Below are 57,671 nucleotides of genomic sequence, written 5' to 3' on the forward strand. Positions count from 1 at the left end.
GCTTGCTGGAAGAGACTGTCCCATTGAGAAGATTGGTAGGCACCTGTAGGCAACTCCATACTTCCAGGGTCCACAGCTTGAGATTTTAATGTCCCTTGAAAGGGAAACAGGACAAACCCTGCCAATATTAAATATACTCTCATTCTACGTAAAAAAGATACGGTTAGCTGTGACATAAACACTACCCTAAGATGACTCAAATCACAAAAAAATGGCTTTTTTTCACTATTCAAGATAAATTTACAAATCTGAAAAAACTTTCTTACTTCACCAAAATTGTTTGCTTTAATTCGAGTTCAACTTGCCTTAATGAACCCTCTGCGGGAAGTAGCCTATCCAAAATGAGATAGAAGACTGATCCAAATGTGCAGAAACCCTAATTCATCTGTACGCGAGGAAAGGATTCCATTTTTACGAAGAAATTATGATATTGAAAGATTCCGAAATGCGGATCCGAGTTCATTCAAATTTCGTTAAATAGTATCGGAAGATTTTTTCTCAATATTCCTGGTTCAATTCAGAAACATCCTGCGTAGGATAATCCAGAAGCCTAATCTCAGGATTTTTCTTTTGGAAATAACCTTTCTCCCATTCCGAATCGAACAGAAGTGCGGCCCTTCCTAGACTATCAGTCACAAGATTCGAACCTTGCGGGACTTTCGGAATATCTTCTTCAGGCAACCAGCAAGAAACTTGGTAAGGAAGAATATTGATATTCGTAGGAGCAGAATACTCGTCTTGTAACCTTCTTCTAAACACCTCAAACTGCAACTGGCCCATTGCACCGATCACAGGCAATCCACCGCCCACAGTTTGTGAAGTGAATAAGTGAAGAATTCCCTCTTCTGCGAGTTGTTCTATTCCCTTTCTGAAACTTTTAAGAGCTCCAGTTTCCACACAGGAAAGAGTGGCAAAAATTTCGGGAGCGAATACAGGAAGAGGTTTAAGATCGGGGACTTTACCGATCGCTAATATATCTCCGATAGAGTATGTGCCCGGATTTACTAGGCCAATAATATCTCCCGGATAAGCTTCATCTACAGTATTCCTATCTTGTCCGAAAAAGGCAAAGGAAGAAGAAAGTTTAACAGCTTTTCCTAATCTTCCGTGGTTTACGTTAAGCCCTCTTTCAAACTTACCTGAACATACACGTAAAAATGCGATCCTATCTCTGTGGGCCTTGTTCATGTTTGCTTGCACCTTGAAGACGAATCCGCTAAAAGGAGTGGTGACCGGATCTAAACGATCTCCATTCTTCAAAGGGAAATATAGCGGAGGAGGTGCTATTTCTAAAAAATGGTCTAGGAATAATTGTATTCCGAAGTTATTCACTGCGGATCCGAAAAATACGGGAGTGATCTTAGAATCTAAAAATTCATCTAAGGAGAATGCGGCGATGCCTTCTTCGACTAGTTCTACTTCTTCCCTAAATTGTTTTAAGACCCAATCCTCGAACATGGAGTCCAGATTTTTATCTTCTACACCGGAACTTTGGAATGCGGATTTTTGGGAACCGCCCGGAGTTTTGTCGTAAGTGTAGATCTTTTTATCCACACGATTATAAACCCCGCTAAAATCCACTCCTGTCCCGATAGGCCATACCATTGGAATGGCAGCAATTCCTAAAACTTTTTCGATCTCGTCCAAGAGCGCAAACATCGTTTTGGTAGGACGGTCCATCTTGTTTACGAATGTAACGATCGGAATTCCGCGGTCCCTACATACTTTGAACAATTTGATTGTTTGGGGCTCTACTCCCTTTCCAGCGTCCAACACCATGACTGCAGTGTCGGCTGCGATCAATGTACGGTATGTATCTTCGGAGAAGTCTTCGTGACCAGGAGTATCTAATAAATTTAATACATGATTTTTATATTCGAATTGTAACGCTGCGGAGGTGATGGAGATCCCTTTCTCTTTTTCCATCTCCATCCAGTCTGAAGTGGCTGCCTTACGGTTTTTACGCGCCTTTACAGCACCCGCAAGTTGGATAGCGCCTCCATACAATAATAGCTTTTCGGTCAAGGTGGTCTTACCTGCGTCCGGATGGGCAATGATTGCGAAGGTTCTCCTACGTTTGGTTTCCTCTTCTATTATATTCTGGCCAATTGCGCTTTCCGACACGGTTCCCCTCTCTAATAGGAAACGTTTTTGGAACGATGGCCCTTGTCAGCATGAAAACAGAGATTAATCTTCACGGATTCGTATTCCTTCGGTAAAACCGGCGTAACCAAAAGGTCTTAATCTTTCGGCCGGTCATTTCTTATAAAGAAACTGGATCACGCTTTTTTCCCCGGAAAACACTTAGGGAGGGAGATTTAGTTCCCTCCCCTTTTTCCCTCTCTAATCCCCCCAGAGTTTTGAGATTGTCGAATCTACCTGTGATGATTTTCTAGACTGTAATAGTTTAACAGTCTATGGAAACCCCTAAAATTAAACATCTTATCTCCTGGCAGGATTGGTCCGACGCAGAAGTCCTAGACCTTCTACAATTTGCAGTCCATGTTAAAAACCATAGGGCAAATTATCTGGGACATATGACCGGTCGAACTCTCGCTATGCTCTTCCAAAAGACAAGCACTCGCACCAGGGTTTCCTTTGAAGTTGCAATGACTGAGATGGGAGGTCATGCGATCTATTTGGATTGGATGACTTCTAACTTTCTTCTTTCCGACATCGACCTGGAGGCAGAATACCTTTCCAGAAACGTATCAGTCATCATGGCTCGGATGAGAAAGCATGAAGAGCTCCTACAGCTTAAATCAGGTTCTCAGGTCCCGGTCATCAACGGATGTTGTAATAAATTCCACCCTTGCCAGTCGCTGGCGGATATTCTGACCATCGTTATGGACAATCCTAAACCGCTTAAGGAACTAAAGCTTACCTATATCGGTGTGCATAACAACGTAGTAAATTCCCTGATCGGTATCACCTCGGCTTTAGGAATGGAACTTACCCTTCTTACCCCGATTGCAGAGACCGAGAACATAGACCAAGAAACAGTGGAAAGAGCTAAGAAGAAAGGTACCATCCAATGGGAGACTGATCTGATTCGTTCCGTAAAAAATGCGGACTATATTTATACGGATACCTGGGTAGATATGGAGTTCTTCAACGATCCTGCATTCGCGGATAAAAAGAAGGAGCGGATGAACCTAATGATGCCTTTCCAGATCAACGAGGCATTACTCAAAGAGACTAAGGCAAAGGTGATGCACGATATGCCGATCCATTCAGGCTACGAAATTACTAGAGAAGTAGTCAGAAGTCCTAGATCCATTATCTTCCAACAAGCGGAGAATCGTTTGGATGCGCAAAAAGCGGTCATCCTACAACTCTTAGAAGCGTAGGTCCTTCCTCCAAAAATCCGTTGCCTGGAAGGCCTTTCCTGAAAACCCTGTTCTGAGACAGCCGAGCTAGGCTAAAATCGCAAAAACTTAAAAGGTACTTGTATGTCCAAATTACCACATCCTAAGGATGCATTATTCGAAGGAGAAAAACCTTTCCCCATCATCCCGGCCTGTGAACATTTTGCCGGTTCTGAAAAACTGATCACTAAAGCTCTGGAGTTACAGAACAAACTCGGCGGTCTTTTCGACATCACAATGGACTGCGAAGACGGAGCTCAAACCGGAAAAGAAAAAGAACATGCGGAAATGATCGTCCGTATCCAAAACTCCGAACTCAATAAACACAATATGAGCGGTGTAAGGATCCACGATTATACCAATTCTTTCTGGAAACAAGATGTAGACATTATCGTTCCAGGCGCAGGAAACAAGATCGCATACATCACCATTCCTAAACCTACCAAAGCTTCCCAAGTGGAAGAAATGATCACCTATATCCAAGGCGCTGCTAAAAAAGCAGGGATCACTAGAGAGATCCCGATCCACGTTTTGATCGAAACTCACGGTGCGCTTGCCGATGTTGATAAGATCGCTGCTCTTCCTTGGATGCAAGTAATCGATTTCGGTCTAATGGACTTTATCTCCGGTCACCACGGAGCAATCCCAGCTTCTTGTATGAAGAGCCCTGGACAATTCGACCACGAATTATTAAGAAGAGCAAAAGCTACTTGTGTGGCTGCGGCACTCGCTCACGGAGTAATTCCTGCTCACAACGTTACTCTTGACCTGAAAAACCAATACCAAACTTACAAAGACGCAAAAAGAGCTCATGACGAGTTCGGATTCCTTCGTATGTGGTCCATCTATCCAACTCAGATCCAAGCGATCTTAGATGCGATGGCGCCTGACTACAGCGAAGTCCAAACTTCTGCTGCTATCCTTGTAAAAGCGCAAGACGCAGAATGGGGACCAATCCAACACGACGGAGATCTTCACGATAGAGCGACTTATCGTTACTTCTGGGAAGTTCTCCAAAAAGCAAAACTTACCGGTATCGCAATTCCGGAAGAAGCTGCAAAAAGATTCTTCTAATCTTTTCGCCTGACTTCAAAACGAAAAAGCCGCAGGATTCATCTTGCGGCTTTTTTTATACACCGGCGAACTTTGTTGTCGGAGTTCTTACAGTTAGCTCCCAGCAACTTAGTGACCTTGTACGAATAATTTTACTTATTAAACTTCTCGTTCAGTTTGCCGATCAATTCAAGCAGACTTCTTTCCAGATATTCCCAACCCTTTTTGTTCATCGGTTCCAAAGGCATTTTTTTTTGTAATTGTTTAAAACGATCGAAGGACTCTCTGGCGAATTCCAAAAAACGTCTAGGTGTGATACCTAATCTGTCGAACTGGCTTTCGTTACGATTGAATAAGTCGGCGATCCTACTCCCGTATTCGCCTTCTAAAAAATAATATCTGAGGTCAGAGAGAGACTCGTCTATGGCCTTGTAAATTTTAGAACCAGGCCCATCTTCCGGTTTTGAGTCACCTGAATTTGCTTTGTCCGATCCTACGATCTTGGAAGCTTTTGCTTTTTCGTTCAAGGCGATCTTTTGTAATTTCTCCCTCATAAGCACGTCAGGGAGAACTGTTTTCTTTTTATCCGCCAATTTTACTGAGGTCCTCAAAGCCGATTGTCCGAATTTTCGGACGGAAACTATTCTATGGACGCATTCAATTTATGTCCAGAAATTTCCGTCCTATACTTGCTATAACAAGATAGACGAAAAAGTTTTAAAAAATTCTTTCATAGCTGCGAGTCCGACCTTTTTAATTTTCTTAATTCACAGTTTTGAAGCCATTCACAGCGAAGACAAAACATATCTTCAGGATTGTAGTCTCCTGGAGGACAAAGATTCGTATTCTCGGCTTGCAGAGGTTCGAGTATATTTGCCTTCTCTTTTGCGTCCGAAATTCCATATAGTTGACTTAACAGTTCTCGATTTTTCCTGATCTGTGTCTCAAATGGGTCCCCTAAATTTTTAGGACGAACGATTACCCTTTCCTGATTTTCCTTAGGCCTTTCCCATCTTCTTACAAAGATCGGGGTTTTGGTCTTTCCTCCGAATTTTTGTAAGCCAAGAAGGCTCAATAGACCGAAGACCGCTCCGCCTAAATGGCCGGAGTTACTCATCATTCCGAAAAAACTCTGAGACATGACTCCACTGGAATGGAATTGAAAAAGATGGTAAGCATCCACGGAAAATCCGAATCCGATCAACACCCAAGGAGCAAATTTTGCCCTCACAGGAGGGAATACAAATCTTGCTTCGGGAAACATCAGACTGAATGCAGCAAGCACTCCAAAAACTCCGCCACTTGCGCCTACTGTAGTGGAATGATAACTATCCCAAATTGAATTTTCCGGAACAAGCCCAGTCTTCCAACCTATATATGAGAAAGACAAAACGAAAAGTCCTCCGCCCAATTGAGAGAGAAGATATACGCTTAAAAATTTCCAACCACCAATGTATCTGCAGAGCCAGAAACCGACAGTGAATAGTCCGAACATATTCATTCCGATATGTAAAATAGAAGAGAAAAAATCGCCTCCTACCACATGCAGGAATCCGTATGTGAACACCTGCCAATACATTTTCTTTTCGATAACAAGGCTTGGGTTTAATCCGAAAAAGTAGGTAATAATTCCTCGGCCACCTTCCATCATTAGAAGAGCCCAAACGAAAATATTGAAGAATAAGACCAGGTTCAGCGGGTGAATCAGCGAGAATCCGAAAAGCTTCGGACCTGAGGTCGGATTTCTCTTTGCCATTATGTAAGGATTAAAGGTACTGGTATCCTAGTCAAGTAGGCAAAGCCGGGGCGGGATCTGCCCCGGTTCGTCCTCATCCGCCGGGGAGTCGGGGATGATTTCAATCACAGTTTTATCATCGAAAAAACGAGAGGCCTGCTTTAGCTCCGGAGAGTAAAAAAATGAAAAAAGAGAACTTAAGGCCGATTTTTTGGGAGAAAGAAGGACTGAAACTTTTAGACCAAAGACAGATCCCAGGCAAGAAAGAATGGTTTACCGCTCAAAACTCCGAGGACGCAATTTTCGCAATAAAAGAAATGGTGGTCCGAGGCGCTCCCGCAATCGCAATCACCGGGTTATTCGGTGCGGTTCTGGAATTCAAAAAATTTTCTAAAAAACCCGATTACCAAGAATTCCAAACCATACTTTCCAAAATACTGGAATCCAGACCGACTGCGGTGAATCTTCGTAGAGCATTCGAGGAACTCTCTTCTATTTTTCCAAAAGAAAAATATGAAAATGTCTCGTTGTCGGAACTCCAACAAAAGTCGGAAGAATTTGCGATCCATGTTTTCGAAGAAGATATCCGGAACAATTTAGAGTTGGCGAAGAACGGTGTAGGCCTTTTCCCTTCTTCTCCTACTAAACTAAAAATTATCACCCATTGTAATACAGGTGCTCTTGCGACCGCTGGACACGGAACCGCACTCGGAGTCATCCGTTCCCTAAAGGAAGCGGGACATGATCTTACTGTATATGCGGACGAGACTCGCCCATATCTACAAGGAGCTAGGCTTACCGCCTGGGAACTCATGGAAGAAGGGATCGAAAATTATCTGATGACGGATAGCATGGCAGGTTGGCTCATGTCTTCCCAGAAGATAGACGCTGTCATCGTAGGCGTGGACAGAGTAGCAGCTAACGGCGATTCTGCGAATAAGATCGGAACGTATCCGTTGGCGGTTTTAGCAAAATACCATGGTGTTCCCTTTTATATCGCAGCCACTGAAAAAAGTTTCGATTTCAAAATTACCGACGGCTCTCAGATCCCGATAGAAATGAGGACCCAAGACGAAGTGACTCGTTTGAATTTCCTAAAAAACGAAAAAGGAGAAGCGATCCTTTCGGAAGGGATCATTGCCCCGGTCGGAGTAAAAGCTCTTAACCCTTCTTTCGACGTAACACCTGCGAATCTGATCAATGCATTTATTACGGAGAAAGGGATCGTTCCCCCGGATAAGATCAAAGAATTTTTCGGCTGATTATTTCTGAGGTTTGATAGCAACCATGGCGGCCTTGTCCTGCCCTGGTTGAAAACGCATCATAAATGCAGATTGGAATTTTTCCACCTTTTCCACCTGCCTTCTGTATTTTACGATACTTCCTTTATAGGCCCCTTTTCGGACCACAAGTTGTACTTCGCCGGTATTGAATCTAGAGGATTTTAATACTTCTAGTTTTTGTTTCACAAGCTCTATAAATTTGTTCTGCTTGTTATATTCCTCAAAAACCTTACGGTAACCTTCTTTTTTATCTTCAGGGATCTGCCCTCTGGATCTATGGACCATTTGTTTGATCTGTTGCACTTTAGGAAGGACCTTCTCAATCTCCTTCTCCGCAACTTGAAGACGTTTGGTAAGATCTTGGAAACTTTTCTCATTTCTAAAATGGAATCCCAACTCCACTGTCACATCAAGTTCCGCTTGAGAACCTAAAGTAGCGCAGGTCAAACCCATATAAGTAGATACGGTAGAAGAAACCAAGTTACCGCTGGACCCATTCAGGATCACATTACCTAGAGAATGGATCTTGGAGTTCAAAATAAAACCTTCTACAATGACGTCTCCGTCTACTTCTATCTCTGCGTTCTCTATGAACTTAGCATAAAGATGTCCGCCGATCTTGATTACGTTCTTTCCGTCACCTTTGATCCCGCCACTCACTTCTAAGTCGCGTGCGATAGTCAGATCCGAAGTTTCTACGTTTCCTTTTACCATCAGATTCCCTTGGGTCTTGATGGAGGTGGCGGCTTCTACATCACCTTTTACTAAAACGTTTCCGTCGTAATTGATGTTTCCGGTTCCGAGTCCCACGTTGGAGTCGATCTGCAATTCTTGGGAAACGGTGATAGAAGATTCAGTGGAGAAGATCGCACCGTTACAAGTAGCGAAATATTCTACTAAAGGTTTATTCTCTTGGACCAACCCCTTTTCCTGAACATTCTTACCGATAGTCAGTTTAGGCCTTTTGATAGGAGGAGGAGCAATCGGCTTTCCGAAAACATCCATACCCGGTTTGCCCGGAATCCCTTCGAATAAAGTGGCAAGTTTTTCTCCCGCCTTTACATAAATATATCTTTCAATATTTCTATAATCCGCGTGTCCATCTTCTCCGATCTTAACTCTTTGGGCTTGGGGATGATAGAATTTTACCCAACCGTCCTCTCCTTTTACGGGAGGAAAACCTTGGGCAACCACGAAAGAAATCGGTGAAAAATCCATCCGAGAGGTAGCGGTTTGAAGCTGCTTTAAAGCTCCATAGATATTGTCCCCGATGATACGATCTTGGGAAATATCCTTATTATGAAGATATTCGATAACAATGCTTGTGGAAAGAGCCCTTCCCTTGATCATTCCGGGACGAATCGTTAGATCGGCGCCCAGATTATCCGAACTGACCTTAAGAGAAAATACACTCTCCCAACTTGTCTCTTGATCTGATACACCCGAAGTTTGCTCTGTACTCACAACCATACTACCTAGCTAACAATTCAATAAGAAGTTTCCTCCGCATTTTTTTATCACGGAAGAAATCCTTTCTCGAACCCTTCTGAAAGATCCGAAAAAGATCGTATTTGAACCGGCAAGGTTATTCCTTTTCGCGTTTTTAACTATAAGACCACTATAACCTTTTGCTCCGAATATACAAGGCTTCGAAGCATAAAAAAGACGCAAGAGTCCTATCTCTAAGGACGGAATATTTTCAGAAAATATAACGTAAACAATATTAGAGACCTGAATTTTTTAGAAAAAAACCCCATAGTCCGGCTAGCTTTGGGATCTCACCTAATTGAGTGTAAAAGGGTAAATGGTCCCCATGTGTGATCAATTTAGATCTTAAGATGACTTTCCAGTCCTCCTTACCATTCCCTAAAGAACCGAATAATTGCTCTGATTCCAGCGGAGAGATCACTGGATCGTCCGATCCATGCAATAATGCGATAGGCGCCTTCCAATCCGATAGGAAGTTCTTAGGAGAATTGCGTAAAATGAAGTTAGGCGGCAACACTGAGAAGATAGGCTCTACAAGGCCCATTCTAAATGCCGGATCGGTTTGGATTGAGTATACGAAATCCTTTTCCTTCTGATTTAGCTTTTTTAGAAGTTTGGGGGCCTTCTCCCCTTCTCCCGTTCTTTTTAAACCGTTATCTAGAGCGGCCTCAAAATAGAACTCTTCTAACTTGGAAAGTTTGGGTTCTAACTTGGAAATATAATTATATAGTAAAACATGAACTGCGTAAGGATCCACATCGTAATTGGATAAAATAAACGGAAGAGTCTCCGCAAAGTCGGAATATGTTCCAACAAGTAGAGCGGATTTTAGATTCTTCTGTTCTTCCCTACCTGATAATGCCACCATTCCCATCCCGGCGGAGAAGCTCGCGGACAAGAAGGAAATTGCCTGACCTTCTATTTTTACTATTTCTTGGAATAGGGATCTGATATTCGGAACAGTATCATCCGAGATCTCAAGGCCCTTCACTTCCGTAAGTTCGGGAAGATACACAGTGGCACCGGTATTCTTCAGATGTTTTGCAAGAGTGAGAATTCTGGGATCGTCTATGCCCCGATTACTCATGCCATGTTGAAGGTAGATCACGGGGGAATTTTTTGGACCCGGAAATATTTTTGTTCTGAAAGAAGACTTCTTAGAAACTTTTAATTCTTCCTCCCGGATTGGCGAATCGGGAGAATCTATCATATCTGCGTATTTAAGTAAGAATGGGAGTCCCTGGAAAGAGTATCGAATCATGCAAAGGAAGCCTTTTTATCTATATTAATATTTTTGCATCAGAAGAATGAGGTAGATCCTGCCCAAATATTCTTTGGCATCCTCGTCTTTTAAAAAGTAGATCAGAATGTACTGTCTCAGATTCTCAAGATCGATCGGGACCAATTTGTTGTTCAAATTTTCGGGGGGAAGAATATCTATTTGGAATCTTCCCAATTTCATTTCGGAAATAAGTTCTGCACAGATCTGGTTGGCAAATTCCAACATAATCGAAGCGGCATGGCTTCGGATCGTAGGATCTATATGAAAGGATCTTGCGATCTTAGGTAAAAGTTTGAGTTTAGTATAACCGTCCATTGCAAGAAAAAGCCTACCCTTCGCTTCTCCTTGGAATTCCACAGCAGTACAATTCTCATAACATAATCCTTCGTTCTTAGAAGGACCGAATGCTTCTCGAACAGCATGGACACCCAGGTTTTTTTCCAAAAACTCCGGAAAGATCTGGGAAATTGTAAGTATGAATTTTTCATCCAATAAAGGATCTATGTTCAAAGACATACTAATCGGTTCGGTCCCTCTTCTTTAGAAGAATGTAATGCTTTTTTGGCTCTCGGTTCCCAGTCCGAGTCATCCTTTTTGACCCGAACGGAAGCTCCTATATTTAATCTGGTTTTATCCGGACCTAAAAATTCCATGAGTCCGGAAAGTGAGTTTTGGAATTTGATCCAATCTTCCGCATTGAAGAAAGTAGCGAGTCTATTTTTTCGGATACGATAGATAGGGGAATTTTCTCCGAATCTAGACTTCCACCAATTACCCAAACTTTTAAAATCGGAAACCAAGTCCCCGTCGGACTCGAATTCCATAAAGACCAGGATTTTTGTATCTTGCCCCTCATATTTTTCCCTTTCCAAATGTTGGGAAAATATCGGGTAGGAACTCCAACCTGTCTCTCCGTCCTGAGATTCTCCGGCAAGAACCAGTCCTTCTACAAGTTTATCCAATCTAAAAGAAATTTCATCAAGGGAAAATTCAGAAAGGGAAGAAGTTTGTCTAACTTCTCCCAATGAAAAAGAATCCCACTCCAGTTTCCAAACGATCTCTCCTTCTTTGGGTCCGGAGGCTTTTTTTCTTTCGGATGGGAAAACTGAAATACTTCCAGTCTTACTTGCTACTGTCTGTAGATCTCCTTTGGAGTCATGGAGCAGAACTTCCCAATATTCTTCTATGGATTGGATGGAATCTAAGAAAAATTTTACAGCCTCGTAGGTTTTTCCTCGGACAGGAAAGTAGAAGGACTGGAAAGGAGCTTTTGTCTCCTTGGGAATATCTTCTTTAAAAAGATAGGAAGACTCTTCTTGGGGGATGGTAGGAACACCTTCCTCAAATTTATTCCCGCCGATAGAGGCTTCCTCCCGAACTTCGGGAACTTCTTCTTTTAAAACTGACTGGAAGAATGGAACGCCTTCCTCGGTTTCCTTCTCCTCTCTTCTATCCATTGTAGTATGAACTACGTATCCGAAAAGGGAGAGAAGGCAGAAGGCAATCCCACCCAAGGCCAACACTTCCCCGTCGATCCAGGTGGAAAGAGAAGCGGAGGCGATTGGAAAAACTTCTGAAATTGGAAAAAATTGGGGGAAAAATTGCATTTTGTAAACTTCAGTTCCGTTACTATATGTAACGGGTTTTCCCCGGTCCGGCTCAAACGATTTTTCTATGAAACTCTACTCGGAACTGGCAGAATATTACTTCGATATTGAAAAGAACGCTCGAAAATTCGAGATGGAAACCCAATTTATAGATAGGCTTTTCCGAAAACATAGGGTCCGAAACATTCTGGATCTGGGTTGCGGAACAGGAGAGCATGTCACCCATTTCCAAAGCCTTGGATACAAATCCAGGGGAATAGATTCCTCCATCAAAATGATAGAGGTAGCCAAAAAAAGATATTCCCATTGTAAATTCGAAGTGGGGGCAATGCAGTCCTATAAATCCCAAGAAAAATGGGACGCGATTATCAGTTTATTCGGTTCATTTAATTATTTATTATCTAATGAAGAAGTGGAAGCGGCACTCAAAAATCTGGAGCAGAACTTAAAACCGGCAGGCATAGCAGTTTTAGAAGTTTGGAATGCGGAACCTCTTAGAAAAATCAAAAGAAAAGCGATCGGTCCCGTGGCTCAGATCAAAGCCAAAAATACTACCATCCAGAGAAACAGAGGATTTCGTCTAGTCAGAGCTGACCAGTCCACTGTAGTCGAAGTAAATTATATTTATAATCTAAACGCAAAAGAGATCAAGGATAAACACCTGATGAGAGCCTACTTTTTGGTAGAACTCCAAAGAATGCTCGCAAAACACAGGATGGAGATCCTACATGTATACTCCAATTATAACGAATTAAAATTCAAAAGTAACGCAAGTAGAATGATCCTAGTTCTTAAGAAAAAGAGCGGTTAAGTAAGCCGCAGAGGTTAAAAGAGCGGCAGAGTTTTTGGCACGCAGAGCCGCAGAGCCGCAGAGCCGCAGAGCCGCAGAGCCGCGGAGACGCGAAGGGATGTTTTGGAAGTAGAACGTTGGAATTCCTACCAAGCATCCTCCCCTATCTCTCTGCGACTTTGCGTCTCCGCGTGAAATAATCTTAGCGACTCTAATTTCTTTGCGCCTTTCTCTGCGTCTCCCCTATAAAAACTTCTTCCCAGAGTCGGAATAAAAATCCAAAATTGCCATCCGGAGGAACGAGATGGCGGAAAACTACGACCTGACTGTAATCGGCGGAGGCCCAGGAGGATATGTGGCCGCCATTCGAGCAGCACAACTCGGATTGAACGTTTGTCTAGTAGAAAAAGAAAAACTAGGCGGGGTCTGTTTGAACTGGGGTTGTATTCCCACTAAAGCGCTTTTAGAATCCGCACATTTATTGGAGTCTATTCGCAAATCAGACTCCTTCGGCCTTAAGGTAGAAAAAGCCTCTCCGGATTTTCCAAATATAATCAAACGTTCCAGAGGTGTCGCAGACACAATGTCTAACGGAGTTGAATTCTTGATGAAGAAGAATAAGATTTCCGTAAAGAAAGGAAACGCAGTTTTCAAAGACAAAAATACGATCTGGCTTCCGGACACTTCTAAAGAAGAGATACAATCTGAATATTTTATAATCGCAACAGGCGCAAGGCCCAAAGAATTTCCAGGACTTCCATTCGATGGGGACAAGGTTCTATCCAGTAAACATGCAATGATACAGGACTCCCCTCCTAAAACTTTAGCGATCATCGGTGCAGGAGCTATCGGAATAGAATTTGCGGACTTCTACTCTAGTATGGGGACCCAAGTCACAGTTGTGGAGATGCAGGACAAGATCCTTCCATTAGAAGATGCTGAAATATCCAACTTACTCAATCGTTCCTTCGTAAAAAGAGGCATACAGATCCTAACAAGCGTAGGAGTTTCGGAACCTAAACTAGAATCGGATGGAGTTTCTATTCTTCTGAAAGGAGAAGGTATCCCGCCGGAAGGTGAAAGAAAAAAATTCGATAAGGTATTGGTTGCCATAGGAGTCACTCCGAATACGGAAGGAATCCATTTGGAAGAGATAGGAGTATTTCTCCAGAAGGGATTTATCAAAGTGGATACTAAATATAAAACCAAGGTCCCGAATATCTACGCAATCGGAGATTGTATTGGAGCACCTTTACTCGCTCATGTGGCTTCGACAGAAGGAGTGAAAGCTGCAGAAGCGATCTCCATCCAAAGCAAAAATCCTCATGGACTGGTTTATGAACCGTTGGATTATCTTAAAATCCCTGCCTGTACATACTGCCATCCAGAAGTCGCATCAGTCGGCCTAAAGGAAGAAGAAGCCAAAAAATTAGGCATAGACGTGGTCCTAGGAAAATTCCCATTTAGAGCGAACGGTAGGGCGCAAGCCTTAGGGGAAGTCGAAGGAATGGTAAAACTAGTGGCGGACCGCAAGACTGGAGAAGTATTAGGAGCTCATCTGATCGGACCGAATGTCACCGAAATTTTAGGAGAGATCAATCTAGGAATGGGTTGCGAATTGACTTTGAAAGAGATTGCGGGAAGGATACATGCCCATCCTACACTTTCAGAATCCGTAATGGAAGCGGCAGGACAGGCTTTAGGCGAAGCGATTAATATCTAACAAGATTTAAGCGGAAACGTTCGATTCTTCCAAAGATCCAGTGAATAGGATATCCATCTTATTCACTTTAAACTCCTTAGGTAGTTTGGAATCGATGGTTATTAGCTCCGCATCTAGATCGTGGAATTTCCCGGACTTCTCATCGAAGAAATGGAAATGATCGTCAATATTGCTATCGAATACCGACTTTCCCAAACAGGAAAATTTAAATTCCCTTAACAGACCGGCAGATACTAAAACGTTTAGGGTATTATAAACGGTTGCCAAACTCATCTTCAAAGAACGTTTATCTACCCATTCTTTTACTTCTTCCGCAGTTGGATGATCCGCCTCACAAAGTACGTATTGGCAAATGGAAATCCTTTGCATGGTCGGCTGTATCGATACCGATTTTAATCTACTCTCTATTTCGTCCGGAGTCAGGCAGTATTGTTTGTGTTTACCTAAAACATTCATGGTTGTTCGGTTCTCTCTAAGGCCTATATATCTGACGGTCCGAAAGGCCCGAATATAAAGCAAAAAGTCTAGATGATATGAATTCCTATTAGGATCGTGCAAAAAAGGAAGGATTTATGCAATCCAAAAAAAGAAGGCCAAAAAAACCCGAGAAATCATGGATTTTCCTTTGAAACCTATTCGAATCTCTATAACCTGACGAAAAATCTTCGAAAAGCAGAGAATGATGAGAAACAAATTTTTTACTACCCTACTCTTTCTCTCCCTGATCCTAAACGTTTCCGTTTGGGCAGAAACAGGGGCCTCTCCTCAAACAAACACATTGGCTCAGTCCGAAACGGATGCAGGTCATGGGGAACATGGAACTGGAAACGGGCACCAAGAGACTGCATCAGCTCATGGTGAGGCTGGAGACGATCTTCCTCTTTGGTCGGTCATTCCTTTCGTTCTAATCCTACTTAGCATTGCTCTTCTACCTTTGATCTCTCATACGACTGAGCATTGGTGGGAAAACAATAATAACAAACTTCTTCTTTCCTTGGCGCTCGGAGGAGTTTCTTTCGGGATCTTGATGGCTCATAGTTGGGGCGGGAAAATTTTCCACACTATGGTTTTCGATTATATTCCGTTTATTATTCTACTCGCGGCATTATTCTATATTTCCGGTGGGATCGTTTTAAATGGTGATATCGAAGCTACTCCAGTAAATAATACGATCTTCCTGATCGTAGGAACTTTCCTGGCTTCCTTTATCGGAACGACCGGAGCTTCTATGCTTCTGATCCGACCTTTACTCAAGACCAACTCGGAAAGAAAACATGTGGTCCACACAGTGATCTTTTTTATATTCTTGGTTTCTAATATAGGCGGCTCCTTAACCCCGCTTGGCGATCCTCCTCTATTCTTAGGTTATCTCCAGGGAGTTCCATTCGTTTGGACATTTAAACTATTCCCGCAGATGATGATCGCTTCCGGAATTTTACTCGTTGTTTATTTTATCTGGGACACGGTAATGCATGGAAAAGAAACCAAAAAGGACATCCGTTTCGATCATTCCCATAGACAACCGATCGGATTAGAAGGTCAGGTAAACCTACTTTGGCTTTTAGGAGTGATCCTCTCTGTTGCTTTCCTAAACCAAAACTATATCCCGGCGATTGAAAAATATCCTTTCCTAAGTTTCATAAGAGAAGCAGTTCTAATCGGCTTGATCGCACTCTCCAAAGTGACCTCCGATCCGAAACTTAGAGAAAAGAATAAATTCACCTTAGGCCCTATCCAAGAAGTGGCTTATCTTTTCATCGGAATCTTCTTAACCATGATCCCAGCATTATTACTTCTGGAACATCATGGAAAGGAACTGGGGATTACCGAAAGATATCAGTTCTTCTGGGTGACAGGCGGGTTCTCCGGAGTTTTAGACAATGCTCCTACTTATTTGACATTCTTATCTCTGGCTAAAGGATTATTAGGATTCTCTAATGTGTCTCAGATCCTGGCAGATCCTGTGGGCGAAGAATTGCTAAAAGCAATTTCCGTAGGTGCGGTATTTATGGGTGCATTGACCTATATAGGTAATGCTCCAAACTTTATGGTAAAATCAGTAGCGGAAGAGAATAAGATCAAAATGCCAAGCTTTGGAGGATACGTCGTGTATTCCTTCCTACTTTTGATCCCTACCTTCCTACTTTTAACCTGGATCTTCTTCCTCTAAAAGATCTTTCCTTTCTCCGCTTCATTCGGAAGCGGAGAAATTTTATTCCTCTTTAACCGGAACAAACACAACTGAATGAATTGTTTTGGCTCCGAGAGTTCCGTCTTCCGTTAATCTTTGAGTGTACATTACTTCCGCTTTAGTGCTCCTTGCGGGTTTGTACATTATGATCTGATTCACATAATCGAATACGGAAACGGAATAATCGATCACAGTCAAGGCTGCCTGCAAAGGAAGAAATCTGGATCTGCTCAAGGGTTTCATTTCCGTTTCTTTGGGAAGTGCGAGCCATTTGTACATTCTCGCAGACCTTCCTATACTTTTTACATTCTCCCATTCCAGTTTTGTATCCGGAAAAGAAGCTTGGACCTGTTTGAAATTCACTCTGACAGGCAGATTTTTCTCCTTAGATTCTCTAAGAGCGGTAGACAATTGGAGATCGAAAGTGTCCTCATCCAAATATTCTATTTCGTTACAGGAAGAAAATACAGTCTCGCATATATCACCGTACCTTTTATGAACGAAGAATATCAAGTTGATCTTTCCGCTTCCGGGATGATAGAGGACTTTCGCGTTATAATCTCCGGTTCTCTTGAAGTAAACGCTTCTGTAAATCCTTCGGATAAGACCCCAGCCAATCAAGCCGACGTCTTTCAAAACGGGAGGATCGGCAATTTCCAATCCACGGATAGCAATATGAAGTTTTTCTATCGCGACCCTTCCATCTCTTTTAGAAATTTCTAATAGAAAGTCCCTAAGATCGTCCAGTTCGTCGTCTGTGAGTTTGAGATTTTTTCCGGAAAGATCCACCAATACCTTTCCGGCATTCTCTTCTAAAAGTTTTCGGACTTCCGATTTTCCGCCTTTGGAATTCAATTCGTCCAAAGTATAACGGATACAATCCTCTTCATGACAAGAGATCTGTTCTTCGTATCGATCAATCCCGAAATAACCTGTAGAAGGATCGGGCGCTTCCGAGAATAGAAGGCCCGGAGTGAAAAATATGTTTAGAACTAAAAGTTTAGCTAGCTTCGTCCGTATATTCCATGACCAGATACATGAGAGTTTCTGTATCAGTCGGATTGATGTATTCGTGGGGAACGTCCGCTCTAAAATATACGGAATCCTTTGCATCCAGTTCTACCACCTTATCCCCCACACGGAGGCGCAATTTTCCTTGGACCACGACAAGGTTCTCGGTTGTTCCAGCTTTATGAGCTTCGGCAACTTCGATACCGCCCGGTTTCAGGATCAGTTCGTAAAATTCTACCCTTCTGCCTCCGATAAACGGAAACAAGGCACGACTAGAATATACCTTTGAACTGGAATATAAGACTTTTGTATTCTCCGCTTTTAAGAGAAAAACTCCCTCTGTTCCCTTTTCTTTAAGAAGTTCACTGAAAGGAACGTTCAGACCTGTTGCGATCTTCCATAATACCGCAATTGTAGGAACACTTTTACCTTGCTCTATTTGAGAAAGCATGGCTCGGCTCACACCACAACGAGATGCCAATTTGTCTAATGAGAGTCCTTTAGTATGGCGAATTAATTTTAGGTTTTCTTTAACGACTTCTGTTATATGTTCGCTGGAGATGAGTTCCTTCCCATCCAGTTCTTCGGCATCGGCCTGTTTCATTCCTAATTCGTCCAATATAACGGAAGATGTGTCAATCCAATTTCAATCCTTTCAAAAGAGGATGATCAAATTAGAGAAGTTACGACGGAGTAGCATATGAGGGAAGCCAAGCCCAAATTCCAGTCCATTATGCACCCGATTCACAAATTATATGAGAAGGGGTTCCTACTTGCTGTAGAAAAACCGGCCGGTATCCCGGTTCATGCTACATTCGACCCAAACCGTCCCAACCTGGAAGATCTTTTACGACAACAGGAGAAGAATCCGGAATTAAGACTACTCCACAGACTGGATAAAGACACAAGCGGCATCCTTTTATTCTGCAAAGAGCCGTCCCAAAATAAAGAAGCGGATTCGATCTTAGCCGATTCTGAAAAAACTTATCTGGCAGTTTGCGCTGGAATTCCAACGGAGAAAGAATTCAGAGTAGAATGTTTCTTAAAAGATGGGAAAGGTAAGGTAAGTTCCGTTCGTTCAGGCGGAAAAAAAGCGATCACTGATTTTACTCTTCTTTCCTATTCGAGGGAAAAAAATTTATCTTTGCTCGCAGCAAAATTAGTTACCGGAAGAAGACACCAGATCCGATTTCATCTTTCCTCCATCGGAACTCCCATCTTGGGAGACGAAACTTACACAGGATCTTCCGTTAAAAGTTTAGTTTCTAAACCAAAACGATTTTTATTACATTCATATCTTTTAAAATTCAAAAACGAATTTGAAGAAGAAGTAAAAATAGTATCGGAGCCTCCTGCGGATTTTCAGCCGTACTTACGCTTTTTTTCTGGCATACGATTCCCGGAATAAGTAAGCTGGTCCTCACTTTCTTGGAGGCTAAAAATGAGCGAATCGATTGCATTGATCGTAGGTGGGTCGGGTGCCGCAGGCCAAAGCGCAATAGAAGCTCTTCGGGAGCATTCCAAAAAGTCAGGGATCAAATGGAATATTATCTCGACTACTTCCGGCGACTCTCAGATCAACGGAGCGGACAAAACAATCCAGCATATCCAATTAGAAGATCCGGAAACTGCAGTTCAAAAAATCCTAAAAAAAATCCATAACCAAAAAGTGAATCTTTTCATCTACACTCCTGCGAGAGGGAATTTGGGTTATCCTGTTTCTGAAACTCCGGATGCAGATATCGTAAACACTGCTAAATTCTGTCTGGACCCCATGATAGAACTGGAAGCAAAACTAAGTCCTCGTTTGACTGTCGGATATTCCGCTTTTTATTATCTTCCTCATTTGCTTACTTCTTATGGAGCTTTGGCATTCATCAAAAAGAAAATGGAAGAATGGGCTATTGAAAAACCGGATTCCAGAAAAATGATCCGCGCAGGAAGTTTTATAAGCACAAGCGCTAGAGGGATCGGAATACTTCTGCAAAAAATCGGCAGGACATCCCCTTTTCCGGAATTACAAAACCTGATGAAAGAGCATAAGGAATCCGGCAAAAAGTTTTCCGAATTCTTTTGGGACTATGTTCGTGGATCGGAAAAAAGGATTTTCGAAAAACAATTTCCAAACATTCCATATAGAGCCACCGAACCGAACGATCTAAAAATAGGTTTATTAAAAATTTTAGATGGAGAAAAGGCTCCGATCGTTTCCTTGATCGGAGATTGGATCTGGACGGAAGCCAAACTTCCTGAAATGCCTGATTACCTGAAGGCAAGGTAGTAAGGCGCAGAGTCTCTTACAACGGTTTCGGAATCGTCTTCCAATCCGCCACACTTTGAATAAGAGTTCCTGGAGGCGGGATTTTCTTCTTGCCCCTGTCTAAAAATATCCCTTTGGATCGTACATAAGAAAGCATAGGGAAATCATTCTCCGAATCTCCGAATGCAATATCGTATCCTTGGTTTCCATTGGCAAGATTCAGAAATTCTACTTTTCCGATCCCATAAGTGAAAGGTTCGATCAGCTCGTGGCTTAAGATCCCATTCTTTTCGATCAATCTCATACCAAGTACATTCTCTTTCGGAATGCCCCATTGCTCGGAAACCACTTGGATCACCGGGGCGGGAGAAGCAGTCAGGATCCAAATTTTGGTTCCCACCCTCTCGAATTCTTTCACTAGTTCCGACATAGGATGGAATGCTTGCACTGCTTCTGGATTTGTATCCTTTTGGTTCTTTTCCCAAACAAGTTTTGCGGTATCTTGCAATTCTTGTGTGGACCTACCGGAAAAGATCCAAGTGGACCACCTATACCCTGCCTCTAGGCCTTCTTTCTCGATCTTGGATTCATAATAATTCCAAACTTCGACCATGAAGGTTTGGGTGTTTGTTTTACGTAAAGTTTCCATTTTTTCGGAGATTGCAGTTTCCGGAAAAAAAGGAGAAAGAGATCGGATCCAAGGAACTCCTGCGCGAAGAAGTTCGCACATGACTTCTTCTCCGAAATCTCCTCGGACAAGAGTATTATCAAAATCGAATAAAGCTGTTTGGAATTTTCGACCGGTCAGATTCTCTTCTAAATAGGAAAAGATTTCGGAAGACCAGTCGGACTTAGAAAACACGATTATTGTTGGATGGTTTCTTTTGCGATTGCAACTTGGGATTCTTTATCCGCTAAAAAAGGAGGAAGATAATGTTCCGGGTTCAACACCACGTTTTGGTAACGAACTTCGAAATGAACATGTGGTCCAGTCGTATGTCCAGTATTACCCGAAAGTGCAAGCACCTGTCCTTTTTTAACCTTATCTCCCTGCTTTACGAAAAGAAGAGAATTATGAGCGTATAATGTCTGGATCCCGTTGATCTGAGGATGAGTAAGTACCACTCTTAGTCCGTATCCGCCGTCTCTTTTAGAATCGGTCACAACTCCGTCTGCAGCTGCGATCACGACTGATCCGTTCGGGCAAGCGATGTCCACTCCCGCATGCAACGCATTCCAGCGTCTTCCCAATCTGGAAGTAACTCTTGAATATTTAAAGCTCAAAGGCCAGATCAATTCTCTGGAATCGGAAGTGAATATTTCTCTTCCTTTGTCCTCTAATAGAAGATTGCGTGTGTAATTTGCGTTATAAGGAAAAAATACCGGCTCAGAGTTTTGGATCTTTCCACTGTCGTGGATCCCGTTCAGAAGGCGGACTTCTCTTTCAGAAGTTCCGAATTTATGATATAGATCCTCTAAGGATTCTTTTACTTTTCCCGGAACGATCCAGATACCTTCTCTAGATTGATAGGTTTGGATAAATTGGTTATCGACCTTTACTTCTTCCAAATATGTATTTGCGAAAGATTTCCAGGAAAGGACGACAAGGGCTGATGCGCCTATTATCGAAAGAATAGTTTTTCTTTTCATTTGGTTCTTTCCTTTTTGCGCCGCCAAAAATTCTCTTAAAAAACGGGTCTTGTATTTAAGATCGGCGGTAAATTTCCGAAAGTTCAACCTATCCTCCTGGTCCATAATCTAGGGACAAGGATTTTTCTCCACCCAAATCATGAGGAATTAACGATATCGAATGAATCCGACCGAATTCCAATGAAATTAATTATTTTATTCCTAATTTCATTGATTTATGATGTATTTTGAAGAATTTTCGCTATTTTTACAAGGTGTCACAATTAGAGTCCCGAAAAATTACAAACTTAGTGAAAAGTTTTCAGAAAACTGAAGAAAGTTTCGTCGAGGCCAAACCTCCAAACCTGGAAGGAATAGACATAAGGGAAGGCACTCAAAGGCCAGATTTTGTACGGATTTTTGAGGTTTTTGAGAAAGATCCCCTGTTCTGTTGAACAGGGGATCGCACAGAGCACGGAGTTACATAGAGTTGCAGAGCTTTCTCACACAGAGGCACGGAGACTCAAAGAGGGTAAAAAGTTTGGTGCGATGTGGGAATTCCAACAAAACGTTTCTCCGTGACTTTGTGTCTCTGTTTGCAATAAAAACTCTGCGGTATCTTTACCCTAGAATCCTTTCTTTCAATTCCGGGGTTGGCATTCTGCAAGATTCTCTTTTTCCGAAAAGCCTGTAGCGATTTTTGGCGATCAGATCGTAGAATACATTTCGGATGGGTCTAGGAATGATATAACCGATGAGGAAAATTTTCCAGAAGCCGCCCAACTTGCCGCTGATTTCAATGATTGCATTGGATTTGATATGAATTTCTTTCCCATCCCAGAAAAGGATACTGTCTATGCCTCGGATTTTCTCTTCTAAGGCATTCGATTGGATTAGATTTTTGGCATATTCAGATTGGAGGCTCGCAAATTTTAGTTTTTTATGTTTGTCCAGATCCAAAAGTACATTCACTGCACCATTGCATAAATTGCAAACTCCGTCAAATAGCACGATTGGATCCGTAAATTCTGACAAAAGGCCCTTCTTCTTTTATTTAGACAGTTTAGAAGTTTTATGATTCAAATAAAAACTCTGCCCTATTTCAGTTCTTTTTGAAAGTAGAAAGAGCCGATTTTAGTTTTTCATACCAAGCACCTTTCTTTTTCAAAAAAATTGCTGGAGATCCTAAAGGCGCATTCATCTCTATCCAAGCTCCGCCTTGGAAAGTTTTACCTGTCCATACATGTTCCCATTCTCCCTTTGGTAGATATGCTTTTATTGTATCTTCTCCTTTTTCCAGCACAGGAACTACGAGTAAATCCTCTCCGAGTAAGAATTGGTTTTGTAAGTCTCTTGTGTTAATATCTTCCGGATAAGAAAGATATAAAGGTCGTAAAATGGGAAGTCCTGATTCACTTGCTTCTTTATTTAGAAATTTAAAATATTCTTTTAATGCAATGTGCATCTGTCCGTATCTTGCAAATTCTTTTACAGTATCGGGATCCGAATACGGTTGGTGATTTTTAGAAGGCCTATTTCCCTCGTGGGTCCGAAATATAGGAGTGAATACGTTCAATTCTGCCCAACGTAAGAACAATTCCTTGGATCTAAAATAATCTTTGATCGGACTTGGGATCGTGGTATATCCGCCTATATCACTATGGTTTAAGCTGATCCCGGACATTCCTCCGCTCAATATTCCGATCAGAGAAGAAACGATCCCGTCATGTCTGCCCCAACTTACCATTTGGTCTCCCGTCCAAAAGGAAGTGGAATATTTATTGGAATAACTGTAGCCTGCTCTAGTAAAGAATACGACCTGTCCTTCTTTGCCAGCTTCTTGGATCGCTTCTCTGTTCAGCCTCGCCCATTCTACTGGATAACGATTATGATAAAGTTCTGCGGATTCCTTAGAGAACAATGCCGCGTCCGTAGGCAACCATTCTCCGAAGTCCGCCATCCAACCTGAAAGTCCGTTGCCGATCAAATTCTGTTTGATTATACTTTTGATCCAGGTCCTAGTTTTAGGATTCGTAAGATCAAGTAGCCCGGCCGGAAATCCAGCAGTTTGGACTATATAATCTTTCCCTTCCTTATCTTTTACTAAATAGTTATTTTTGACCGCCTCTTCGAATAAAGGCCCTTCTGTGGCGAGCATCGGGTTGATATATCCTAAAACTTGGATATTCTTTTGGTTTAATTCTTTTACGAAGTTTTTGAAGTCGGGATAACGTGTCTCATCCGGAAACCATTTCCACCAGAGCTGGGAACCGAATACGGTTTTTCTTTGTCCCACCCAGTCCTGGATCCAAAGAGCGGAGATCGGATTTCCTGAGAGTTTTGCTTCTTCTATCTTTTCCAATACAACCGATTTTCCGCCTTGGATACCGAGCCATGTTCCATAGGCCCAATCCGGCAAATTCGGAAATCTTCCTGTATGAGAAGTGTATAATTTTAGGATCTCTTTCGGACTTGTCGCTTTCCAAGATTTGACGTTAAGTCCTCTTTCCCTAAACTCAATTGCGATTTCTGAATCTTCTTCAAAATCAAAAACGGAATAAGAACTATTTTCGAAGAAGAATGCCCTGTTCCTTGATGTCAGAAAAAATGGAATGGGTGTGTATGTGCTGTATTCGTTCCCTCCAGCACCTTCTAATAATTCGGCTCCCCAGGTAATCGGTTGATCTCCCCTTCCCACTCCCTGTTCTTCTGAAAATAAAAATGGTCTTTTTCCTTTTAGATTTAGATGAGAGAATTGTTCGCCTAGTCCGTATATACTCTCCGATTCGTCCGATTTGAATTTAATAAACGTCCGGTTCAGTTCCGGATTAGAAATCTCCACCTTCCAATCAAGTCCGGAATTGGAAGAAGATACAAATCGGATCGAGTAATCTGTCTCACAGTTCTTTCCGGAGAGTTTTCCTTTCAGAATTAATGCTCCGGACTCTAGTCCAAGGCTTTCGATTGTTTGAGATCCGCATTCTAATAAGATCTTATCTTTGATCTTGAAGGTCGCCTTTCTATAATTTACGTTCTGTTCTCCTTTCGCAGAAGATAGAAATGCATCTTTTAAATTGAATTCTAATATTCTACCCTTAGAAGTGATGAACGAAAGTTCACTCGGTAGGAATACTGCTTTTACACCGTTGCCGAGGTCGAATTCTTGAGGAGGAATGGAAAATGGAGAGATCTTTTCGAATCTGGATCCACAATCCAATAAAGATGCAAATAGTATGCTGATAATAAAAAAGAACCTCATCGTTATTCCTCTTAGAAACTAACGAGAGAGGTTCTTTTAAGAAGCCTAAGAAGTCTTTCTTTTTTTAACTTTTTCGGTCTACGCCACCGACTCTTGGTGCAGAAGCTGCTGCTCCAGTCTGTCCGTATATATTCGCCGCTTGTTTAGGTAGATTTGATTTTCTCCACTCGAACCAAGAGCCAACATATACGTTCACGTCGTTGTATCCTACTTCTTTGAGCATCATTGCGAGCAATGAGGACCTTGCACCGTTATAATCGTAGATAACAGTGGTCCTTTCCGGCATAAAAGGGAAACCTCTTAACTTTTTATTGAAGAATGTTTTGTCCACGAGTTCGCCATTCGCGTCATACAACATTCTCCAGTCCCAAAGGAAGGCTCCCGGTAATCTACCGCATAAACTCCCCGGTTCAGGAGCGGTTAAACGTGGAAGTTTTCCGTCGTATTCTTCCGGAGTGCGAGTATCGAAAATTTGCAGTCTAGTTAAGTTCTTTTCTAAGAAGGCTTTGTCGATCACTCCTTCGAGCTTGCGAACTTTGGACGCAGGGCCGCAATCCAGTTCTTTAGAACCTTTTTCTTTTGCCCCATCTACAGGCCAGCGTTGTCCGATCAAGAAGGCATTTTGAAAACCTGCCGCTCTCAAAAGGAAAACGAGTCTGGATGCGAACATCCCCATTCCTTCGTCGAAAACTAAGATCCTGGACTTCTCCTCTTTTTTAGCGAGAGCAAGTATCTCTTCGATCGGACCCAATAATTTTTTGGAAGAATCCGGATCGGAAGCAAAAGCTTTTTTGACGAATGGAAAATAATACGCACCCTTTAAGGTGGATTCCTGGTATTGCGCTTGGGAGCGACAATCGATGAATAAGTCCTGCTTTTCGTTCAGGTCGGTTTTAAGAAAACTCCAGTGAGACAAGATGAATACCGTTATATTTTTTACTCTTAGTTTTAACCATATTCCAGAGTCCCGTTTCAGAGTTTAACTTTTTTTTGGTATTCTTGAAAATTCGAGACATAATCGCAAGAATTCTACGGAAATTCCTCTTCTATTTTCAGATCTGTAAAATCCGCTTTTTCCCGAACCGATAATAATTAAGAATGTTTTCCCCGATGCAGAATATTTTCCATTTAAGAACGAAAAGACTCCTTCTTTCTTTTACGAGCCTGGGAGTTTTGTTGCTTTTTTCCGTTTTTATTCCGGATTCTGGAAGTTTCGCGGAAGAACCCCAACTCCAAAAAGCAAATCCCAGGATTGGAGACTTTGCTGAGAAAGAATTTCAGGAAGGTTGGAGAAAATATACCAAAGAAAAAGATGCAAGGCCTTTGAAAGAATGGTTTAAACAACATGGGACCGTTCATATCGGTGAGTGCAAGTTTAGATCTCTTCCTGAATCCGAGGAAATACAGTATCTTTCTTTGGATTGTCCCGGAAAAAAACTGAACGGTTTCTTTTATTCGGGAGAAGAAAGATTACGTTCTCCAGAAAGGATCGATTCTTTCAGAGTAAAAGGTCCAGTTAAGTTAGGAAAAACCGTCTATTGGGAGCTTGAATTTTCTGCGGAGAATTTAAAAGCCGCAAGTTCCAAACCGGCGCCTGGCGGTAAATCCAATCCGGAAACAAAATTAGTGGAGAAAGCTTCCACTGTGAATTTTGGTCTCCAATATTTCTTAAGTATCGCAAAACATCCGATAGATCGTCCCACTCCGAAAGGGAAAGAGATCTTTTTCGATTCTTCTTGCCCTCTTCTTTACTTGGGTAAGGATGCGGATTTTTATTGGGACAAGTCTTTGTATTATTCTTTCCAGGCGAGCTGTTTGCCGGATTCTCCTTATTCCTGGATCAGGATCAAAGCGGATCTGAGCGGAAATGTTTTAGTGGATAACCAACCCACGGAAGAACTACAGGAAGGCGCACGTTACCTGGCAAAATTGAAATTAGAATCGGTAGAAAAGGATAAAATTGTATGGTCCGATGCGGAGTTGTTTCATGAATAAGTTTTGGATACTTCGCGCCGGTTTGATCCTGCTTTTTAGTTTTCCCGTCTTTTCTCAAACTAACGGGAACTCGGATCTAAAAACTCTATTGAACGGTGTAGTAATCGTAAGAAGCGATATTTATCCGGATGCAAGCGACCCTTTAGAGTTCGGGGACCAAGACCTTTCTCGAGATGTGGGATCCGGTTTCATTATTGCAGGAAATAGAATATTAACGAATGCTCATGTGATCTCGGAATCCAAGTATTTGAAGGTAAAACGTTTTAATAGTAGTAAATATTATAATGCAAAAGTGGAATTTATAGGTTTCGACTGCGATCTAGCTTTGATCTCCGTAGAAGACGAGGAGTTTTTTTCAGGTGTAGAACCTCTAGAGATCACGGAAGAATCCCCTTCTTTGGGAAGTAATCTTTTAATGCTCGGTTATCCGGAAGGCGCGGAAAATCTCACTTTAGAAAACGGTTTAGTCAATCGTGTGGAAAGACTGAGATATTCTTTTACGGGATTAGATTATAGAAAAGTAATACGTGTAGGTGCAAATATTCTCCCGGGATATTCGGGCGGTCCTGCTATCCAAAACGGAAAAGTAGCGGGAATAATTTTCGAGGTCAGCCAAGTCCAAGGAAATACGGCATATCTAATCCCGCCGGAAGTAGTTCAACATTTCTTAAAAGATATACAAGACGGGCAATACGACGGATTTCCATTCGTAGGTTTCACCTTTCAAAATGGGAATTCCGAGTCCGTGAAAAAGTATTTGGGAGTCCCTCAGAATCTACAAGGCGTGCTTGTGAATAAGGTGTATCCAAATTCTTCTTTTTCTGACGTTTTGCAAACGGACGATTTTTTATATAAGGTAGACGAGGCTTATTTAAATAACGAAGGCGGACTTTTGGAGTTTACCGGAAGAACGATCGTAGATCTTATCGAGCCGGGTTTTGTAGGCCAAAAACTGAATCTATACTTTTACAGAAACGGTAAAAACTTTAAGATCCAAGCAGAATTAAAAAAGACCGATTCTTTGGAGTTGTATAGAGATCGTCAGATCCGCAGTTTTTTGGGGGCGGGACTTTTATTCCAACCTGTGAACCGTGCATTATTCGGAAAAGAAAGCCAAAGAGTGGAAACCGCTCTCAGATACCATTACAGTTACTTTATACAAGACGATCTTTTCAAATTTACGGAAAGAGATCTGATACTGACTACGCTCTTTCCGGACCCTCTCAACTCTAAATACTTAAATTATCGTTTTAAAATATTAGAATCAATTAATGGAAAAACTCCCGCTAATATCGCCGAATTTAAGGACTATTGGAAAAAATATTCTAATGGGACTCTGGTCTTGAAATTTAGAGGCGTTGGACTTCCTTTGGTTTTGGACGCAAAAACCGTTAGGACGATCGACTTGAGGGTCAGAAAAAGATTCGATATTAAGTCGGACGAATCAAAGGAGGGAAAATGAGATCTTATAGATTTACAGTAATTCTCCTATTCTTCTTCCTAGGATTTTCGGAAAATGTAGAAGCAAAAGCGGATTCAGAATTTTCACTTCTGGTTCATTTCAGGAAGTACTCCCATCATAATCCTTTCCAAAAAGGAACTCCATACCAGAAAAAAATACCGGCGATCCGTTTGGATGAAAGAACCGCTCTCGCACTTTTAAAACCGGGAGAAGTCCCTCTATTCGCAGAGATCCATCCGGAAGAGTCGGCGGGAAGAAAGGCATATTTCCAAAAAGTAGATCTGGATACCGGACTCGGTATCGTGCTTCTTCCTGAAAATTATGGAAGAAGCAAAAAGGTATCCCCGATCGCAATTTTAGAAGAAGGAACGAGAACCCAAGGAGCATGCTCCTCCTTCTTTACGAACTTTGAATGGGGAAGTTTAGAATTTTCTAAATCGATTTTGCCTCTTTCGAAACTTTCCAGAAAGGAAAACCAGGACGGGACCAGGAGCTTTCTTTTTGCAGGAAAAAAAGTATGCGGATTCACCGACGGGTCTTGGAACGCGGGAGCGGATCTTCTACGTAGATTCTATCATAGTAGATTTTCGTCCTCTTCTCCATTCCCTCATCCTGGTTTTTCCGCAGAAGGTTCTTTAACGCCTGCGGAGGAAGATTATTATTTTCCGAAAGGTAGCGTTGGCGCTGTAGTCTCCGAAGTTCTTCCCGGAATCGGTCCTATGCACAATCTTTTTCCTGGAGATGCGGTTCTTTCCGTAAATGGAACTCCGGTTGCTTCCAAACAAAAACAAGTATTATATGATATTCTACTCAGCAAAGGTGGGTCTTATCTAAATTCAGGAGAATGGGTCACTCTTTCACTTTATCGTGACGGTAGAAAAAGAGAGATACGCTACCAGCTAAAGCCGTATAACGAGGATTCTTTTCTGATCCCTGAAAGTTCTGACAAGATAGCTCCTAAATATATCATTGCAGGCGGATTACTTTTTACCGAGCTTACTCACACTTATTTGAAAGAATACGGGGAAAAATACAAATCCTCCAGCGATAGAAAGTTAGTATATTTAGCTGAGAGTTATTCTAAAAAACTCCATCCGGAAAGAAGCCGTATCGTATTACTTTCCAGAGCCTTCCCGGACGAGAAGAACAGGGCCTATCAGGAATTCCAAGATTTGATCTTAGAATCAGTGAACGATAAGATAGTCGATTCCGTAGAAGGCCTGAAAGCCGCCATTTCAGAAAATAAGGACGAATTTTTGGTCTTCCGATTTTCAGGAAATAAATTGGCGGTTTTCGATAAGTCGGAGTTAAAAAGTTTGGATGAAAGGATAAAATCCTTATATTCTCTCGATTCTCTAGACAATATACGCTGACAAAATTCTTGACTAGAATACCTTTCCGGGGTTTTCTTTTGTTTTCCGAATAAGAGCATTTTAAGCATTCGGAAGTTCTGAATTAGGAATTTATTATGAAAATCCTTTTCGTTGATGACGAAGAAGTTATCCGAGATCTGTTCCAAGAAATTTTCGGCAGCGAATACGAACTCGTTCTTGCCGGAACCGCGGAACAGGGCTTAAGCTTAGCCGAGTCGGAAACTTTCGATCTGATCATCACCGATATCCGCCTTCCAAGGATGAACGGTATCGAGTTCATCACTAAATTGAGAGAAAAGGGAGTGGATACTCCTTTTATAGTCATTACCGGAAATCAGGACATCCAGATCTCTATCAACGCACTCCGATTAGGAGCGGTAGACTTTTTCCTAAAACCTTTCAGAATGGAGGCGATCCGTTATTCGCTCTTAAGGTTTAAGAATTTATTCTATGCTGGTAAAGATCTTGTAGACAAAAGAATGTTCCAGGTCCGGGAATCCAGACAGAAGTTCGCACTTCTTCCTAGGCTCGGAAATTTAAACCAATATGTTCATTTGATCTTAAAGTCTCTGTCCCATCTTCCCAACCTGCAGAACGAGGACCAACTCTCCTTAAAAGTCGCCTTATACGAATTGATAGGAAATGCAATTGAACACGGTTGTGCTCGGATCACCTATCATCAAAAACAAGAGTTGATGTTCCAAGAAAACGATTACTTCTCCTATGTGGATAAGATCTGCGAATCCAAAGAAGAATGGATCCAGGTGGAAGTGGACTATGACGATACAAGAGTCACGGTCATTTTGGAGGATGGAGGAGACGGTTTCGACCCTGCAAGAGTTCCTGATCCGGTGCAAGACCCGAATGCGAGCCAACTTTCAGGTAGAGGGATCTTCTTAGTCCGTATGAATGTGGACTCTCTTTCTTATAACGACAAGGGAAACCAAGTCACCTTTGTTAAGAAGTTACAAAAAGCGAAGGCAAAACAAACCTAAGCGGAAAAATTTATCAGAAATATGGAATATTCTGATTTTAAAATATATTCTCCCGTTACTTGGCAGAAGGTTTGTAATACGCTAAAAAATAACCGCTAAGCAAGAACCAAGAAGGGATCTGGCCTAGGAAAAACGCTCCTGCGGCTCCCATTGTCCCATATTCAGGGATCAAAAGATTATCCAAAATTAATCCAAAGATCAATCTTACTAATGCAAGTATCGCAAGTAGCCTAGGCTGCCCCAAAGCGAACAAGGCCATTCCAAGAGGAGAAAACACTAATTGGAAAAGATAATTCGGATACAATAATTGGAATACCGGAACCGATTCAGGATATTTTCCGGAGAATAATGCCGAGAAAACCCAATCTCCCAACAATACCCAAGGCGCTAATGCCAATGCGAATACAACCGCAACTAAGATAGACTTACCCAAGTAACTTGTGAATTCCTTATTTTCGGTAAGTCTAGAGAGTTTAGGATAGATCATCGAGTTCAAAACTGAAAATAAGATCACAAACCCGCTGAATGGTTGTAAGGCAACTCCGTAAGCCGCCACCGCCTCGTTAGAATGGTATTTATTCAGAAAAAATAACTCCATTCTATCCGATACGATCGCGAATAAAGATGCCAAAAACGCATAACGGTTGAAAGAAATGAGTTCCCTGGTTTGTTGTCGAACTTCTTCCTTATCCCCAGCCCAGTGTAGTTTTCCTCTTGGGAATAAAAGGAAGAAAAGAACGATCGTGAAAACGGGGGCGACGGAGAAGATTCCAAGTATATCTAAATGCCCTAGTGCATGTTCCGAAAATTGATCCGCTAAGTACAGGATCAAAATACGGATCAGGTTTGGAAGTGGATACCAAATGGAAAGTGCGTGATATTGTCCGAAAGAAACGAATATACTTTCGAAATATGAATTAAACGAAAGGACGAAGCTACCGAATACCAAAAGGAATGCAGCAAGAGCATTTTCCCTTAGAAAATAAACTGCGACACTCGTCACAAACACTAATAGAAATAATGCTGCCCATTTAACCCAAAGAGAGGACGCTAAAAGTACTCCAATTTTACGTTTGTCTTCGGTCATTGGAGAAAGAAATCGCACTAAGGCTGTGGGCAATCCGAATTCTGCCACGGCCAATAACACCGGCAGAAATCCGGAATAGTATTGGAATATTCCGTTTTCGTTCTTACTCAGGATCCTGACCGAATATACCATGAAAATAAAATTCAGTAGGGAGGCCACTACCTTGGAAAACCCTACTGAAAAGAAACTGCGTATGAATCCGGAGGTCCGTAATTTTCCGAAACTTTCGAAAATGAACTGTAAGGAGGATCCAATGCGAAGCATGAAGTTAAGTCAGATAGATGCCTCCGCGTATCCTTTTCAAAAGAATGGGAGCGAGATGGCCGATATAGTAACACACGATCCCATACTTAAAGTATCTGGCAACCGGATTTTCCCCCAATAGAGAGGAGAGAATTTTTCCGAGAGCCAAATAAAAGATCAAGATCCCGAGAATGATCACACCGACTCGGATCAAAAATTCAATCCAAGAATCGACTGATTTCCAATCCAGCCCTGCTCTCTTATTGTACAAAATCCCGATCCCGAAACCTGCAAGTGCTCCAGCAGAAGAGATCACCTGTTCCCAGGATTTATTCGTGGATTCAGGTTGGTTCGCATCTTGTAAAAGAACGCTAGGCAGAGTCATCGCTAAAATAAAAAGTACGAGCGACTTGAGTCTTTTTTGGTCCGGAGCTTGTCCGCTAAATCCCGGCTCTAAAATTCCAGGATCTTTTGCAAATAAGAACTCTAATCCGAATAATATCAAAAGACCTAAAACAAAACCTCCTAGAGTATCTCCTAAGAAGTGAAGTCCTGCATACATTCTTGCAATCGGCATGAATAAGATCAAAAATGCGGTAAGCACTCTTACCCAAGGTATTCTTACATGCAAAAATAATGTTCCGTATAACACCACTGCAGTCTGCACGTGCCCGGACGGAAATCCGTAAGAACCTTCCATGAGTCCAAGCTCGGAGGAAAAAGGTAAACCGATCGGTCTAGGTAGAGTAAGAAGAGCTTTAAAAACTCCGTTTATAATCCCTGCAATCAATAGGCTAAGAGTCATTCTAAGCCCTACTTTACGATTCACGCAAAGATAGATGAAAGAGACTAAGCCCATAAAAAAGAGAGAAGATCCCAAGTAATGGAACAAAATTGTAAGAGGATCCAACGCAGGTTTTAGAAATGAAATATGAAGTGCCGCTAAAGGCCCGTTAGAGAATAAGATCTCTTTCCAAAGGAAACTATCCGTCATAAAAACGATCATATAAAATTTCGGTTTTAAACGCAAAATGAATTCTTTCCTAGATCTTTGCCTTCCGAGTGTTTTTAGAACATTCGATTTTTAAAGATAAGTCCCGGTTTGTAGGAGATCCTACATCCACAGTATCCGCAGCGTTGGAGGTCCTACATCGCAGTCGGTTGCGGTGCTGGAATTCCAACAATGCTTTATCCACCTTGTAGGAACTCCTAGATCGAGATCCCCCAGTTTCCCCCCAAAATCCAGGTTGCTAGATTCTTATTCCTGCAGCATGATAGATATATAAATGGAATTTATTGAACGATCGTTCTCCAAACGACAAAACAAACAAAGTTCGGTTAAAATTTGTAATAGCCTGAACATTAGGAGAATATAATGGAACCAGAAGTTTATATCCCCCATAATAAATTAAAATTCGTGACGGCAGCTTCACTTTTTGACGGCCATGACGCTTCCATCAATATCATGAGAAGAATACTCCAATCCTCCGGAGCAGAAGTGGTTCATTTAGGGCATAATCGATCTGTACATGAAATTGTAGATTGTGCGATCCAGGAAGACGTGCAAGGCATTGCAGTCACAAGTTACCAAGGAGGTCACGTAGAATATTTCAAATACATGATAGACCTTTTGAAAGAAAAAGGAAGTTCTCATATCAAGGTATTTGGTGGAGGCGGAGGGACTATCCTTCCGTCTGAAATACAGGAGTTAGAAGCCTACGGAGTTTCTAAAATATATTCTCCGGATGATGGGCGTTCATTGGGTCTCCAAGGGATGATCAATGATCTATTACAAAAATCAGATTTTATTCCGCCTCATAGATTTAACGGAAATCTTTTCTCGGAGATCCGCAAAAAAAATCCGATCGCGATCGCAGAATCCATTTCCTTGGTGGAATCTTCCGAAAATGGATCCCACAAGATCGAACCTGGAAAATTGGATTTTCCGATCTCTAAAAAAACTATTCCGATCTTAGGGATCACCGGGACCGGAGGAGCAGGAAAATCCTCTCTTACTGACGAACTCGTCAGAAGATTTATCCATGATTTCGAAGACAAAACGATAGCTATTATATCTGTAGATCCTTCTAAAAGAAAAACCGGAGGCGCACTCTTAGGAGATAGAATACGTATGAATTCCATCTCTCATCCTAGAGTGTATATGAGATCTTTTGCAACTAGAGAAGCAAACATAGCTTTGAACCGAAATGTCAAAAAAAGTTTGGACGTTCTCAGAAGTTCAGAATTCGATTTAGTAATCGTAGAAACGGCAGGGATCGGGCAAAGCGATTCTGAGATTACGGAAGTATCCGATCTTTCTCTTTATGTAATGACTCCCGAATTCGGCGCGGCTACACAGCTGGAAAAGATCGATATGATCGATTACGCGGATCTAATCGCTGTCAATAAGTGCGACAAAAGAGGAGCGTTAGACGCGATCAGAGATGTTCAAAAACAATTCCAAAGATCCAGGAAATTATTCGATTCCCCTCCCGAAAAAATGCCTGTCTTCGGGACAATCGCTTCTCAATTCAATGATCCAGGAACGAACAATCTATACGTTGCACTCATCGATTCTTTGAATAAAAAATTCAATCTTGGATGGAAATCCAATTTTGTTTCCAGTTCCGAGACTAGCCAAAAGATCCATATCATTCCACCCGATAGACAAAGATATTTGGCGGAAATCGCGGAAGAATGTGAAAAATACGAGAACTTCGTCAAAAAAGAATCCGAAACCGCAGAAGTCTTATACAGGATCAAAGGTACGATCGACGTATTAAAGGAAAGAGGTAAAAACGTTTCCGACCTGGAAGAAGAATATTCCAAAAGGGAAGCACAGCTCCATCCTGATACTAGAAAGATCCTAAAAGAATGGGATTCTAAATTAGAAAAATATTCCGGAGAATATTTCACATATACCGTCAGAGACAAAGAGATCAAGGTAGAGAATTTCACAAAATCATTAAGTAATCTGAATATCCCTAAGGTTTCAGTACCAAAATTCCGCAACTGGGGAGAGATCGTAAAATGGTCCTATACTGAGAATTTCCCGGGAGAATTCCCTTTTGCTGCGGGAGTATTCCCTTTCAAAAGAACGGGAGAAGATCCGACACGCATGTTCGCCGGAGAAGGCGGACCGGAAAGAACAAACGCAAGATTCCATTATGTTAGCCACGGAATGCCGGCACATCGTTTGAGTACCGCATTCGACTCAGTCACTTTATATGGAGAAGACCCAGGGCTTCGTCCCGATATTTACGGCAAAATCGGTAATTCCGGAGTAAGCATCGCAACTTTAGACGACGCTAAAAAACTTTATTCAGGCTTTGATCTCTGTAGTCCGAGCACTTCCGTGTCCATGACGATCAACGGACCGGCTCCGATGCTTCTATCCTTCTTCTTAAATACTGCAATCGACCAGACCTGCGAGAAATACATCCGCGCAGAAGGAAAAGTGGAAGAGGCAAAATCCAAACTTGCGGAGATCTATTCCAAAAAAGGAGTTCCAATCCCTCAATACAAGGGAGAGATCCCTAAAGGAAACGACGGTCTTGGTCTTCTTCTTTTAGGGACCACTGGAGATAAGATACTTCCTAAAGAAGTTTATGAAAAGTTAAAGAAGGAGACTCTTTCTTCCGTTCGCGGCACAGTTCAAGCGGATATTCTAAAAGAAGACCAGGCGCAGAACACTTGTATCTTCTCCACCGAATTCGCGCTAAAACTGATGGGAGATATCCAAGAATATTTTATCTGGAATAAGGTCCGAAACTTTTATTCCGTTTCCATCTCAGGGTATCATATCGCGGAAGCGGGAGCAAACCCTATCACCCAAGTTGCTTTCACTCTCGCAAACGGATTTACTTTTGTGGAATATTATCTTTCTAGAGGTATGAAGATAGACGATTTCGCTCCGAATCTTTCTTTCTTCTTCTCCAACGGGATCGATCCTGAATATGCCGTGATAGGTAGAGTGGCACGTAAGATCTGGGCCAAGAGTATGAAGTATAAATACAGCGGATCGGAACGTTCTCAGATGTTAAAATACCATATACAGACTTCCGGTCGCTCTTTACATGCGCAAGAGATAGCGTTCAACGATATTAGGACCACCTTACAAGCGTTATATGCAATTTACGATAATTGTAATAGTTTGCATACGAACGCTTACGACGAAGCGATCACCACTCCTACGGAAGAATCCGTGAGAAGAGCGATGGCAATCCAGCTCATTATCAACAGAGAGCTAGGCCTTGCTAAAAATGAGAATCCTTTGCAAGGTTCCTTCATCATAGATGATCTTTCCGATCTTGTAGAAGAAGCGATCTTGTCCGAGTTCAGACGTATTTCAGAAAGGGGCGGTGTTCTTGGTGCAATGGAAAGAATGTACCAAAGAAATAAGATCCAAGAAGAATCGCTCGAGTATGAACACAAAAAACATACCGGAGAGATCCCTGTGATCGGTGTGAACACTTTCTTAGGAAAAGACGGATCTCCAACAATCCTTCCGGAAGAAGTGATCCGTTCTACAGAGGATGAGAAAAAAGCACAGATCCGCGAATTGGAGGCATTCCAATTCAGGAACCAAGAAGATTCCTCTAACGCTCTGAAAAAACTCCAGGCGGCCTGTCTTTCAGGAGAGAACGGATTCGAGGCTTTGGTAGAAGCCGGAAAGGTTTGTTCATTGGGACAAATGACACATTCTCTTTATGAAGTGGGCGGCCAATACAGAAGAAGTATGTGATCGATTAGTGATACAAATCAATTCAGGGGACCTTTTTTTGTTTCCCTTAGGGTTTCAAAGTAGAAAATTTGGTCCAAGGCCATGACTTCTTCTGCAATCCAGTTTACAGAGACACATGTATACGCGGAAAAAAAACGCTTTAGAGTCGTTTTCGTGCGAAACGTATGTTCTGTCGAAACGGAAGAAATCGGCTTAATCCTGCAAAAGATCCAAGAAATCCAACCGAATCTTGTGGAGCTGGATCTTGGAAACGTAGTCGCCATCCCTTCTCTCATCCTGAATCGGATCCTAAAACTTTTGGCGGAACTAAAATCTAAAGGAGTCCCGGTGGAAATCAAAACCAGCGAAGGACTCAAAACCGTCTTGAATCGACTGAAAATCTCCCTACAATGAAAACGATTTCTATCATTCTGACCCAATGTTTCCTATTCCAAAGTTTGGTATTCGGAAGCGGTTGGTTCTGCGGAATGCTCGCCGGAGAGATTAAACTTTGTCATTGTAATCACGGAAGCCAAAAAGAAAAACACTCAGACTCGGAAGATTCAAGATTCTCTTCTAAACTTGCCGATGCGGGAGAAGATCATAAAGAGCATAAGTCTTCTTCCCTACCCGATTGTCATTCCGCTAAGTCGGGAGAAGTCCATAAATGTGCCTGTAAAAAAGCAAAAGACAAGGCCTCTTATTTAAGCGGAACTATCTGCACTCAATTTTTTACTTATTCTAAATTAGAAAACATCGCTCCCCAGGCTCTTGGTTCGGAACTTCTGAGTCGCATACAAGAAGCTTCCGGAGTGTTTGTTTCTTTCGAACTCGAAAGACCCCCTCGATTCTCCTAAACATTTTCTAAACCTCGAACGAGGAAGCATAGGATAGCTGTATCCTCATGCATATACGAAAAAACGGAAAGTATAACACTTTCCTCAGGAGAATATTATGAAATTATTATGTAGTCATATTGTTTTAATTATTTTGATCCTTTTTGCATTCAATTGCGACGGATCTTCCAACCAAAACCTGGCTCTTTTGGCATTAGCAATACAAAACCAACCAGGGATAGAATTCAAAGCAGTCGTCGGAGATAGCGACGCAACCTGCGGAGGGGATATTACCGGACATGGAGAAAGCCATTCTAGTTCCGTCACGATCCAACACGTTGCAGGAGTGATGCCGATCGGACTCAAGGATCTTAGATTTTACGTATCCGAATTCGAATTGGTGGATCAGAACGATAATGTAATTACTTTAGATGTTCCTAATACTGGAGATTGGCAGTATGCAGGAGTTGCACTTTTGGATTTCGAAAACGGAAAAGGAAGCTGCAGCGGAACAACAGAAACTAATAATTTTGTCCAAGCTTCCGTGGAGAATAAAACTTATAAAACTCTCAGATTCACCTTGGGAGTTCCGGAAAATTTAAATCATATCGATTATAGTGTGGCTCCTTCCCCTCTCAATGTCTCAGGACTTGCCTGGAGTTGGACCATGGGTTATAGATTTTTCGTAGGAGAGTTTCTATCCAACGATCCCGCAACACTCGGAAATGCGGCGGTTTTACATATGGGTTCTGCCGGTTGTTCCGAATCCGCCGGAGTTTATACATGTACAAATTCGAATCGAGCCAAGATAGAATTAACTCCAACTGAAGGATTTAATCCGTTTACTCAAAAGGTACAATTTGACCTGAAAAAAGCCGTGACCGGCTGGGATATCAGCACTGGGAGTAAATCCTGTCATTCGATGGGAGCAATGGACAGCTCGACCTGTTCCTTAGTATATCCGAATTTCGGTTTGGATTATTCCACAGGAAATGCCGGATCGGCGGCTCAGACAGTATTTGGGATCGTCTCCAAATAAAAACTAAAACGATGGTTTCGGTCTACCCGACCGAAACCGGAGTATATTATGAATCGACTTATTACGTTTTCTTTATTCTTCCTTCTTCTTTTTCAATGTTCACAATTGGGTTTGGAGAAGGAAAAAAATTCCGGATCGGAAGGCTTATTGTTACTCTTAGGCACAGGCGCTTCCGAAGGAACTCCTTATACTTGGGATCTTCCCGCAGGATTTCCCATACCAAAAGTTCCGAGTGATAATCCTATCACCTTGGAAAAGGTAGAGTTAGGAAGATTTTTGTTTTATGACACAAGGTTGTCCGAAAATGAAACCCAGTCCTGCGGAAGCTGCCATAAGCAAGAGAATGCGTTCACAGACGGACTAACTGTTTCTGTAGGTTCTACAGGACAATCCCATCCAAGAAACGCACAACATCTTTCCAACGTAGTCTATAATCTCAGACAAACATGGGCAAATCCGCTTCTTAAAAAATTAGAAGATCAGGCAAGAGTTCCTATGTTCGGGGACAATCCAGTGGAATTAGGAATGAAAGACAGGGAAGATCTTTTGTTGGAAAGATTGGAGAACGACCCGGATTACGTTCTTAAATTTAAAGCCGCCTTTCCGAATGATCAAAACCCTTTTAGTATATTGAATATTACGAAAGCTTTGTCCAGTTTTCAGAGGACATTAATCTCCGGAAATTCCGCTTATGATAGATACCAGGCGGGAGACTTATCCTCTCTGAGCGCTTCCGCCATTCGAGGAAAGAATCTATTTTTCGGAGAAAGAGCGGAATGTTTCCACTGCCATGGAGGTTTCAATTTTACGGATACGATCCTACATACCGGAACAGTATTCGAGGAAGTAACATTTCATAATAACGGATTGGATTCTTCCAGATTCGTAAGTCCTAACGGTGGATTGTACGAATTCACTACTAAGGAATCGGATCGCGGAAAATTCAGAGCGCCTTCTTTACGTAACGTAGAATTGACGGCGCCTTACATGCATGACGGTTCCATTCCGGATCTATTATCTGTGATCAATCATTATGTGAATGGTGGAACTGGAGACGGAACTACCAACTCAAACAGGGACGTTTTTGTAAGAAGTTTCTCATTAAGTGAATCCGAAAAACAGGACTTAGTGGAATTCCTAAAAAGCCTGACCGACACGGAATTTACGACCAACCCTAAATTCCAGGATCCCTTCTAAAATTTTAGATAAATATGATGAAGAATAGAATAAAATTCGAATATATCTTACTTTTCCTTGTGTCCTTCCAGGCATGCGCCTACGGGACCCTAGGAAATTCCACGGAAGAAAGATCCACAGAGCTTCAGGCGCTCTTCCGTATCATGGACGAAAGAAGAGCGATCATTTCTCCCTGGTTGTATTACTCGGACGACCAAGGAGATTCAGACATTGGTTCTTTTTTGTTAAATGGAAATACTTACCAGATACAACTCACGGAAAACGAAGTCGTCTTGGAGAGTATTTCCATGCTGTTCAAGGCGCCTGAAAATTCTTTTTCAGTTTCCTCCTCTTCAGCGGATGATAAATACCATGTATTCCATTCGGGCGGTTCGGAAACTCCTACAACTGGAACCGGTTCCTACTCTAAAAAATACGGGATCAAAGGAAGTTTTTCTCCCGGAGATATTTCGATCTCCGATTTTAATGCCTTAACCGGACCTGTAAAAAAACAAAGTTTATCCCCTTTTCCTTCCGTACCGTATGGGACCTTGGAACATATTTACGGAGAATTTTCGGACCTTCTTCTTACATTCCAAATATTTAATGGATCTACCACAAAAACGGTCCATGTAGAATTAAGAGAGGCTGAATTTCAAGTAGAAGCCTCCTGTGATTTAGAGATCCCCTACAAAAAGAATGTTCCATTCTCCATCGGATTCAGGACGGACGGTTTACTCTCCCAAAGAGCAGGATCTTCCTTTTCGATCTTAGATGCGATCTTTGCGCTCTCTGGTTCGGAGATTACAATTAACGATTTCCAAAATACTACAATTTACTCCGAAATCCTGGAGAACCTGGATACAAGCGGTCAGGTCATGGTATTATATTCATGTTTCTAATATTCCAAAAACATTTACTTCTTACTTTTATCAGAGTTCTGGCCTTTTTCTTTTTTGTCTTTTTAGGCGGTGAAATTTTTGCCCACCACGCGGGAGAAGGCCAAAATATGATCTCTTCCACAAGATTCGTGGATCCTTTTACGGGAAAAAGAGAAAAACCTTCCGATTATTTTTTGATCACCCAGGACTTCCAAAAAGGAACGATCGATAATTCCAATCTACATACGACCACGGTGTTCGGTGAGTTTAATTTCGCAGGAGGCAAATTCGCGGCAAATTTCAGCGCTCCATGGACCTATTACGAGCAAAAGGACAGAAGCGATGCGGCACGTTACGGCAAGGCATTCGTAGGAGCTAAATGGAATCCTTTGATCGATACAGGCTGGCCATTCTTCGTAATTTTGGAAGGAAGACTTGGTTTTCCTTCCGGAGGAGATACCGATAAATTTGCAGGTGGAGATTATTATTCAGGCATTGCAAATCTTACCTTAGGCGCCACATGGAAACAGTTCTTATTCGTGCTGAGAGGTTCCGGAATTTTTCCCCTTTCTAAGGACCATGCGAATCTGGATACTCAGTCAGGTCTTCCCTATTGGGCCCAAAGTTCCACCTCGTCTACACAGAACACGGAAGAACATCCCGAGATCCAAAAGATCACCCAATGGTTTGCATATGTAACTTATTTTTGGACAAAGGATTTTAGCGTCTTCGGCGGAGTATTATACAGAACTCCTTATGTAAACGTGATCGGCGGTGGCAGCCTTTTGGAAGAAGATTCAGAAACTCAGAAAAAATTCCCGAAAGCGTTCAAAGAAGCTAGTTTAGGTTTTAATTATACTCTTACCAAAGGTACCTATCTTACAATTGCCGGTCGGCTTCCTCTGATTAGAGATCCTGAGATCCGACTTTATGATTATGCGATCACGACCTCTATTTCTTTTGAACTCCCTGAATGGAGAGAATCATCTAAAAAATCGGAAAAGGAAGCCGAAGAATTCGAATCGGAAGATGATTTGGAGAAGAAGTAATTTCGCAGGCAGAGGTTTCGCACAGAGCACGCGGAGAACACAGAGGTTTTTCTCACACAGAGGCGCTAAGTCGCAGAGGGGTTTTCACAGAGAGTTTCGTTCAGACAAGTTGGAGAGTTTTTTTGTGAGGTAGGAACTCCAACATCGCAAAATTAAGATCTACTACAGCCCTCCATGCCTTTATGACTCTGTGTGAAAACTCTCCTTGGACTCGGTGGTCTGTGCGCGAAAATATGTTTTATTATAAAATTCTAATCCCAAAGAGATTGGAAGCAGAGTGCGGAATTTTTTTCGAAACTTTGGAAGCCTGACTTGGCAACACATTCTTCCTCTGTGCTTGGAAAATAGTCGATTCCTCCTCCTTCGTATTTGATCCTGCAGCATCCCTGCACCTTAGAAGGTTTTTCTTTTTTAGGCGCAGTCTCTTGGTTCTTGGTATCCTTAGGAGGTTCAGGCGAAACTCCCGATACGGAGGTAACGATCGAACAGAGATAACAAAAGGCAAAAACCAAGATCAGAGTTCGAAAATTCATCATAGCTATTTTATCTCCAGAATTACTTTACAAGGCAAGGAAAAATCCTCGGTTACAAAAAGCGAAGTCAAGTTTTTACGTTGACTCGGCGGCCTTACCAAGGTGACAAAGAGAGAAAAGTTCAAAAGACCGAATAGGAATTCGAATGAAACATCTCCGCTTAATTCTAACTGGACCTAAGTCCTTATCAATATCCGTTATCTTCCTTACGATCGCATTCAGCCAAGCTTCGGCGGAAACGATCCTTTTGAAAAACGGTGAAAAAACCTATGGAACTGTAATCGATCAATCTACAGATACCGTTACAATCCTAAAAGAAACCAAAAGACAGACCTTGGCCAAGTCCCAGATCTTAAAGATCATCTTCAAGGATATCAAAGACGAGGCGGAACTTGCAAAATTATTCGAGACTGAAAAAAAGAAGCTGAACAAAGACGGTAAGAAGCCTGAAAAAGAAGAACAATTAGATACCATTCTTCTGGAACAAATGATCAAGGAGAACAGCTATAAGGCGGTCCAAAAACGTTTGGCATTAATTGAGAAGTATATAGACGAACAAGATTCTAGTTGGGAAGAATATATTTCCGCCAACAGAAATCCTTGGGAGCCTGTTTGGAAGTCCGCAATCCTTCCTGGTTGGGGACTTTCCACAATGAAACATGATAATTATGCGAGAGGTTATCAGATAGCGATCGGTCTTTCCATAATTGTCGCGATAGGCGGAAGCCAAGCTGCAACGGAACAACATAATAAGGCGGAGAATCGACTGAGCAAAATTTTATTCGAAGACCCAGTCACCTATGCGCAGATCCAAGGTTCCGGAATTACAGGAGCTTCAGTTATAGTGACTAAACTGCAATCGGATAGTATTTCGGAATACAATTCCTTCAAGAGTAAGGAGAACCAATACGAAACGTATAGTAGAACCGGACTTTATATGGGTGTAGGTTTGTATTTAGTCCAATTGGCTCAGAGCTATTTTTTGGGACAAAAATGGGCGACTCATAATATTATCCAAACTCCGTCCGGAGAAGCAGTGAAAGAAGGATTCAATTTTAAAAGTAATTATATGCCTATTGCTGCAGGAGGCGCGAGCAATCTTTGGGAATATCGCACCGACCTGAGATATGTGAGCACTTTTTAAACTTCCGGAATAGAGTAACCTTTCGATTTCAACCAGTCCTGGTCATATAACCTGGACTGGTATCTTGCACCGCTGTCTGCAAGAACCGTAACTATGGTATGCCCAGGTCCTAATTCTTTTGCAAGTTTTACTGCAGCGCCCACATTAATCCCGCTCGAACCTCCCACAAACAATCCATCCTTGCGTAAAAGTGTATAAATAAACTCTAAACATTCCGCATCCGTGACTCTGATCGCATCGTCAAACGGAGCGTCTTTCATATTCTCCGTAATCCTTCCGTTACCGATCCCTTCAGTGAAGGAATTTCCTTCAGAAGTAAGCTCTCCCTTCTTTACAAAATTATAAATTGCCGATCCGTAAGGTTCAGCTGCTATCGTTTTGATCTTTGGATTTTTTTCTTTTAAGAACATCGCCGTCCCGCTGAATGTTCCTCCCGTTCCTAAGGATGCAAGCCAAGCGTCCACTTTCCCGCCTGTTTGTCTCCAGATCTCAGGTCCTGTAGTATGATAATGCGCCAAACGATTTGCCACATTATCGAATTGATTTGCCCAAATCGCATTCGGAATTTCTTCCGCGATACGAGCGGAAACTTTTACATAGTTTCCCGGATCTTTGTAAGGTACTGCAGGAACTGTTCTTACTTCCGCACCTAGAGTCTTAAGTAAATCTATTTTTTCTTTGGATTGTGTATCCGGGATCACGATCAGACATTTGTATCCCTTTGCGTTACATATGTGCACAAGACCTATCCCGGTATTTCCTGCGGTGCCTTCGACCACAGTGCCACCCGGCTTTAAGAGTCCCTTCTTCTCCGCCTCTTCAATGATAAATAATGCAGCCCTGTCTTTTACGGATCCTCCAGGATTTAAGAATTCCGCTTTTCCTAAAATTTCACATCCTGTCAGATTCGAATAATAATTTAAACGGATCAAAGGAGTGTTCCCAATCGCCTCTGCAAAACCTTTTTTGATCTCCATAAGAGCCTCTTTATTATACTATTTTAATATGTCCCAATAAAAAAAGGAAAGCAAATCCACTTTCGTGGATCCGCTTTCCCCCCTCGAATTTTTCCGATTTTGTTTTTTATTCCGGAAAAATAATCTATGTTTCGAACAGTTAGTTATACACTTCTGCGGGCTTAAGCGATTGTTACATCCTTAGACAAATATACGTCTTGGATCGCGTTTAACAATGCAACTCCGTCTTTCATAGGCTTTTGGAATGCCTTCCTTCCGGAGATTAGTCCCATTCCGCCGGCTCTCTTATTGATAACTGCAGCTTTTACTGCATCACCCAGGTCATTGGAACCGGAAGGTCCGCCTGAGTTGATCAAACCGATTTTACCCATATAGCAGTTTGCAACTTGGTATCTTGCCATATCGATCGGATGATCGGAAGAAAGATCGGTATACATCTTATCGTCTTTTTTGCCGAATTTCAGATCTTTGAATCCGCCTAAGTTAGTTTCAGGCAATTTTTGTTTTACGATATCCGCCTGAATAGTAGCAGCCAAATGGTTTGCTTGTCCGGTTAAGTCGGTAGCGATATGATAATCGGTCTTATCGTTTTTGAATGCATCGTTCCGAAGGTAGGCCCAAAGAATGGTTACGAGTCCTAACTCATGAGCTCTGTGGAAAGCTTCGGAGATCTCTTGGATCTGTCTGGAACTTTCGTCCGAACCGAAATAGATCGTAGCTCCTACGGCAGCAGCTCCCATATCGAATGCCTGCTCTACATTTGCAAAGAGGATCTGGTCGAATTTGTTCGGATAGCTTAGAAGTTCGTTATGATTGATCTTAACTACAAAAGGAATTTTGTGAGCGTATTTACGGGAAACTAATCCCAAAACCCCAAGAGTGGAAGCAACTGCGTTACATCCGCCTTCAATAGCAAGTTTTACGATATTCTCCGGATCGAAATATGCAGGGTTTTTAGCGAAAGAAGCACCCGCACTATGCTCAATCCCTTGGTCCACAGGAAGAATGGAAAGATATCCTGTTCCGGCAAGACGTCCTGTATTGTAGATGGATTGGAAATTTTTAAGAACAGAGTTATTTCTATCGGTCTTAGCAAAAATTTCGTCAATGTAATTCGGACCAGGGATGGTCAGGGTTTCCTTGGGGATGGTTTTAGAGACATGATTTAAGAGAGAATCCGCTTCCGCACCTAATGCGCTCTTGATTTTATCTAACATTCCAGTTATACCTATTGGTTTTATCGATCTGGTGACTAGTTTTGGGGCGAAGCCCAAAATTTCCATCGATTTTCGGCGAGAAATCCGAGGGGCAAAGCAAGACCTAAATCAAGATCCCTACTTAGTCTGAACCGGAAGGCGGATATGGAAATCTGTGCCTGAACTGGACTTTTGGACATCCAATTTTCCCTGATTGGATTGTATAATCCCGTAACAAACGGAAAGTCCCATCCCAATCCTAGAATCATCCGATTGTATCCTTTCGAAAGGTTGAAAAGCGTTCTCAGGGTCGAGTTCTCCGTTCAAGGTTCCGGAAAGTCGAATGTCCAAATACTTTTCTAAGTCCGTTTTAGCGGTTCCTAAACCTGCGCTAAAATGGATCTTACTTCCTTTCAGATCGGAGCCTACTCCATCCGCATAAAAATATAAAAGATAATATAATACTTCTTTAATTTGATTCTGCTTTAAGAATACATCCGGCAGATCGGAAGGAATGTTCTTAGAAATTTCCAGATTTTTGGATTTCAATAATTCGGAGATAATACCTTCTACCCCGGTTAAAATATCGTCCAATTTACACCAACTAGGTTCTTCATTATCCGAGCGGGAAAATAAGATCAAATTCCGGATAATGCCGGAGATCCTTTCTCCTTGTTCTATGATCACTCTAGCGTAATTTCGAATATCCGCGGGAAGATCCTTTTTATTCCGGATAATATTGCCGTAATTGATCACCCCCATAAGAGGGTTATTGATCTCATGAGCGATACCAGCTGCCAATTTCTGGATGGACTCCAATCTTTTTTCGGACTGGATCACCTTCTCCATTTCCGAGATCCTTTTTTCGGACACGGATAGAAGGTCCAATTCGGAGAAGGTGACGATACTTCCTACGATCCGATTTGCCTCGTCCCTAATCGGAGAAACCCTGAATCCTACTCGGATCTTTTTTTCATCTTTTCTAACTAGAACCGCAGGAATATATCTGAGATTATGACCTAAATTATCCGGATGTTCCCCGGAACCGATTTGGGTCTGGATAAAAGAAAGGACAACGTCTCCAGGTTTTCCGAGAGCCTCTTCCAAGGTCCAGCCTGTGAGCTCCTCCGCAGAATGATTCAGGAATATAATATTTCCCTCTGCATCCAGTGAAACTGCGCCTTCTGAAATACTTTGGATCACATTTTTAAATTCTTTGCCGCTCTCCTTAACGATTCCCAGACGTTTTTGTTGGCGAAGCGCGATCTCTATCGAAGACTTAAGTTGGTGGTTTTGGAAAGGTTTAGTGATATAAGCGTAAGTCGAAGCAGCATCCATCGCTCTCATGAATGTAGAGTCGTCGGTATACGCGGTCATAAAAACGATCGGAACGTCTTTGATCCTTTGTATATGTTGTGCAGTTTGTATCCCATCCATATCCCCTTCGATAGAGATATCCATGAGAACTAGATCTGGATCCGTTTCCTTAAAAATAGATTGGGCGTCCAGGCCATTGGCCGCAACTCCTGCAACCTTATAGCCTAAATTTTGGAGAGTCTTTTGGAGATTGAAAGATAAGAGCCACTCGTCCTCGACGATTAGAATATTCGGCTGTTCTGAAGAAGAACTCATGTTCGATAATAACATATTCCTGAAGTGGTAAAAACTGCGGCTCTTCCGTTATGCTCCCATGTTAGGAGCGAATTTGGAAATCTTTTTTTGGAATATAATTGTTTCCGCAAAATTTTCAAAACTTCTCCCTTGATCTATTGTACCATCTTGAAATCCAGGAATAAATCACTGAATTTTCCAAATTCGTATACAGTCCTATTTTAATGTTTTTTTCCGATTTTAGTCCTCATTTTTCCGCTCATTCGACTAAAAGAACCAAAAGCTTGTCATAGTTCCGACCTCTTTTTTCCAAAAAAAGTCCTTGAATCGAAGCTCCCTCAAAACTACACTTTGGGCCTAGAGGTAGCCATGCTGGTAAAAGATATCTTGGAAAAAAAGGACCGAAAGATCCTCTCGGTGGAACCCAGTACCACCGTTTGGGAAGCGATCCGATTTATGACCAAGTATGATATAGGTTCCGTGATAGTGCTCAAAGAAGGGAAACTCGCCGGTATATTTACAGAAAGGGATTTACTTCATTTCGCCTCCACAGATCGAGAAGCTGTATTTGATAAGACAGTGGCGGATTTGATGTCCACCACATTGACTACTATGCAACCGAACGACCAGGTGGATGAAGTTCTTACCATTATGCTAAAAAAAAGGATCCGGCACATGCCAATTCTGGATGGGAACAGATTGGTGGGGATCGTCTCTATTGGAGACGCAGTAAAAGCCAAAATCGCGAAAACGGAAGAAGAGAATAAAAACTTAAAAAATTATATATATAGCGAATCGGGATTTATCTGATCCTTTTTATTTCTTCTTCTGGACCGGGAGTCTCCCGTATCATCGAACCTTTTTGAAACGTATAGAAAAATGCCCCGCCTGGACTTTATCCAGGGGGCAAGTGGCTCACATTCGGGCATTCCCGTTAATCCCTAAAAGGTAATATCATTACCCAATCCTGCAACTCCGTTTTTTGGAAATCGGGTTGCCGGAATCACTTTTCCGGCAAGTATAGACTAAGGCGGCTATCGGAACCGGACCGAACTTAAGAGATGAAACTCCTTTTAATTATATTATTCGCATATTTAACGTATCGTTTTTTACAAAGACTCATGTTTCCCCAGCGGAACGAAAATTCCGGTTTCAGAGTAGTATTTCCTGACAGAGAATATCCTTCTAGAGAAAAAGACATTTCCGATAAGGGAAGAGTAGTAGAAAAGGGAGAATGATCCAAGGAATGAATATCCGGTTTTCCTATTTTATAATCTTATTATACTCCTTCTTCTTTTTTTCCTGTTTGGGAATGAGCGGAGAGTTCGGCTGGGCGTTGGTGGATGAGACCAAACAAAGTTTGTTGGAGAAAAAATTCACCACCGTTCAAGAATTCACTCTTACAAGAGAAAAGCTGATCTTCCCTACAAACAAAACATTAGTATATCTTTACAAATTTTCCAGAGTCCCAAATCCGGAAGCTGAGATCTATGTAAGTCTCAGTAGATTCCAAGTCGGATTTAACGAGATAGAAGTTAGACGCAAAAGACCGGAACTTTCCAGCTCCAGCATTACCGGAAGTTTTCAAGAATTGATCGCAGGTAAGTATTTAATCAAAGTCTCATATGACGGAGAAGTGATCGATCAAGTTGAATTCAGAGTAATAGAACCGGAAGAAAGAGAGGAAAAAGAATCAGGAGTGGATGACGTGGAAAAATACACTAAGGCAAAAAAGATTCTGAACTGAAAGATTAGAATGTCTTTTCAAAAATAGGATTAATACGTATCGCCGGAAAGTGGATCTCTTGGATAGGGATCTCTCTGCATTCCATCTTCTAATATCTTATTGATCCTTTCTATATTTTTCAAAGCCAAGTTGATCTCTGTCTGATTTCCGACTTTCAGGATCTCTTCGTTCATTCTTTTGGATTGACCATAATCCTTTTCGAACTCATACAATACGGATAATCTTTGCATCGCTCTCGGCCCTGGAGAGGCATCCAGCTTAGTGCGAATAATATCCATTTTTTCTTTGGATTCTTCCATCTCCAAACTTTTGAGCCTATATTGGGCCATGTCTTGGTCGTTTGTTCTTTCTAAGAGGCCTTTTTTTATCTGGAGTAATTCCTTTTTACCCAGGGAATATTTCTCCTCTTCCAATCTTAAATTTTCCCTAAGACGATCATATGCTTGGATGGATCTGATCAATTCTTCCTTTTCTTTAACAGGCTTTTTCTCGTATCTATATAGTTTAGAGATCCCTAAATAAGCCAAGACCTCCATACGGATCCTTTCTTGTGAATCTGGAAAAGATAGATCGGAAGCCGTCGCTTTTTCCTGCTCCCTAATCTTAAGCCAATCTTCGTAATATTTTTTGCCCGATTCTAGATTACCAAGTTTGCTTTCGAAAAAATTCCCCAGTTCAAACGCATAGATCCCCTTTTTTTTCGGATCAGGTTCCGCTAAGTAATATTTTTCGTAAAACTCAGCGGCTAAAACATACTGTTTAAGTTCAGTATGCAAAGATGCGATCGCTCGATATACGTAGGCAATCTCCGCGGGAGTTTTATTTTCTTTTAAAGCGAGCGCCAGATATTTTAAGAAGAAGTCTAGAGACTTGGCTTTTTTTCCCGAGGCCTTTAGCTCTTCTGCCAATGCCAAAACTATCTGGGAATGTTCCGGGTCTAAACGAAATGCCAACTCCAATAGTGCGGCATACGCAAAGAAGTCCGTATTTCTTTTATAATCGAATAGAACGAAGATCCCCTGCCCGCTCACAGAGGTTTTATTGACTACTTTTAGTCTTTCCTTGTTCTCGTTCTCCGAATCTTTTACGAATTTCGCCAAAGTAAAAACTGTGTCTGCGTCTTCTCTGGACTTTCTTTTGAAAAACGGATAATAGTTATTCTCGAAGGAATCCTTATAAGTATTTGCGGCTCTTTTTAGAGAATCATCCGCATTTTTTACATCTTGTTTTGCAAGAGTTATATCGTTTGCGGTAACTTTGCGAGCGTTACTAGGAGGATTGGATTCGAAGATCAGATCTTTTTCCCTCGCGGAAGCAGCTTCTAAAAGATGGACCCTATCTTTTGCCTTCTCCAGATCTAAATTCGCTTTATCTAATTCTTTCTTGGCCTTTGCATGTTGTCTGGCCCTTTCCACTTCGTTCGTATCGTATAATTCCCTCAGCCTTTCTTCTTTGGAGAACGATTCTTCCGTATGGGAAAAATCCCTGTATCTGAGTGCGGCCAAGGCTTCTTCCAATGCTTTGAAGTTCTGCTTCTTCTTGGAATATTCTTGGCTGAGTAACCAATGTAATTCGAATAGGATGGGAGAATCACGGAGTTGTTGCCCCCCCGTGATCTTACCTAACATTTTCAGGATCAGTAAACGAAGAGTATTGCGGTCCGTTTTTTCCGTAAAAATACGACCCAATCTTCTTTCTTCTTCCGTTCTTTTAGGATCTACGAATTGAGCGTAGTACGGATCTAAAACCTGACGGATGGATGTAATCGGATCGGAAGCAGTGTCGGAAGAATTAAGTAAGTTCTCCTTTAATGTCCGGAGAGTAGCTGGAGGGATTACCTCATGAGGAAGTTTATAAATACCTGCAGGATCTAATCTTTGGTCCTGCTCATCCGCCTCGGTTCGGACGTTTACCCCTAACCCAAAGACGATCAGGAGTAATACGCCCAGTATCAGGCGGGTTTGTTTCATTTCGCTCCGGCACCCAACTCCGCTAATTCTTCCGATCCAAGGATTTTTTCGATATCGATCAGGATGATGAATCTATCGTCCTTTTTACCGACCCCGGTGATATAACGGGAGGAAATTCCTTTGATAGAAGGAGGAGGAGGATTTATCGTTTCAGGCGGAAAGAGCGCTACGTTAGCTACCTTGTCTACTATGATACCGACGGATTCTCCGCCGATCTTTACCACGATTGCACGGTCATAACCCTGCTCGTGAGAATGGGGAATATTGAGTTTCACACCTAGGTCCACCATCTTCACTACTTTGCCGCGGATATCCATGATACCTGCGAAGTAGTTTTTGGATCTGGGAACCTTAACCAGGTTATGGATCTTGATGATTTCATCCACAAGAACGATTGGAAGAGCGTATTCTTCCTCTCCCAAGCTAAATAGAATGTACTGGTGTTCGATTTCGGCGGACATTCCCCCTCCTTAGAAACGGGTGAATCCGTAGTAATAAAAATACGATCCGGAACCTAGAAAGATTACAACTTTCGAGAAAAGCGGATCGCGTTTCCTCAGTATCCAGTCCAATCCGCCAAAAAGCAAACCGAAAACGCCGAGCGAAAATCCGAGTAAATAAAAATCCATGTATGCATACCAGATCCCCAACGCAGATATAAGACCTAAGGAATAGTCCTGCAGATCTCCCCATATCCTTCTCTTGATCCTGGTCCATAAGGGCTCTTTTTTCTCCCTTTGGAAAAATCTTTTCCAGGACCTTGGGTTCCGATCTATTCCGAAAATATGATCGTACTTGGTGGAAACTTCCCAAGGTTTAGGAGTTCTTCTCTCCGGTCCTCCAAGAGGTTCGGGAGAAACTCCGTATGCCCCTCCCAAAATCTGTAGGGCATCCTTGTCAGGAAGAGAAGATAATAAGTCTCTAAAAGGTGCAAATCTGGAATAAAGAGGATAGGATCTGCCGGTGGTTAGATCGGTCTCCTTTTGGATGGATCCATCTCGGATAGTGGAAACATAAATACGGCCATTCTCCCCTGCCGCTTCCAAAGTGAGCCTGATCTTACGATCGTGAAAATGAAAGTCGGCTTGGAGAATATCTCCATCCGGAGTTTTAGCTTGGTAGGATTTCGTATATCCTTTAGCTGGAGGAAACTCAGGTTTCCACCAACGTCTTAATAAAGAATAGTCCTGAAAGGAGGCCATACAGCAACATGATCGGCCATTTTCTAATTTTGCTTTAGGCTTTGATAGTTGCTAATTCCGAGTCGGGAGAGATCCCGATCGAGGGGTGGGCGAAAAAGACCGGGTCTTCGATTCGATTTCCCGGTCTTTCAGATATCAAAATGGTATCTTATTTGCCTTTCTTCTTATGACGATTCTGTCTTCTTTTTTTCTTCCTCTTATGAGTCGCGATCTTTCTTCGCTTTCTTTTTTTACCGGAAGGCATTCGGTTCTCCTGATTCTGTTCCTAACCTGCCAGGAAATTATTCGGTATACTTTTGTAAACCTTTATTTTTACGGATCTCGGCTACCATATTCTTGATATCACCTATCCCTTCTTTGGAAGCGATGAAAAGAACGTCTTCCTCTTCGACCACTACGATGTCTTGCACTCCTAGTAGTGCTGTGAATTCTTTCCTAGTCTGAGTGACGTTGTTTCCTGATTTATAAAATAGAATTTCTTTACCGATATGACGATTGCCCTGATTATCTCCAGGCAATACTCTTTCTAGAGAAAGCCAAGAGCCGACATCGTCCCAAGAAAAACTTGCCTCTACCATTCTTATACGAGCGCTCTTTTCCATGATCGCAATATCGACCGGCTCGGAAGGTAGAAGTTTGAATGCTTCTCCCAGATCGCCCATCTTCTTAAATGGAAATCTATCTTTAAGAGGTTTTAAGATCTTAGGAGAATGTTTTTCGAATTCGTCCAGGATCAGACTCGTTTTCCAAAGAAAGATACCCGGATTCCAATAGAAGTTTGATTTTTTAATATACTTGATCGCAGTTTTTACGTCCGGCTTTTCGAAGAATGATTTTACTTCGAATCCGTGTTTGGTCGGTTTTCCTGCGGAAATATAACCGTAACCTACTTCCGGACGATTCGGTTTGATACCTAGTAGAACTAAATGTTCATCCGCTTCTTTCAAAGCTTTTTGGATACTCTTAGCAAATTCTTTTTCGGAGTTCACCCAAGCATCTGCGGACAGTACGACCTGGACCGGATCTCCGAACTTCTCCTGAAAGTATAAAGAAGCGAGAGCTATGATTGGTGCGGTGTTTTTTCCTTCGGGTTCTATGATAAAATTATTCTCTGGGAAACTTCTTTCCTGAGCTAGGATCGCTTTTTTTAAAGTAGCGTTTGTTCCGATAAAAACCCTGTCAGGACTTGTGATCGTATAAGCCCGATTCAATGTCTCTTTTAAAAGAGTATTTTTAGAATATACTTTCTGGAGTTGTTTAGGAGTGGAAACTCTGGATCTTGGCCAGAATCTTTCTCCTTTTCCCCCCGCCATAATGAGTACTACGGGTTTGTCTTGTGTCATTTATTCCACCTCTTTGGGTTTGGGGGCGGACTTTTTCTTACTCAAAGATTTAGGATCTCCAAAAACGTTATCGGAAGGAAGAAGTAGGACATCTACATTCTCCCCGATATTATCGTATAGAAGGAACTCTTTCATATCCGGATTCTTCTTTAAGAAATCCTTATATTGTTCCCATTTCTTTTTGGAAACTGCAAGTTTTGCTTCTTCTTGTATAGAGTAAAATTCCGCCTTTTTTAAGGCTTCTATTCTTTCTAACTTTTTAGCCAAAATATAGTTAGGATTACGGAATATATTCGCGATGAGTATCGGGTCCGGAATATCCAGACTGATGATGCGAACCGATTCTATCTTAAGCCAAGGAACTTCGCTTGCGAGGATCCTCACGATATCGTTCCTTAGAAAAGAAGAGATAGAATCTTTGTTTAAGTTTATATTTTTCTCATCCTCTATCCCTGCCCTGAGTTTGGACTGAAAGATATTGGAAAGATATTTTGCTCTACCTTGGTCCGTCTTTCCTCCGGAGAGAAAAAACTTTTTGGATCCTTCTTCCTCTAAGTGGAATGATAGATCTAATTTTGCTGTGATCTTACCTTCCTCCGATTTTTCCGAAAATAATCCGGAAGAAAGATCATGGTGGATAGTAAGCTCTAAAGCTAAAGAGTTTAAGGATTCTTTTCGAACGGACTTTTCCCAGAACTGGAACACGCTTGGCTCATAGGCAAAACCTGGACCACGAACAAAGGAAACTAACTTGGAATCTTGTTCCCAGACAAGCAAGGCCTCTCCTTCTTTTATAAAATAAAGCGGATAGGATACCAGTAGGACCCCCGCTACTATAAATAGAATGAAAAGTGCCCGGCCTATCTTTCGGAACATTTAGGCGGAAGGAGCTTCTTTAGCGGCTTCTTCTGTATAAAGTTTGATTACTTTAGAAGGAATGATCGTCGAGATCGCGTGTTTGTACACCAAACTCTGCTTATTTTCCTGCTCAAGGACTATAGTGAAATTATCAAAACTTACCACTTTCCCTTTTAGAGGAACTCCGTTTAGAAGATAGATGGTCAATTCTAGTTTTTCTTTTCTAGCCGTGTTGAGCAGTTGGTCCTGTATATTATTTTTAGCAGACATAGATTTTTATCCGTTTATTTTTTTTATCTTTTCGTACGCTTCTTTCGGATGGATCGGTTCCAATAACTTTTGTTTTCGGAACCAAGTAATCTGACGTTTGGCGTAGTTCCTATGGGACTGGCTTAAATTCCCAAAGAATGTCTCAAGATTGGACGTTCCTTTAATATTTTCAAGCGCGAAATTATAACCTAAGGACTGAAGACCAGGACAATCTTCCCCGTATTTATCTGCGACCATTTTCGCTTCTTCCGCCATTCCGGATTCTATCATTTTTTTGGCCCTGGAATCGATCCTTTCGTACAATTCTTTTCGATCCAGATCTAAGAAGAAGGCCCCAAGTATATTCAAATTTTTGGAAATTAGGGCGCCCTTCCCCTCTTCCACTTTTAGTTCGGACCATAGAGTTCCCATCCAATTCACTTCCAAGGCTCTTCCGTATCTGTAGTTGTCGTTCGGAAAGATTTTTTGGAGAGATTTTGGATCCAACTTTTGGAGCTCTTGGATCCGTTCTTCCATGCTCAAGGACTCCACTTTCAGTTTTATTTCTTCGCTGATTTTTGGGACAGGAAACATTCCATACAAAAAAGCATTCAAATAGAAGCCGGTCCCCGCAGTTAAAACAGGTATTTTACCTCTGGAAAGTATATCATCCAAAGCTTCTTCTGCCATTGTCACAAATTTTGCAGCGTCTATGGACTGAGAGGGAGAAAGAAATGAAACAAGATGGTGGGGAATTTTTTCGCAGTCTTCCTGACTTGGGGCTGCGGTTCCGATACTTAGCTCTTTATAGATCTGTCTGGAATCGAAGGAAATAATTTCAAAACGAGAAGGGTCCAGTTCTCTCACCAGAGCCGTTTTTCCGGCCCCGGTGGGAGCGGTGATGATCAGAATGGAACGAAAAGGGGGAATTATTCCTCCTCCTCTTCCTCGTCTTCTTCCTCTTCAAGAGGTTCTTCCACAATACCTTCTTCTTCTTCGAAGCCTACTTCTGCATCGTAGTCGAGGTTTTCTTCTGGAAACTCTTCTTCTTCCACTCTAGGACGGACCCTGGATTTGGAAGGAGGACGTTTACTTTGATCGGCTCCGCATTTAGGGCAGATTTTTACTTCTTTGTTTAGATCGTAGAATTTGGTTCCACAAGTATGACAGGTGAATTTTTTGCCCAGAGGATTGAGGGAAGATTTAGATGCAGAAGACTTTTTAGTCCCTGCAGGTTTGCTTGTGCTAGCAACTTCCTTCTTTTTTGCCGGAGGAGTTTTTTTCTTAGGAGCGCTTTTTTTCACCGGAGGTTTGGACTTCGGTGCAGCTTTTTTCTTCGCCGTTTTCTTAGCTGTTGCCATCGGAATTGACCATGCTGGAAGACACTTATTCCGATTCAAGCAGAAAAAGCACTCAGAAATCTAGTTTCCGCGAACTTGTACTTTTTAAGAATTGGATTCGAAATACGAGGCTTTATGGTCCATCTGAGCGTAAATGTAAACAAAATTGCTACTTTGAGAAACTCCAGAGGCGGAAATCATCCGGACCTGATCCATCTGTCTAAATTGATCTTGGATTCCGGCGCTCACGGAATTACGGTCCATCCCAGAGAAGACGAAAGGCATATAAAGAAGAAGGATGTATTCGATCTGAGGGAGTTCCTTGCTCTCTACAATGCGGATAAAAAGAAAAAGATAGAATATAACATAGAAGGAGAACCTTCTCCCCGGTTTTTAGATCTTGTTCTGGAAGCAAAGCCGGACCAGGCAACGTTAGTCCCGGTTACCCCGGGTGAGATCACTTCGGACCATGGTTTTGATCTGAAGAAGGATTCCTCGGAATTAAAAACTTATATCAAAAAGATCCAAAATGCTGGAATTCGCGTTTCTATCTTCATGGAAACGGATTTAGAGAATCTTAAATTAGTAAAAGATACAGGTGCTGACCGTGTAGAATTTTACACAGGCCCGTATGCACACGCTTTCGATCATTCTCCGGAAGAAGGGAAATTAATCTTCGGATCTTTTAGAAAAGCCGCAGAGTTCCTACAAACTCAGAAAATTGGGATCAATGCGGGACATGACCTCGACCATTTCAATCTTCCGTTATTCTCCGGGCTCCCAGGCTTGGAAGAAGTGTCCATAGGCCATAGACTCATGTCCTATGCGCTTGAAATTGGGTTAGAAGCCGCAGTGAAGGAATATTTGAAGGCACTGACACAGAGGTAGGAGAGGCGCAAAGAATTTCTCACGTAGAGTCGCCAAGCCGCAGAGATTGTAGAGCAGAGATAACCGAATGTAGGAACTCCAACAAAGAGCTACCTTAACAATTTTTCTCTCAGAACTCTATGAAACCTAAACCCTCTCGGCGTCTTAGCGCCTCTGCGTGCCAATAAAACTGCGACCCTACTTCCTCTGTGTCTCTCCCTCAGAAAGTTCTTTTGCCAGTTCTTTAAAAGAAGAATAATTCGAATCTTCGGAGAGTAACAAAAAGGCTGCCTTTTTCAAATTTGCCGAAAGTAAAGATGCTTCTGAATTCGTTTTGGCTAATTCTTCCAAATTGGATTTAAAACTTAGGAGATGTCTTTTGGCAGAGACCTGGTCCTTTGTAGAGACCGCTTTTTTAAGTTCTTTCCAGGATTGGGTGGCCTTATTCCCAGAAACCAATTCTTTCGGAGTCCTACCGAATTCTCCGCTCAAGTCCCAAACCTTTCTGTAAGGATGGTTCTTCTCCAGAAATTTATAATATTCGGAAGAAGGTTTGAATGTGTTTGGTTTTGCTTTTGTAATAAGCTCCTTGTCCAATCCACATTCTCCAAATATACCTTTGGTTAGGGATTCTTTAGAAATGGACTGGATTTCGATCAATTTGGAGATCGCTCCGGAAGCTTCCGTAATATTCCCTTTTTTGCATGCGGAGATTGCAGTTTGGTACAAAACTTCTTCCTGGTCTACAAATGTGGACTTTTCCGATTCCAATTTTAAAGAAGAAGTGAATGCAAGTTCTTTGTAGAGTGGATCGTTCGGATCGGAATTTTTTGCCCTGACGGCGTATTCCCAAGCAGACTGATTTTCCCCTAAAGAATCGTATAAAATGGATAAGTTATAACAAGCGAGTCCCCTATCTTTTCTCAGGGATCTGCAGGAAGATTTTAATAAATCTAAAGAAGATTTTCTTTCTTCTTCTGATCCGTAAAAATCTAGGATTGCCTGCTCTTGTATAAGTTCAGATCCGAATCTTCCTCCACCCGGAACGGACACCGAGGTGCAGTAAAAAGTTCCCATAAAACAGAAAAAACCAAGA

At 41.9% G+C, this 57,671-nt stretch carries 54 protein-coding genes; 24 read left to right on the plus strand and 30 right to left on the minus strand.

Going from position 1 to position 57,671, the window contains the following annotated elements:
- Window positions 1-498: 498 nt before the first annotated feature.
- On the minus strand, window positions 499-2,124 hold the full coding sequence (locus tag LEP1GSC185_RS00095) for a peptide chain release factor 3 (protein WP_008591971.1): 1,626 nt from the start codon (window positions 2,122-2,124) through the stop codon (window positions 499-501).
- Window positions 2,125-2,417: 293 nt separating this feature from the next.
- Here LEP1GSC185_RS00095 and LEP1GSC185_RS00100 point away from each other — a divergent pair, with 293 nt between their 5' ends.
- Both LEP1GSC185_RS00100 and LEP1GSC185_RS00105 read left to right on the plus strand, forming a co-directional pair.
- Window positions 2,418-3,350 carry an ornithine carbamoyltransferase gene (locus LEP1GSC185_RS00100; protein ID WP_008592021.1) on the plus strand — a complete coding sequence of 311 codons (933 nt, stop codon included), beginning with the start codon at window positions 2,418-2,420 and terminating at the stop codon, window positions 3,348-3,350.
- A 102-nt stretch (window positions 3,351-3,452) separates the two neighbouring features.
- The gene (locus LEP1GSC185_RS00105; protein ID WP_008591989.1) at window positions 3,453-4,442 is read left to right on the plus strand and encodes an HpcH/HpaI aldolase/citrate lyase family protein; all 990 of its coding nucleotides are present in this window, start codon (window positions 3,453-3,455) and stop codon (window positions 4,440-4,442) included.
- 131 nt (window positions 4,443-4,573) lie between these two features.
- On the opposite strand, the gene LEP1GSC185_RS00110 is transcribed toward LEP1GSC185_RS00105, so the two are convergent.
- Window positions 4,574-5,014, minus strand: coding sequence for an LIC11177 family protein (locus LEP1GSC185_RS00110; protein ID WP_008592012.1), 441 nt, complete (start codon window positions 5,012-5,014; stop codon window positions 4,574-4,576).
- A gap of 137 nt (window positions 5,015-5,151) precedes the next feature.
- Window positions 5,152-6,177, minus strand: coding sequence for a rhomboid family intramembrane serine protease (locus LEP1GSC185_RS00115; protein WP_008592028.1), 1,026 nt, complete (start codon window positions 6,175-6,177; stop codon window positions 5,152-5,154).
- 161 nt (window positions 6,178-6,338) lie between these two features.
- On the opposite strand from LEP1GSC185_RS00115, the gene mtnA reads away from it, so the two are divergent.
- Window positions 6,339-7,418 (plus strand): S-methyl-5-thioribose-1-phosphate isomerase, encoded by a 1,080-nt coding sequence (gene mtnA, locus LEP1GSC185_RS00120; protein WP_008591957.1) that lies wholly within the window; start codon window positions 6,339-6,341, stop codon window positions 7,416-7,418.
- Here the strand turns inward: mtnA and LEP1GSC185_RS00125 are convergent, their stop codons facing one another.
- From LEP1GSC185_RS00125 to LEP1GSC185_RS00145, 4 genes are all read right to left on the minus strand, one after another.
- Window positions 7,419-8,909, minus strand: a complete 1,491-nt coding sequence (locus LEP1GSC185_RS00125) for a DUF342 domain-containing protein (RefSeq protein ID WP_008592016.1) — start codon at window positions 8,907-8,909, stop codon at window positions 7,419-7,421. It abuts the gene before it with no gap.
- Window positions 8,910-9,162: 253 nt separating this feature from the next.
- A complete protein-coding gene (locus LEP1GSC185_RS00135) occupies window positions 9,163-10,188 on the minus strand; it encodes an alpha/beta hydrolase family protein (protein WP_008592009.1) in 1,026 nt (341 codons plus the stop codon).
- A 24-nt stretch (window positions 10,189-10,212) separates the two neighbouring features.
- On the minus strand, window positions 10,213-10,725 hold the full coding sequence (locus tag LEP1GSC185_RS00140; protein ID WP_008591954.1) for a chemotaxis protein CheX: 513 nt from the start codon (window positions 10,723-10,725) through the stop codon (window positions 10,213-10,215).
- The gene (locus LEP1GSC185_RS00145; protein ID WP_008591991.1) at window positions 10,716-11,816 is read right to left on the minus strand and encodes a hypothetical protein; all 1,101 of its coding nucleotides are present in this window, start codon (window positions 11,814-11,816) and stop codon (window positions 10,716-10,718) included. The genes LEP1GSC185_RS00140 and LEP1GSC185_RS00145 overlap by 10 nt, the downstream gene beginning before the upstream one ends.
- A 67-nt stretch (window positions 11,817-11,883) precedes the next feature.
- Between LEP1GSC185_RS00145 and LEP1GSC185_RS00150 the strand changes: the two genes are divergently transcribed.
- Both LEP1GSC185_RS00150 and lpdA read left to right on the plus strand, forming a co-directional pair.
- Window positions 11,884-12,627 (plus strand): class I SAM-dependent DNA methyltransferase, encoded by a 744-nt coding sequence (locus tag LEP1GSC185_RS00150; RefSeq protein ID WP_008591943.1) that lies wholly within the window; start codon window positions 11,884-11,886, stop codon window positions 12,625-12,627.
- Window positions 12,628-12,910: 283 nt separating this feature from the next.
- A complete protein-coding gene (lpdA, locus tag LEP1GSC185_RS00155) occupies window positions 12,911-14,329 on the plus strand; it encodes a dihydrolipoyl dehydrogenase (RefSeq protein WP_008591932.1) in 1,419 nt (472 codons plus the stop codon).
- A gap of 6 nt (window positions 14,330-14,335) precedes the next feature.
- Here lpdA and perRB read toward each other — a convergent pair whose 3' ends face one another.
- Entirely contained in the window at window positions 14,336-14,785 is a 450-nt protein-coding gene (gene perRB / locus LEP1GSC185_RS00160; protein WP_008592027.1) for a peroxide-responsive transcriptional repressor PerRB, read from the minus strand.
- Window positions 14,786-15,011: 226 nt separating this feature from the next.
- Here perRB and LEP1GSC185_RS00165 point away from each other — a divergent pair, with 226 nt between their 5' ends.
- Complete coding sequence (locus LEP1GSC185_RS00165; protein ID WP_010514869.1) at window positions 15,012-16,499, plus strand: sodium:proton antiporter; 1,488 nt, start codon at window positions 15,012-15,014, stop codon at window positions 16,497-16,499.
- Window positions 16,500-16,541: 42 nt separating this feature from the next.
- Here the strand turns inward: LEP1GSC185_RS00165 and LEP1GSC185_RS00170 are convergent, their stop codons facing one another.
- Both LEP1GSC185_RS00170 and LEP1GSC185_RS00175 read right to left on the minus strand, forming a co-directional pair.
- Window positions 16,542-17,540, minus strand: a complete 999-nt coding sequence (locus LEP1GSC185_RS00170; RefSeq protein ID WP_024864130.1) for a hypothetical protein — start codon at window positions 17,538-17,540, stop codon at window positions 16,542-16,544.
- On the minus strand, window positions 17,521-18,135 hold the full coding sequence (locus LEP1GSC185_RS00175) for a helix-turn-helix domain-containing protein (protein WP_024864129.1): 615 nt from the start codon (window positions 18,133-18,135) through the stop codon (window positions 17,521-17,523). The genes LEP1GSC185_RS00170 and LEP1GSC185_RS00175 overlap by 20 nt, the downstream gene beginning before the upstream one ends.
- Before the next feature lie 96 nt (window positions 18,136-18,231).
- Here LEP1GSC185_RS00175 and LEP1GSC185_RS00180 point away from each other — a divergent pair, with 96 nt between their 5' ends.
- Together LEP1GSC185_RS00180 and LEP1GSC185_RS00185 are read left to right on the plus strand one after the other, a co-directional pair.
- On the plus strand, window positions 18,232-18,939 hold the full coding sequence (locus tag LEP1GSC185_RS00180) for an RluA family pseudouridine synthase (protein WP_008591985.1): 708 nt from the start codon (window positions 18,232-18,234) through the stop codon (window positions 18,937-18,939).
- A gap of 33 nt (window positions 18,940-18,972) precedes the next feature.
- Entirely contained in the window at window positions 18,973-19,812 is an 840-nt protein-coding gene (locus tag LEP1GSC185_RS00185) for a Rossmann-fold NAD(P)-binding domain-containing protein (protein ID WP_008591976.1), read from the plus strand.
- Window positions 19,813-19,828: 16 nt separating this feature from the next.
- Here the strand turns inward: LEP1GSC185_RS00185 and LEP1GSC185_RS00190 are convergent, their stop codons facing one another.
- From LEP1GSC185_RS00190 to LEP1GSC185_RS00210, 5 genes are all read right to left on the minus strand, one after another.
- Window positions 19,829-20,653 carry an HAD family hydrolase gene (locus tag LEP1GSC185_RS00190; protein WP_008591969.1) on the minus strand — a complete coding sequence of 275 codons (825 nt, stop codon included), beginning with the start codon at window positions 20,651-20,653 and terminating at the stop codon, window positions 19,829-19,831.
- A 2-nt stretch (window positions 20,654-20,655) separates the two neighbouring features.
- Window positions 20,656-21,468 (minus strand): M23 family metallopeptidase, encoded by an 813-nt coding sequence (locus tag LEP1GSC185_RS00195; RefSeq protein WP_024864128.1) that lies wholly within the window; start codon window positions 21,466-21,468, stop codon window positions 20,656-20,658.
- A 573-nt stretch (window positions 21,469-22,041) separates the two neighbouring features.
- Window positions 22,042-22,455: a thiol-disulfide oxidoreductase DCC family protein gene (locus tag LEP1GSC185_RS00200; RefSeq protein ID WP_008591956.1), complete on the minus strand. Its 414-nt coding sequence runs from the start codon at window positions 22,453-22,455 to the stop codon at window positions 22,042-22,044.
- A gap of 67 nt (window positions 22,456-22,522) precedes the next feature.
- Complete coding sequence (locus LEP1GSC185_RS00205) at window positions 22,523-24,679, minus strand: alpha-glucosidase (RefSeq protein ID WP_008591945.1); 2,157 nt, start codon at window positions 24,677-24,679, stop codon at window positions 22,523-22,525.
- A gap of 64 nt (window positions 24,680-24,743) precedes the next feature.
- Entirely contained in the window at window positions 24,744-25,595 is an 852-nt protein-coding gene (locus LEP1GSC185_RS00210) for a sulfurtransferase (protein WP_008591966.1), read from the minus strand.
- Window positions 25,596-25,789: 194 nt separating this feature from the next.
- Here LEP1GSC185_RS00210 and LEP1GSC185_RS00215 point away from each other — a divergent pair, with 194 nt between their 5' ends.
- The 4 genes from LEP1GSC185_RS00215 (at window position 25,790) to LEP1GSC185_RS00230 (ending at window position 30,504) form a co-directional block, all read left to right on the plus strand.
- A complete protein-coding gene (locus tag LEP1GSC185_RS00215) occupies window positions 25,790-26,674 on the plus strand; it encodes an LIC11113 family protein (RefSeq protein WP_008591988.1) in 885 nt (294 codons plus the stop codon).
- Entirely contained in the window at window positions 26,667-28,136 is a 1,470-nt protein-coding gene (locus LEP1GSC185_RS00220; RefSeq protein ID WP_008592017.1) for a S1C family serine protease, read from the plus strand. The genes LEP1GSC185_RS00215 and LEP1GSC185_RS00220 overlap by 8 nt, the downstream gene beginning before the upstream one ends.
- The gene (locus LEP1GSC185_RS00225; protein WP_008591953.1) at window positions 28,133-29,509 is read left to right on the plus strand and encodes a PDZ domain-containing protein; all 1,377 of its coding nucleotides are present in this window, start codon (window positions 28,133-28,135) and stop codon (window positions 29,507-29,509) included. Before LEP1GSC185_RS00220 ends, LEP1GSC185_RS00225 begins: the two co-directional genes overlap by 4 nt.
- Before the next feature lie 95 nt (window positions 29,510-29,604).
- Window positions 29,605-30,504, plus strand: a complete 900-nt coding sequence (locus LEP1GSC185_RS00230) for an ATP-binding response regulator (protein WP_008592005.1) — start codon at window positions 29,605-29,607, stop codon at window positions 30,502-30,504.
- Window positions 30,505-30,559: 55 nt separating this feature from the next.
- Here the strand turns inward: LEP1GSC185_RS00230 and LEP1GSC185_RS00235 are convergent, their stop codons facing one another.
- Both LEP1GSC185_RS00235 and LEP1GSC185_RS00240 read right to left on the minus strand, forming a co-directional pair.
- The gene (locus LEP1GSC185_RS00235; RefSeq protein ID WP_008591930.1) at window positions 30,560-31,855 is read right to left on the minus strand and encodes an oligosaccharide flippase family protein; all 1,296 of its coding nucleotides are present in this window, start codon (window positions 31,853-31,855) and stop codon (window positions 30,560-30,562) included.
- 4 nt (window positions 31,856-31,859) lie between these two features.
- A complete protein-coding gene (locus LEP1GSC185_RS00240; protein WP_008592024.1) occupies window positions 31,860-32,864 on the minus strand; it encodes a phosphatase PAP2 family protein in 1,005 nt (334 codons plus the stop codon).
- A 345-nt stretch (window positions 32,865-33,209) separates the two neighbouring features.
- On the opposite strand from LEP1GSC185_RS00240, the gene LEP1GSC185_RS00245 reads away from it, so the two are divergent.
- From LEP1GSC185_RS00245 to LEP1GSC185_RS00275, 7 genes are all read left to right on the plus strand, one after another.
- Window positions 33,210-36,578 carry a methylmalonyl-CoA mutase family protein gene (locus tag LEP1GSC185_RS00245; protein ID WP_008591965.1) on the plus strand — a complete coding sequence of 1,123 codons (3,369 nt, stop codon included), beginning with the start codon at window positions 33,210-33,212 and terminating at the stop codon, window positions 36,576-36,578.
- Window positions 36,579-36,659: 81 nt separating this feature from the next.
- The gene (locus tag LEP1GSC185_RS00250) at window positions 36,660-36,971 is read left to right on the plus strand and encodes a hypothetical protein (RefSeq protein ID WP_008592011.1); all 312 of its coding nucleotides are present in this window, start codon (window positions 36,660-36,662) and stop codon (window positions 36,969-36,971) included.
- Window positions 36,968-37,414 (plus strand): LIC_11090 family protein, encoded by a 447-nt coding sequence (locus LEP1GSC185_RS00255; protein WP_008592008.1) that lies wholly within the window; start codon window positions 36,968-36,970, stop codon window positions 37,412-37,414. Before LEP1GSC185_RS00250 ends, LEP1GSC185_RS00255 begins: the two co-directional genes overlap by 4 nt.
- Before the next feature lie 97 nt (window positions 37,415-37,511).
- Entirely contained in the window at window positions 37,512-38,432 is a 921-nt protein-coding gene (locus LEP1GSC185_RS00260; RefSeq protein WP_008591982.1) for an MbnP family copper-binding protein, read from the plus strand.
- Between the two features lie 48 nt (window positions 38,433-38,480).
- Entirely contained in the window at window positions 38,481-39,629 is a 1,149-nt protein-coding gene (locus tag LEP1GSC185_RS00265; protein ID WP_008592007.1) for a methanobactin export MATE transporter MbnM, read from the plus strand.
- 14 nt (window positions 39,630-39,643) lie between these two features.
- Window positions 39,644-40,510: a hypothetical protein gene (locus LEP1GSC185_RS00270; RefSeq protein WP_232298448.1), complete on the plus strand. Its 867-nt coding sequence runs from the start codon at window positions 39,644-39,646 to the stop codon at window positions 40,508-40,510.
- Window positions 40,501-41,538, plus strand: coding sequence for an LIC11086 family outer membrane transporter (locus LEP1GSC185_RS00275; RefSeq protein WP_008591980.1), 1,038 nt, complete (start codon window positions 40,501-40,503; stop codon window positions 41,536-41,538). Before LEP1GSC185_RS00270 ends, LEP1GSC185_RS00275 begins: the two co-directional genes overlap by 10 nt.
- Window positions 41,539-41,789: 251 nt before the next feature.
- Here the strand turns inward: LEP1GSC185_RS00275 and LEP1GSC185_RS00280 are convergent, their stop codons facing one another.
- Window positions 41,790-42,074, minus strand: coding sequence for an LIC_11321 family protein (locus LEP1GSC185_RS00280; protein WP_008591928.1), 285 nt, complete (start codon window positions 42,072-42,074; stop codon window positions 41,790-41,792).
- Between the two features lie 142 nt (window positions 42,075-42,216).
- Between LEP1GSC185_RS00280 and LEP1GSC185_RS00285 the strand changes: the two genes are divergently transcribed.
- A complete protein-coding gene (locus tag LEP1GSC185_RS00285; RefSeq protein WP_008591958.1) occupies window positions 42,217-43,215 on the plus strand; it encodes an LA_0442/LA_0875 N-terminal domain-containing protein in 999 nt (332 codons plus the stop codon).
- On the opposite strand, the gene LEP1GSC185_RS00290 is transcribed toward LEP1GSC185_RS00285, so the two are convergent.
- The 3 genes from LEP1GSC185_RS00290 to LEP1GSC185_RS00300 all read right to left on the minus strand — a co-directional run bounded on the left by LEP1GSC185_RS00290 (window position 43,212) and on the right by LEP1GSC185_RS00300 (window position 47,020).
- Window positions 43,212-44,192 (minus strand): cysteine synthase A, encoded by a 981-nt coding sequence (locus tag LEP1GSC185_RS00290; protein ID WP_008592026.1) that lies wholly within the window; start codon window positions 44,190-44,192, stop codon window positions 43,212-43,214. The two genes, LEP1GSC185_RS00285 and LEP1GSC185_RS00290, sit on opposite strands and share 4 nt — an antisense overlap.
- 161 nt (window positions 44,193-44,353) lie before the next feature.
- On the minus strand, window positions 44,354-45,409 hold the full coding sequence (locus LEP1GSC185_RS00295; protein WP_008591974.1) for a class I fructose-bisphosphate aldolase: 1,056 nt from the start codon (window positions 45,407-45,409) through the stop codon (window positions 44,354-44,356).
- 117 nt (window positions 45,410-45,526) lie between these two features.
- On the minus strand, window positions 45,527-47,020 hold the full coding sequence (locus tag LEP1GSC185_RS00300) for an ATP-binding response regulator (RefSeq protein ID WP_008591950.1): 1,494 nt from the start codon (window positions 47,018-47,020) through the stop codon (window positions 45,527-45,529).
- A gap of 348 nt (window positions 47,021-47,368) precedes the next feature.
- Here LEP1GSC185_RS00300 and LEP1GSC185_RS00305 point away from each other — a divergent pair, with 348 nt between their 5' ends.
- The 3 genes from LEP1GSC185_RS00305 to LEP1GSC185_RS00310 all read left to right on the plus strand — a co-directional run bounded on the left by LEP1GSC185_RS00305 (window position 47,369) and on the right by LEP1GSC185_RS00310 (window position 48,746).
- The gene (locus tag LEP1GSC185_RS00305; RefSeq protein ID WP_008591997.1) at window positions 47,369-47,809 is read left to right on the plus strand and encodes a CBS domain-containing protein; all 441 of its coding nucleotides are present in this window, start codon (window positions 47,369-47,371) and stop codon (window positions 47,807-47,809) included.
- Window positions 47,810-48,060: 251 nt separating this feature from the next.
- Window positions 48,061-48,237 carry a hypothetical protein gene (locus LEP1GSC185_RS19980; RefSeq protein ID WP_008592025.1) on the plus strand — a complete coding sequence of 59 codons (177 nt, stop codon included), beginning with the start codon at window positions 48,061-48,063 and terminating at the stop codon, window positions 48,235-48,237.
- The gene (locus tag LEP1GSC185_RS00310; RefSeq protein ID WP_008591935.1) at window positions 48,234-48,746 is read left to right on the plus strand and encodes an LIC_12238 family plasminogen-binding lipoprotein; all 513 of its coding nucleotides are present in this window, start codon (window positions 48,234-48,236) and stop codon (window positions 48,744-48,746) included. Before LEP1GSC185_RS19980 ends, LEP1GSC185_RS00310 begins: the two co-directional genes overlap by 4 nt.
- 29 nt (window positions 48,747-48,775) lie before the next feature.
- Here the strand turns inward: LEP1GSC185_RS00310 and LEP1GSC185_RS00315 are convergent, their stop codons facing one another.
- From LEP1GSC185_RS00315 to LEP1GSC185_RS00350, 8 genes are all read right to left on the minus strand, one after another.
- The gene (locus LEP1GSC185_RS00315; protein ID WP_008591955.1) at window positions 48,776-50,716 is read right to left on the minus strand and encodes a tetratricopeptide repeat protein; all 1,941 of its coding nucleotides are present in this window, start codon (window positions 50,714-50,716) and stop codon (window positions 48,776-48,778) included.
- Entirely contained in the window at window positions 50,713-51,177 is a 465-nt protein-coding gene (locus LEP1GSC185_RS00320; protein WP_008591961.1) for a chemotaxis protein CheW, read from the minus strand. Before LEP1GSC185_RS00320 ends, LEP1GSC185_RS00315 begins: the two co-directional genes overlap by 4 nt.
- Before the next feature lie 9 nt (window positions 51,178-51,186).
- The gene (locus LEP1GSC185_RS00325; protein ID WP_008591933.1) at window positions 51,187-51,918 is read right to left on the minus strand and encodes a hypothetical protein; all 732 of its coding nucleotides are present in this window, start codon (window positions 51,916-51,918) and stop codon (window positions 51,187-51,189) included.
- Window positions 51,919-52,199: 281 nt separating this feature from the next.
- On the minus strand, window positions 52,200-53,261 hold the full coding sequence (locus LEP1GSC185_RS00330) for a mannose-1-phosphate guanylyltransferase (protein WP_008595975.1): 1,062 nt from the start codon (window positions 53,259-53,261) through the stop codon (window positions 52,200-52,202).
- Window positions 53,262-54,137 (minus strand): hypothetical protein, encoded by an 876-nt coding sequence (locus LEP1GSC185_RS00335; RefSeq protein ID WP_008592029.1) that lies wholly within the window; start codon window positions 54,135-54,137, stop codon window positions 53,262-53,264.
- Window positions 54,138-54,389, minus strand: coding sequence for an RNA chaperone Hfq (gene hfq / locus LEP1GSC185_RS00340; RefSeq protein WP_008592014.1), 252 nt, complete (start codon window positions 54,387-54,389; stop codon window positions 54,138-54,140).
- Between the two features lie 6 nt (window positions 54,390-54,395).
- A complete protein-coding gene (gene miaA, locus LEP1GSC185_RS00345; RefSeq protein WP_024864125.1) occupies window positions 54,396-55,277 on the minus strand; it encodes a tRNA (adenosine(37)-N6)-dimethylallyltransferase MiaA in 882 nt (293 codons plus the stop codon).
- A gap of 20 nt (window positions 55,278-55,297) precedes the next feature.
- Complete coding sequence (locus LEP1GSC185_RS00350) at window positions 55,298-55,729, minus strand: FYDLN acid domain-containing protein (RefSeq protein ID WP_008591999.1); 432 nt, start codon at window positions 55,727-55,729, stop codon at window positions 55,298-55,300.
- 114 nt (window positions 55,730-55,843) lie between these two features.
- Between LEP1GSC185_RS00350 and LEP1GSC185_RS00355 the strand changes: the two genes are divergently transcribed.
- Window positions 55,844-56,596 carry a pyridoxine 5'-phosphate synthase gene (locus tag LEP1GSC185_RS00355; protein ID WP_008591962.1) on the plus strand — a complete coding sequence of 251 codons (753 nt, stop codon included), beginning with the start codon at window positions 55,844-55,846 and terminating at the stop codon, window positions 56,594-56,596.
- Between the two features lie 177 nt (window positions 56,597-56,773).
- Here LEP1GSC185_RS00355 and LEP1GSC185_RS00360 read toward each other — a convergent pair whose 3' ends face one another.
- Window positions 56,774-57,652, minus strand: coding sequence for a hypothetical protein (locus LEP1GSC185_RS00360; protein ID WP_008592013.1), 879 nt, complete (start codon window positions 57,650-57,652; stop codon window positions 56,774-56,776).
- Window positions 57,653-57,671 lie beyond the last annotated feature (19 nt).

It is taken from the genome of Leptospira licerasiae serovar Varillal str. VAR 010, from assembly GCF_000244755.1.
Classification (GTDB): Bacteria; Spirochaetota; Leptospiria; order Leptospirales; family Leptospiraceae; genus Leptospira_B; species Leptospira_B licerasiae.

Bases quoted from the DNA above. Each gene is read 5' to 3' on its own strand.
- LEP1GSC185_RS00100 (WP_008592021.1), top strand. From the start codon at position 2,418: ATGGAAACCCCTAAAATTAAACATCTTATCTCCTGGCAGGATTGGTCC.
- LEP1GSC185_RS00105 (WP_008591989.1), top strand. From the start codon at position 3,453: ATGTCCAAATTACCACATCCTAAGGATGCATTATTCGAAGGAGAAAAA.
- LEP1GSC185_RS00115 (WP_008592028.1), bottom strand. From the start codon at position 6,177: ATGGCAAAGAGAAATCCGACCTCAGGTCCGAAGCTTTTCGGATTCTCG.
- mtnA (WP_008591957.1), top strand. From the start codon at position 6,339: ATGAAAAAAGAGAACTTAAGGCCGATTTTTTGGGAGAAAGAAGGACTG.
- LEP1GSC185_RS00125 (WP_008592016.1), bottom strand. From the start codon at position 8,909: ATGGTTGTGAGTACAGAGCAAACTTCGGGTGTATCAGATCAAGAGACA.
- LEP1GSC185_RS00135 (WP_008592009.1), bottom strand. From the start codon at position 10,188: ATGATTCGATACTCTTTCCAGGGACTCCCATTCTTACTTAAATACGCA.
- LEP1GSC185_RS00140 (WP_008591954.1), bottom strand. From the start codon at position 10,725: ATGTCTTTGAACATAGATCCTTTATTGGATGAAAAATTCATACTTACA.
- LEP1GSC185_RS00145 (WP_008591991.1), bottom strand. From the start codon at position 11,816: ATGCAATTTTTCCCCCAATTTTTTCCAATTTCAGAAGTTTTTCCAATC.
- LEP1GSC185_RS00150 (WP_008591943.1), top strand. From the start codon at position 11,884: ATGAAACTCTACTCGGAACTGGCAGAATATTACTTCGATATTGAAAAG.
- lpdA (WP_008591932.1), top strand. From the start codon at position 12,911: ATGGCGGAAAACTACGACCTGACTGTAATCGGCGGAGGCCCAGGAGGA.
- perRB (WP_008592027.1), bottom strand. From the start codon at position 14,785: ATGAATGTTTTAGGTAAACACAAACAATACTGCCTGACTCCGGACGAA.
- LEP1GSC185_RS00165 (WP_010514869.1), top strand. From the start codon at position 15,012: ATGAGAAACAAATTTTTTACTACCCTACTCTTTCTCTCCCTGATCCTA.
- LEP1GSC185_RS00175 (WP_024864129.1), bottom strand. From the start codon at position 18,135: ATGAAACAGGCCGATGCCGAAGAACTGGATGGGAAGGAACTCATCTCC.
- LEP1GSC185_RS00180 (WP_008591985.1), top strand. From the start codon at position 18,232: ATGAGGGAAGCCAAGCCCAAATTCCAGTCCATTATGCACCCGATTCAC.
- LEP1GSC185_RS00185 (WP_008591976.1), top strand. From the start codon at position 18,973: ATGAGCGAATCGATTGCATTGATCGTAGGTGGGTCGGGTGCCGCAGGC.
- LEP1GSC185_RS00205 (WP_008591945.1), bottom strand. From the start codon at position 24,679: ATGAGGTTCTTTTTTATTATCAGCATACTATTTGCATCTTTATTGGAT.
- LEP1GSC185_RS00215 (WP_008591988.1), top strand. From the start codon at position 25,790: ATGCAGAATATTTTCCATTTAAGAACGAAAAGACTCCTTCTTTCTTTT.
- LEP1GSC185_RS00220 (WP_008592017.1), top strand. From the start codon at position 26,667: ATGAATAAGTTTTGGATACTTCGCGCCGGTTTGATCCTGCTTTTTAGT.
- LEP1GSC185_RS00225 (WP_008591953.1), top strand. From the start codon at position 28,133: ATGAGATCTTATAGATTTACAGTAATTCTCCTATTCTTCTTCCTAGGA.
- LEP1GSC185_RS00230 (WP_008592005.1), top strand. From the start codon at position 29,605: ATGAAAATCCTTTTCGTTGATGACGAAGAAGTTATCCGAGATCTGTTC.
- LEP1GSC185_RS00235 (WP_008591930.1), bottom strand. From the start codon at position 31,855: ATGCTTCGCATTGGATCCTCCTTACAGTTCATTTTCGAAAGTTTCGGA.
- LEP1GSC185_RS00245 (WP_008591965.1), top strand. From the start codon at position 33,210: ATGGAACCAGAAGTTTATATCCCCCATAATAAATTAAAATTCGTGACG.
- LEP1GSC185_RS00250 (WP_008592011.1), top strand. From the start codon at position 36,660: ATGACTTCTTCTGCAATCCAGTTTACAGAGACACATGTATACGCGGAA.
- LEP1GSC185_RS00255 (WP_008592008.1), top strand. From the start codon at position 36,968: ATGAAAACGATTTCTATCATTCTGACCCAATGTTTCCTATTCCAAAGT.
- LEP1GSC185_RS00260 (WP_008591982.1), top strand. From the start codon at position 37,512: ATGAAATTATTATGTAGTCATATTGTTTTAATTATTTTGATCCTTTTT.
- LEP1GSC185_RS00265 (WP_008592007.1), top strand. From the start codon at position 38,481: ATGAATCGACTTATTACGTTTTCTTTATTCTTCCTTCTTCTTTTTCAA.
- LEP1GSC185_RS00270 (WP_232298448.1), top strand. From the start codon at position 39,644: ATGATGAAGAATAGAATAAAATTCGAATATATCTTACTTTTCCTTGTG.
- LEP1GSC185_RS00275 (WP_008591980.1), top strand. From the start codon at position 40,501: ATGTTTCTAATATTCCAAAAACATTTACTTCTTACTTTTATCAGAGTT.
- LEP1GSC185_RS00280 (WP_008591928.1), bottom strand. From the start codon at position 42,074: ATGATGAATTTTCGAACTCTGATCTTGGTTTTTGCCTTTTGTTATCTC.
- LEP1GSC185_RS00285 (WP_008591958.1), top strand. From the start codon at position 42,217: ATGAAACATCTCCGCTTAATTCTAACTGGACCTAAGTCCTTATCAATA.
- LEP1GSC185_RS00290 (WP_008592026.1), bottom strand. From the start codon at position 44,192: ATGGAGATCAAAAAAGGTTTTGCAGAGGCGATTGGGAACACTCCTTTG.
- LEP1GSC185_RS00295 (WP_008591974.1), bottom strand. From the start codon at position 45,409: ATGTTAGATAAAATCAAGAGCGCATTAGGTGCGGAAGCGGATTCTCTC.
- LEP1GSC185_RS00300 (WP_008591950.1), bottom strand. From the start codon at position 47,020: ATGAGTTCTTCTTCAGAACAGCCGAATATTCTAATCGTCGAGGACGAG.
- LEP1GSC185_RS00305 (WP_008591997.1), top strand. From the start codon at position 47,369: ATGCTGGTAAAAGATATCTTGGAAAAAAAGGACCGAAAGATCCTCTCG.
- LEP1GSC185_RS19980 (WP_008592025.1), top strand. From the start codon at position 48,061: ATGAAACTCCTTTTAATTATATTATTCGCATATTTAACGTATCGTTTT.
- LEP1GSC185_RS00310 (WP_008591935.1), top strand. From the start codon at position 48,234: ATGATCCAAGGAATGAATATCCGGTTTTCCTATTTTATAATCTTATTA.
- LEP1GSC185_RS00315 (WP_008591955.1), bottom strand. From the start codon at position 50,716: ATGAAACAAACCCGCCTGATACTGGGCGTATTACTCCTGATCGTCTTT.
- LEP1GSC185_RS00320 (WP_008591961.1), bottom strand. From the start codon at position 51,177: ATGTCCGCCGAAATCGAACACCAGTACATTCTATTTAGCTTGGGAGAG.
- LEP1GSC185_RS00325 (WP_008591933.1), bottom strand. From the start codon at position 51,918: ATGGCCTCCTTTCAGGACTATTCTTTATTAAGACGTTGGTGGAAACCT.
- LEP1GSC185_RS00330 (WP_008595975.1), bottom strand. From the start codon at position 53,261: ATGACACAAGACAAACCCGTAGTACTCATTATGGCGGGGGGAAAAGGA.
- LEP1GSC185_RS00335 (WP_008592029.1), bottom strand. From the start codon at position 54,137: ATGTTCCGAAAGATAGGCCGGGCACTTTTCATTCTATTTATAGTAGCG.
- hfq (WP_008592014.1), bottom strand. From the start codon at position 54,389: ATGTCTGCTAAAAATAATATACAGGACCAACTGCTCAACACGGCTAGA.
- LEP1GSC185_RS00350 (WP_008591999.1), bottom strand. From the start codon at position 55,729: ATGGCAACAGCTAAGAAAACGGCGAAGAAAAAAGCTGCACCGAAGTCC.
- LEP1GSC185_RS00355 (WP_008591962.1), top strand. From the start codon at position 55,844: ATGGTCCATCTGAGCGTAAATGTAAACAAAATTGCTACTTTGAGAAAC.
- LEP1GSC185_RS00360 (WP_008592013.1), bottom strand. From the start codon at position 57,652: ATGGGAACTTTTTACTGCACCTCGGTGTCCGTTCCGGGTGGAGGAAGA.